The sequence below is a fragment of the Burkholderia sp. 572 genome (genome assembly GCF_040545135.1).
GTDB lineage: Bacteria > Pseudomonadota > Gammaproteobacteria > Burkholderiales > Burkholderiaceae > Burkholderia > Burkholderia cepacia.
Window position 1 is genome coordinate 1 of the sequence record NZ_JBEPLH010000019.1, and the last position, 54,583, is coordinate 54,583.

Annotated in this window: 58 protein-coding genes and 5 pseudogenes; 46 read left to right on the forward strand and 17 right to left on the reverse strand. The window is 65.2% G+C overall.

The window, feature by feature from the left end; genetic code table 11:
- Positions 1-169: 169 nt before the first annotated feature.
- The 16 genes and pseudogenes from ABIC51_RS29735 (at position 170) to ABIC51_RS40915 (ending at position 9,098) form a co-directional block, all read left to right on the forward strand.
- The gene (locus ABIC51_RS29735) at positions 170-1,609 is read left to right on the forward strand and encodes an RHS repeat-associated core domain-containing protein (RefSeq protein ID WP_354006736.1); all 1,440 of its coding nucleotides are present in this window, start codon (positions 170-172) and stop codon (positions 1,607-1,609) included.
- Complete coding sequence (locus tag ABIC51_RS29740) at positions 1,609-1,944, forward strand: hypothetical protein (protein ID WP_175862172.1); 336 nt, start codon at positions 1,609-1,611, stop codon at positions 1,942-1,944. Before ABIC51_RS29735 ends, ABIC51_RS29740 begins: the two co-directional genes overlap by 1 nt.
- 38 nt (positions 1,945-1,982) lie before the next feature.
- Positions 1,983-2,114 (forward strand): annotated as a pseudogene (locus ABIC51_RS29745) (RHS repeat-associated core domain-containing protein); the annotation flags it as partial.
- 159 nt (positions 2,115-2,273) lie between these two features.
- Positions 2,274-2,495 (forward strand): hypothetical protein, encoded by a 222-nt coding sequence (locus ABIC51_RS40890; RefSeq protein WP_226129049.1) that lies wholly within the window; start codon positions 2,274-2,276, stop codon positions 2,493-2,495.
- Between the two features lie 28 nt (positions 2,496-2,523).
- Positions 2,524-2,922 (forward strand): SMI1/KNR4 family protein, encoded by a 399-nt coding sequence (locus ABIC51_RS29755; protein WP_175862174.1) that lies wholly within the window; start codon positions 2,524-2,526, stop codon positions 2,920-2,922.
- A gap of 97 nt (positions 2,923-3,019) precedes the next feature.
- A pseudogene (locus tag ABIC51_RS40895) lies at positions 3,020-3,212 on the forward strand (RHS repeat-associated core domain-containing protein); the annotation flags it as partial.
- A 375-nt stretch (positions 3,213-3,587) separates the two neighbouring features.
- Entirely contained in the window at positions 3,588-4,001 is a 414-nt protein-coding gene (locus ABIC51_RS29765; RefSeq protein WP_354006737.1) for a hypothetical protein, read from the forward strand.
- A gap of 304 nt (positions 4,002-4,305) precedes the next feature.
- Entirely contained in the window at positions 4,306-4,566 is a 261-nt protein-coding gene (locus ABIC51_RS29770; RefSeq protein WP_175862176.1) for a PAAR domain-containing protein, read from the forward strand.
- 502 nt (positions 4,567-5,068) lie between these two features.
- Positions 5,069-6,028: an RHS repeat-associated core domain-containing protein gene (locus ABIC51_RS29780; protein WP_226129047.1), complete on the forward strand. Its 960-nt coding sequence runs from the start codon at positions 5,069-5,071 to the stop codon at positions 6,026-6,028.
- A 2-nt stretch (positions 6,029-6,030) separates the two neighbouring features.
- Complete coding sequence (locus tag ABIC51_RS29785) at positions 6,031-6,495, forward strand: hypothetical protein (RefSeq protein ID WP_124536521.1); 465 nt, start codon at positions 6,031-6,033, stop codon at positions 6,493-6,495.
- Between the two features lie 360 nt (positions 6,496-6,855).
- Positions 6,856-6,987: pseudogene (locus ABIC51_RS40900) on the forward strand (RHS repeat-associated core domain-containing protein); the annotation flags it as partial.
- Positions 6,988-7,375: 388 nt separating this feature from the next.
- Complete coding sequence (locus tag ABIC51_RS29795; RefSeq protein ID WP_124536523.1) at positions 7,376-7,681, forward strand: hypothetical protein; 306 nt, start codon at positions 7,376-7,378, stop codon at positions 7,679-7,681.
- 316 nt (positions 7,682-7,997) lie between these two features.
- On the forward strand, positions 7,998-8,354 hold the full coding sequence (locus ABIC51_RS40905; protein ID WP_175862254.1) for an RHS repeat-associated core domain-containing protein: 357 nt from the start codon (positions 7,998-8,000) through the stop codon (positions 8,352-8,354).
- Positions 8,294-8,584: pseudogene (locus ABIC51_RS40910) on the forward strand (hypothetical protein); the annotation flags it as partial. The gene ABIC51_RS40905 and the pseudogene ABIC51_RS40910, both read left to right, overlap by 61 nt.
- A gap of 56 nt (positions 8,585-8,640) precedes the next feature.
- Positions 8,641-8,892, forward strand: coding sequence for a hypothetical protein (locus ABIC51_RS29805; protein ID WP_146255109.1), 252 nt, complete (start codon positions 8,641-8,643; stop codon positions 8,890-8,892).
- Positions 8,893-8,987: 95 nt separating this feature from the next.
- The gene (locus ABIC51_RS40915; protein ID WP_464154155.1) at positions 8,988-9,098 is read left to right on the forward strand and encodes a PAAR domain-containing protein; all 111 of its coding nucleotides are present in this window, start codon (positions 8,988-8,990) and stop codon (positions 9,096-9,098) included.
- Between the two features lie 80 nt (positions 9,099-9,178).
- Here ABIC51_RS40915 and moaD read toward each other — a convergent pair whose 3' ends face one another.
- From moaD to fdhD, 5 genes are all read right to left on the reverse strand, one after another.
- Positions 9,179-9,436 (reverse strand): molybdopterin converting factor subunit 1, encoded by a 258-nt coding sequence (gene moaD, locus ABIC51_RS29810; protein WP_027792466.1) that lies wholly within the window; start codon positions 9,434-9,436, stop codon positions 9,179-9,181.
- Positions 9,437-9,488: 52 nt separating this feature from the next.
- On the reverse strand, positions 9,489-10,061 hold the full coding sequence (locus ABIC51_RS29815; RefSeq protein WP_021157914.1) for a molybdenum cofactor biosynthesis protein MoaE: 573 nt from the start codon (positions 10,059-10,061) through the stop codon (positions 9,489-9,491).
- Positions 10,062-10,107: 46 nt separating this feature from the next.
- Positions 10,108-11,232 (reverse strand): GTP 3',8-cyclase MoaA, encoded by a 1,125-nt coding sequence (gene moaA / locus ABIC51_RS29820; protein ID WP_226129072.1) that lies wholly within the window; start codon positions 11,230-11,232, stop codon positions 10,108-10,110.
- A 199-nt stretch (positions 11,233-11,431) separates the two neighbouring features.
- Positions 11,432-12,646 carry a molybdopterin molybdotransferase MoeA gene (locus ABIC51_RS29825; protein ID WP_226129045.1) on the reverse strand — a complete coding sequence of 405 codons (1,215 nt, stop codon included), beginning with the start codon at positions 12,644-12,646 and terminating at the stop codon, positions 11,432-11,434.
- Complete coding sequence (gene fdhD / locus ABIC51_RS29830) at positions 12,646-13,515, reverse strand: formate dehydrogenase accessory sulfurtransferase FdhD (RefSeq protein ID WP_146255107.1); 870 nt, start codon at positions 13,513-13,515, stop codon at positions 12,646-12,648. The genes ABIC51_RS29825 and fdhD overlap by 1 nt, the downstream gene beginning before the upstream one ends.
- 425 nt (positions 13,516-13,940) lie before the next feature.
- Between fdhD and ABIC51_RS29835 the strand changes: the two genes are divergently transcribed.
- From ABIC51_RS29835 to ABIC51_RS29855, 5 genes are all read left to right on the forward strand, one after another.
- Entirely contained in the window at positions 13,941-15,341 is a 1,401-nt protein-coding gene (locus ABIC51_RS29835; protein ID WP_027792471.1) for a cytochrome ubiquinol oxidase subunit I, read from the forward strand.
- Between the two features lie 3 nt (positions 15,342-15,344).
- Positions 15,345-16,352, forward strand: a complete 1,008-nt coding sequence (cydB, locus tag ABIC51_RS29840) for a cytochrome d ubiquinol oxidase subunit II (RefSeq protein WP_136470612.1) — start codon at positions 15,345-15,347, stop codon at positions 16,350-16,352.
- Between the two features lie 163 nt (positions 16,353-16,515).
- Positions 16,516-17,436: a bestrophin family protein gene (locus tag ABIC51_RS29845; protein WP_136470613.1), complete on the forward strand. Its 921-nt coding sequence runs from the start codon at positions 16,516-16,518 to the stop codon at positions 17,434-17,436.
- 71 nt (positions 17,437-17,507) lie between these two features.
- A complete protein-coding gene (locus ABIC51_RS29850; RefSeq protein WP_226230672.1) occupies positions 17,508-18,101 on the forward strand; it encodes an SMI1/KNR4 family protein in 594 nt (197 codons plus the stop codon).
- A gap of 35 nt (positions 18,102-18,136) precedes the next feature.
- A complete protein-coding gene (locus tag ABIC51_RS29855) occupies positions 18,137-18,523 on the forward strand; it encodes a VOC family protein (RefSeq protein WP_226191030.1) in 387 nt (128 codons plus the stop codon).
- A gap of 22 nt (positions 18,524-18,545) precedes the next feature.
- On the opposite strand, the gene ABIC51_RS29860 is transcribed toward ABIC51_RS29855, so the two are convergent.
- Positions 18,546-18,992: a hypothetical protein gene (locus tag ABIC51_RS29860; RefSeq protein WP_354006738.1), complete on the reverse strand. Its 447-nt coding sequence runs from the start codon at positions 18,990-18,992 to the stop codon at positions 18,546-18,548.
- Between the two features lie 377 nt (positions 18,993-19,369).
- Here ABIC51_RS29860 and ABIC51_RS29865 point away from each other — a divergent pair, with 377 nt between their 5' ends.
- Positions 19,370-19,780, forward strand: coding sequence for a VOC family protein (locus tag ABIC51_RS29865; protein WP_021157925.1), 411 nt, complete (start codon positions 19,370-19,372; stop codon positions 19,778-19,780).
- A 120-nt stretch (positions 19,781-19,900) separates the two neighbouring features.
- Here the strand turns inward: ABIC51_RS29865 and trpS are convergent, their stop codons facing one another.
- Positions 19,901-20,914: a tryptophan--tRNA ligase gene (trpS, locus tag ABIC51_RS29870; RefSeq protein ID WP_354006739.1), complete on the reverse strand. Its 1,014-nt coding sequence runs from the start codon at positions 20,912-20,914 to the stop codon at positions 19,901-19,903.
- A gap of 209 nt (positions 20,915-21,123) precedes the next feature.
- A complete protein-coding gene (locus tag ABIC51_RS29875; protein WP_021157927.1) occupies positions 21,124-21,279 on the reverse strand; it encodes a hypothetical protein in 156 nt (51 codons plus the stop codon).
- A gap of 929 nt (positions 21,280-22,208) precedes the next feature.
- On the opposite strand from ABIC51_RS29875, the gene ABIC51_RS29880 reads away from it, so the two are divergent.
- The 7 genes from ABIC51_RS29880 (at position 22,209) to ABIC51_RS29910 (ending at position 27,687) form a co-directional block, all read left to right on the forward strand.
- The gene (locus ABIC51_RS29880; RefSeq protein ID WP_027792477.1) at positions 22,209-23,837 is read left to right on the forward strand and encodes a tyrosinase family protein; all 1,629 of its coding nucleotides are present in this window, start codon (positions 22,209-22,211) and stop codon (positions 23,835-23,837) included.
- A gap of 87 nt (positions 23,838-23,924) precedes the next feature.
- Positions 23,925-24,356 (forward strand): hypothetical protein, encoded by a 432-nt coding sequence (locus ABIC51_RS29885; RefSeq protein WP_027792478.1) that lies wholly within the window; start codon positions 23,925-23,927, stop codon positions 24,354-24,356.
- A 6-nt stretch (positions 24,357-24,362) separates the two neighbouring features.
- On the forward strand, positions 24,363-25,127 hold the full coding sequence (locus ABIC51_RS29890; protein ID WP_354006740.1) for a hypothetical protein: 765 nt from the start codon (positions 24,363-24,365) through the stop codon (positions 25,125-25,127).
- Between the two features lie 385 nt (positions 25,128-25,512).
- On the forward strand, positions 25,513-26,160 hold the full coding sequence (locus ABIC51_RS29895) for a hypothetical protein (protein ID WP_354006741.1): 648 nt from the start codon (positions 25,513-25,515) through the stop codon (positions 26,158-26,160).
- A 109-nt stretch (positions 26,161-26,269) separates the two neighbouring features.
- Positions 26,270-26,602: a RebB family R body protein gene (locus ABIC51_RS29900; RefSeq protein WP_021157934.1), complete on the forward strand. Its 333-nt coding sequence runs from the start codon at positions 26,270-26,272 to the stop codon at positions 26,600-26,602.
- A 190-nt stretch (positions 26,603-26,792) separates the two neighbouring features.
- Complete coding sequence (locus tag ABIC51_RS29905) at positions 26,793-27,167, forward strand: RebB family R body protein (protein WP_034196216.1); 375 nt, start codon at positions 26,793-26,795, stop codon at positions 27,165-27,167.
- Between the two features lie 196 nt (positions 27,168-27,363).
- On the forward strand, positions 27,364-27,687 hold the full coding sequence (locus tag ABIC51_RS29910) for a RebB family R body protein (RefSeq protein WP_027792482.1): 324 nt from the start codon (positions 27,364-27,366) through the stop codon (positions 27,685-27,687).
- A gap of 76 nt (positions 27,688-27,763) precedes the next feature.
- Here the strand turns inward: ABIC51_RS29910 and ABIC51_RS29915 are convergent, their stop codons facing one another.
- Positions 27,764-28,633 (reverse strand): Crp/Fnr family transcriptional regulator, encoded by an 870-nt coding sequence (locus tag ABIC51_RS29915; RefSeq protein WP_354006742.1) that lies wholly within the window; start codon positions 28,631-28,633, stop codon positions 27,764-27,766.
- 210 nt (positions 28,634-28,843) lie between these two features.
- Here ABIC51_RS29915 and ABIC51_RS29920 point away from each other — a divergent pair, with 210 nt between their 5' ends.
- The 8 genes from ABIC51_RS29920 to argE all read left to right on the forward strand — a co-directional run bounded on the left by ABIC51_RS29920 (position 28,844) and on the right by argE (position 34,990).
- Entirely contained in the window at positions 28,844-29,401 is a 558-nt protein-coding gene (locus ABIC51_RS29920) for an RNA polymerase sigma factor (protein ID WP_027792484.1), read from the forward strand.
- Positions 29,402-29,506: 105 nt separating this feature from the next.
- A complete protein-coding gene (locus ABIC51_RS29925) occupies positions 29,507-29,800 on the forward strand; it encodes a RebB family R body protein (protein ID WP_059695824.1) in 294 nt (97 codons plus the stop codon).
- 23 nt (positions 29,801-29,823) lie between these two features.
- Entirely contained in the window at positions 29,824-30,453 is a 630-nt protein-coding gene (locus ABIC51_RS29930; RefSeq protein WP_175854697.1) for a hypothetical protein, read from the forward strand.
- Positions 30,454-30,610: 157 nt separating this feature from the next.
- Complete coding sequence (locus ABIC51_RS29935; protein ID WP_124546998.1) at positions 30,611-31,057, forward strand: hypothetical protein; 447 nt, start codon at positions 30,611-30,613, stop codon at positions 31,055-31,057.
- Positions 31,058-31,284: 227 nt separating this feature from the next.
- Positions 31,285-32,625 (forward strand): flavin-containing monooxygenase, encoded by a 1,341-nt coding sequence (locus ABIC51_RS29940; protein ID WP_060172001.1) that lies wholly within the window; start codon positions 31,285-31,287, stop codon positions 32,623-32,625.
- Between the two features lie 85 nt (positions 32,626-32,710).
- Positions 32,711-33,160, forward strand: a complete 450-nt coding sequence (locus ABIC51_RS29945; protein WP_027792489.1) for a RidA family protein — start codon at positions 32,711-32,713, stop codon at positions 33,158-33,160.
- Positions 33,157-33,834, forward strand: a complete 678-nt coding sequence (locus ABIC51_RS29950) for a DUF1028 domain-containing protein (RefSeq protein WP_027792490.1) — start codon at positions 33,157-33,159, stop codon at positions 33,832-33,834. Before ABIC51_RS29945 ends, ABIC51_RS29950 begins: the two co-directional genes overlap by 4 nt.
- On the forward strand, positions 33,827-34,990 hold the full coding sequence (gene argE, locus ABIC51_RS29955; protein ID WP_354006743.1) for an acetylornithine deacetylase: 1,164 nt from the start codon (positions 33,827-33,829) through the stop codon (positions 34,988-34,990). Before ABIC51_RS29950 ends, argE begins: the two co-directional genes overlap by 8 nt.
- 58 nt (positions 34,991-35,048) lie before the next feature.
- Here argE and ABIC51_RS29960 read toward each other — a convergent pair whose 3' ends face one another.
- Complete coding sequence (locus tag ABIC51_RS29960; RefSeq protein ID WP_042973786.1) at positions 35,049-35,972, reverse strand: LysR substrate-binding domain-containing protein; 924 nt, start codon at positions 35,970-35,972, stop codon at positions 35,049-35,051.
- 403 nt (positions 35,973-36,375) lie between these two features.
- Here ABIC51_RS29960 and ABIC51_RS29965 point away from each other — a divergent pair.
- A pseudogene (locus tag ABIC51_RS29965) lies at positions 36,376-37,796 on the forward strand (purine-cytosine permease family protein).
- 137 nt (positions 37,797-37,933) lie between these two features.
- Here the strand turns inward: ABIC51_RS29965 and ABIC51_RS29970 are convergent.
- From ABIC51_RS29970 to ABIC51_RS29985, 4 genes are all read right to left on the reverse strand, one after another.
- Positions 37,934-40,213 carry an FdhF/YdeP family oxidoreductase gene (locus tag ABIC51_RS29970; protein ID WP_136470621.1) on the reverse strand — a complete coding sequence of 760 codons (2,280 nt, stop codon included), beginning with the start codon at positions 40,211-40,213 and terminating at the stop codon, positions 37,934-37,936.
- 124 nt (positions 40,214-40,337) lie between these two features.
- Entirely contained in the window at positions 40,338-43,166 is a 2,829-nt protein-coding gene (locus tag ABIC51_RS29975) for an ATP-dependent Clp protease ATP-binding subunit (RefSeq protein ID WP_226230677.1), read from the reverse strand.
- A gap of 628 nt (positions 43,167-43,794) precedes the next feature.
- On the reverse strand, positions 43,795-44,064 hold the full coding sequence (locus ABIC51_RS29980) for a hypothetical protein (RefSeq protein WP_027792496.1): 270 nt from the start codon (positions 44,062-44,064) through the stop codon (positions 43,795-43,797).
- Between the two features lie 102 nt (positions 44,065-44,166).
- Entirely contained in the window at positions 44,167-44,982 is an 816-nt protein-coding gene (locus tag ABIC51_RS29985; RefSeq protein WP_146254346.1) for a family 1 encapsulin nanocompartment shell protein, read from the reverse strand.
- Between the two features lie 439 nt (positions 44,983-45,421).
- On the opposite strand from ABIC51_RS29985, the gene ABIC51_RS29990 reads away from it, so the two are divergent.
- Positions 45,422-45,811, forward strand: a complete 390-nt coding sequence (locus ABIC51_RS29990) for a GIY-YIG nuclease family protein (RefSeq protein WP_354006744.1) — start codon at positions 45,422-45,424, stop codon at positions 45,809-45,811.
- Between the two features lie 176 nt (positions 45,812-45,987).
- Here ABIC51_RS29990 and ABIC51_RS29995 read toward each other — a convergent pair whose 3' ends face one another.
- Positions 45,988-47,049 (reverse strand): Dyp-type peroxidase, encoded by a 1,062-nt coding sequence (locus ABIC51_RS29995; RefSeq protein WP_175862189.1) that lies wholly within the window; start codon positions 47,047-47,049, stop codon positions 45,988-45,990.
- 368 nt (positions 47,050-47,417) lie between these two features.
- Between ABIC51_RS29995 and ABIC51_RS30000 the strand changes: the two genes are divergently transcribed.
- From ABIC51_RS30000 to ABIC51_RS30020, 5 genes are all read left to right on the forward strand, one after another.
- Entirely contained in the window at positions 47,418-47,819 is a 402-nt protein-coding gene (locus ABIC51_RS30000) for a helix-turn-helix domain-containing protein (RefSeq protein WP_226129025.1), read from the forward strand.
- Positions 47,816-48,265 (forward strand): phosphate-starvation-inducible protein PsiE, encoded by a 450-nt coding sequence (locus ABIC51_RS30005; RefSeq protein ID WP_059682421.1) that lies wholly within the window; start codon positions 47,816-47,818, stop codon positions 48,263-48,265. The genes ABIC51_RS30000 and ABIC51_RS30005 overlap by 4 nt, the downstream gene beginning before the upstream one ends.
- 94 nt (positions 48,266-48,359) lie before the next feature.
- A complete protein-coding gene (locus ABIC51_RS30010) occupies positions 48,360-48,815 on the forward strand; it encodes a DUF1269 domain-containing protein (protein ID WP_027792499.1) in 456 nt (151 codons plus the stop codon).
- 34 nt (positions 48,816-48,849) lie between these two features.
- Positions 48,850-49,104 (forward strand): hypothetical protein, encoded by a 255-nt coding sequence (locus ABIC51_RS30015; protein ID WP_124673895.1) that lies wholly within the window; start codon positions 48,850-48,852, stop codon positions 49,102-49,104.
- 381 nt (positions 49,105-49,485) lie between these two features.
- Positions 49,486-50,910, forward strand: a complete 1,425-nt coding sequence (locus ABIC51_RS30020) for an aminotransferase-like domain-containing protein (protein WP_134319364.1) — start codon at positions 49,486-49,488, stop codon at positions 50,908-50,910.
- A 34-nt stretch (positions 50,911-50,944) separates the two neighbouring features.
- Here the strand turns inward: ABIC51_RS30020 and ABIC51_RS30025 are convergent, their stop codons facing one another.
- Complete coding sequence (locus ABIC51_RS30025; protein ID WP_354006745.1) at positions 50,945-52,105, reverse strand: NAD-dependent formate dehydrogenase; 1,161 nt, start codon at positions 52,103-52,105, stop codon at positions 50,945-50,947.
- Positions 52,106-52,341: 236 nt separating this feature from the next.
- Between ABIC51_RS30025 and ABIC51_RS30030 the strand changes: the two genes are divergently transcribed.
- Positions 52,342-53,874: an FAD-dependent oxidoreductase gene (locus ABIC51_RS30030; protein ID WP_226129023.1), complete on the forward strand. Its 1,533-nt coding sequence runs from the start codon at positions 52,342-52,344 to the stop codon at positions 53,872-53,874.
- Between the two features lie 37 nt (positions 53,875-53,911).
- Positions 53,912-54,289 (forward strand): DUF5594 family protein, encoded by a 378-nt coding sequence (locus tag ABIC51_RS30035; protein ID WP_226129021.1) that lies wholly within the window; start codon positions 53,912-53,914, stop codon positions 54,287-54,289.
- 49 nt (positions 54,290-54,338) lie between these two features.
- On the opposite strand, the gene ABIC51_RS30040 is transcribed toward ABIC51_RS30035, so the two are convergent.
- A complete protein-coding gene (locus ABIC51_RS30040) occupies positions 54,339-54,557 on the reverse strand; it encodes a DUF6566 family protein (RefSeq protein WP_226129019.1) in 219 nt (72 codons plus the stop codon).
- Between the last annotated feature and the right edge of the window lie 26 nt (positions 54,558-54,583).

The window sequence follows — 54,583 nt, forward strand, 5'->3', positions numbered from 1 at the left end:
GGTTCAATCGTCATTTCTTCCTTGCGTTTGCGTGGCATAAAGTGGCTCCTTGGTCGCCAGTTTATGCCTCACACACAAAAGATCGGATAGGCTCCTGTTACCTCGCCATGAGCTTCGACATCTGCGAGCGTTTGACGAGACTGTCCATCAAGACGATCAGCGCCTGCTGGTGCGCCACTACCGCTACGACGCCAGCGGCCAGCTCACCGACATCAACGACACGCGGCGCGGCCAACTGGCCTACCGCTATGACCCGGTGGGCCGGCTGCTGGAGGCACAGAGCCGCCTCGGCCATGAAACCTTCGCGTTCGACCCGGCCAGCAACCTGATCGACCCAGCCGAGCAGCGCGAAGCCGAGCGCCAGCGCATGCCGCGCATCAAGTCGCTGGACAACCTGGTCAAGCAGTACGCCGGCACCCACTACCAGTACGACGCGCGGGGCAACCAGACAAAACGCTGGAAGAACGGACAGGAAAGCCGTTTCACCTGGGACCTGTTCGACCGGCTCACGCACTACGAAGACGAGCGCCTGCAGGCGGACTACAGCTACGACGCCCTCGGCCGGCGCCTGACGAAGCACAGCAAGGCCTACTACGAGGAGCGAAGGGAAGCCGGCCCGCACTGGAATCGCGCCGAGCGGGTGAAGCGCAACCGCGAGTTGCAATGCGGCTTCACGTTGTATGGCTGGGACGGCGACACGCTCGCGTGGGAAAGCAAGATCGCCGACGAGGATGGCTTCGGTGCGCGCACCACGCACTACGTGTACGAGCCGGGCAGTTTCGTGCCGGTGGCGCAGGCGGTGCGCGACGACGCCATCGAACTGCTCGACCAGCCCGAGTACGGCGACTACTACCGGCAGGACGAAGACCCGCTGTGGGGCCCTCCGCCGCCCGCGCCGCCGATCAACAGCCTGGCTTGGTACCAGTGCGATCACCTTGGCACGCCGCAGGAACTGACGGACGAGCATAGCGAGATTGCTTGGGCAGCAGAGTATCGTGCGTGGGGTGTCGCGCAGGAGGCGATTCGCAAGGCCTCTGATGGGCACGTGGAAGTGCGCAATCCAATCCGGTTCCAGGGGCAGTACCATGACCATGAATCGGCGCTGCACTACAACCGGTATCGGTACTACGATCCGGAGGTGGGGCGGTTTGTTGGCAAGGACCCGATTGGGTATGCAGGCGGTATCAATGTTTATCAATACGCACCCAATCCAACGGGGTGGGTTGATCCGCTTGGGTTATCCGGTTTTGAACCTAAGGTTCTAACTAGCGGAACTGTCTTTAGAAATGCATCGGGGACCCCCGATAGCTTGACTCCGCGCTTAGGAAAAGACACGACCCGAATCGATGGGAAAGAGCCGGGCTTGTCGGCAGCCACTTCGGAAGCGGGATTGGACAGCGGGAAATATGTTGAGCTGGACGTCGGCAAGCTTTGTTCGTGCGGGCTTCAAGCGACACATGATAAGCCGAATGGTCACGTGACCATTCGACCGATAAACGATCCGACCGATTCCAAGTTAACAGACTGGGCGAAGTCCAGAGGAGGCGGCTCGACGCACTCTCTGACACAAGGTATATTGGGAGCAGTTACTGGTCGGGGGAAAAAGTGATGGCGACCGATATCCAATCCTATTTGTCAGAATATGTAGCAAGGGTAAAATGTGTCATTGAAAAGAAGGTTAATATTGAGTCATCTAATTCAGGATTTTACCGAAACTCTCTCGGCGGTACGGCATACGTAAGCTTCTACCCAAAGGAGATCGATCTAACACTTGATCTGACAGGTGTGGGTGATAAATACAGGGTAACTGCCGATCTGACGGATCAAGAGGGAAAAGTGATTTCTGGAGATATCTTTAAATTCGATGGGGATCCAGAGTATTTGTGCATGGCGCTTGACGCGTTCTTCCCTGATTTGGTTAAGTTGGTTTCGGATTGTCTTTAAATGAATGAGATGGCCGCGTCAGCGGCCCCTCGTTCGTCTACAGCCGGCATCGGTACTATGATCCAGGCACGGGGAGATTCATCAGCAAGGACCCGATCGGGCTGCAAGGTGGCTTGAACGCGTATCAATACGCACCCAATCCGATAGGCTGGATTGACCCGCTTGGTTTGGTATGCCGGCGGCCAGGTGGCTATCGTGTGAATGATGCAGATCAACACGGCAACCTTATAGTCCCCAAAGCGAATCGGGCACCGGGTAACACAAATACGGTTGCCGACGGGTTTGTGCAGTCGCATCATCCAATTCAGCAGGAATGGGCAAAGTAGCAGGTGTTCCCTAACGGGACCTATAGTTCGGGAACTGCACCGGCGGTTTTGCTGCCGAGCACTTCGGGCTTCGTCCACGCTCAAATTTCTGGCATGCAGCGGGCATTCCGAAATCAAAACGGCTTCAATACGGATGTGCAGACAGAGTTTAATGAGGCCGCCCGACAGATGAGGGCAGCAGGTGTTCCAGAAAGTGTTGTAAGGCGAGCGATGCGACAAAATTAAAAATATTTCGACTGTTTGGGAGCTTTCAATGCTAAATAGAGCGTATCTTAGTCAACACTTCGAACTGAGAATTCCAGCGACCTCTAGCCAGATTAATGTTGCAGAGGCGAAGGTCGGGCTGTCTTTTTCTAAGGAATACGTTGATTTTCTGCAAATCACCAATGGACTAAGTTCGATGGGCTGTTTGGCTTTGCATGAAATAGAAATTTTGCCTGAGAGAAATATAGAATATGAAGTCCCAAGGTACCTTCCGGGATGCTTCATGATTGGGGATGATAGCGGTGGACAAGCAATTTTGATTAATTCTAGTGGAAAGGTATTTGAGGTGGGAATGGGGATAACGAACCCGAAATTTCTGGAGAGATCGGCTGATTCACTGACAGATCTGTTGGTGAATCTCAAGGGCTTGACGCTTGGGGAGAGGTGAGATCTACGTTGCCCCTCGGAATCGTTGGCCAGCTAAGGAAACACGGATTAATAGGTGATCGCACAAGGTGATGAGCAACGTGGTACGCCGGGAAGGGATTAGCAATCCGCTGCGCTTTGCGGGGCAATACTTCGACGCTGAAGCGGGCTGCACTGTAACCGACAAGGTACAACGGTCCGAGTAACGGACGGTTTATCTGCAAGGACCCGATCGGTCTAGCTGGTGGCATCAACGTCTTCCAGTACGCTGTAAGCCCGGTGCAGTGGATTGATCCTTTAGGACTGAGCGGCACACTTGCAGGCAGGCTCGCGGACAAGGCGCAAAGGTTGCCGGCGTCACAGCGGCCAAACACGGTCGCAGTGATTGTTTCCAAAGACGGGCGTATTGTAGTTGGGCGCAATCAAGGGGGCGTCACTAACGCCGAGGTTCAGGGTGCGTTAAAGGATATTCCATCGAATGAATTTGATACTCAATGCGCTGAAGTGAACGCGATATCCCGGGCTAGGAATAAAGGTATTGATTTAACTTGGCAACGATCTCTGTTGCTAATGTTCGTGGGAGAAGTAGTACAAGTGGAGTTCATGGGGTAGACAAGACCCTGTGTTCTGTGTGCAATCCTTTACTTAGAAAATTCGATATGAATCTAGTTCAGCGGTGTGGTCATCATGAATAGGGGTGAGCTTCTTTTAAAATTAGCCGGCTTCTCTTCAGAAGGTAAGCAGCTTTATGCGTCTTCCTGCCTTCGATGTTACTGTGAGTTAACGAGGATTTCGCATCCGGCCATAAGTGAACTATTGGATCATCTTGATTCGATAGCCTCCGCGAAAAGTTTGGTGGAGTGGGATGCAAAAGGAGCATTGCTTGATCTAAATGGGAGGGGAGATCCAATTCCGGCGAGTCTCAGGTCTATGATGTCCGGCGATGATTTGAATGAGTTTGAAAATTTGGTTGATAGTGTGGTGGAGGTTGGGATTGTCGATCTTTATGGGGAAAAGACGAACTTGCCATTGAAATTTTTAGATAAAGCAATGCTTGTGTTGGAGAGGAGGGGTTTTCCTCTGCCGGAGTTGAACGGATAGTGACCTCTGCGTCAAGCAACGCGCGTTGGCAGGAGATACGTATCGCAAAATCGGGCAGTGTGCAATGCCGCTCGGCGGTCATCGTTGATACAGGTATGGTTCTGCGGCACGCACTACTAGTGCGAAATGTCTAGGAATGTCGGAGTGTCTTGCTCTGCACGGATCAAGAGTGCGTCGGTCGACAAGCCATACCGCTACAACGAGGAGTGTGAACTGCATCGGTGCGGGAGATTGACGTCAGCAGAGAGCGCGGTGAGTTGATGCCGTGCTGGCGACGCACGGCCAAATCAAAATGGGAGTTGATATGCAAGACATCGTCCGCGAAGGCGACATGACAGACCATGGCGGCGTGGTCACGCAAGGCTTCGACAACACCGATCTCAACGGCCGGAAGATCGCCGGCCTGGGGCATCTGGTGAGCTGCCCGAAGTGCAAGGGCGTTTTCCCCATCGCCGAGGGCAGCTCCAACTTCGACATTGGCGGTGTGCCGGTGGCGCTGCACAACATGAAGACGGCCTGCGGCGCCAGCCTGATCGCCAGCGGCTCGCAGGGCAGCGTGGGTTGATTTTGTATTTCGTATTTCTGATCGCTCTTTAACAACCGACCGACTTTGATGGTGCGCCACTAGGCGTTATCAGTACGAGGAAGCCACTGGCCCATTGGCGCTCGAGAAGCTCAAGTCCGTGGGGCCAGCCCCGCAGACCGCCAACTTATGCGCTACGTGGACTGCTCGGCCAAGGCCAGCCAATGGGCCTACGACGAGCGCGGCCAGCTCGTGCAGTTCACCGACGCGGCGGGCAACGTCACCCGCTATCGCTACGACGCGGGCCAGCTCGCCGCCATTCGCCACGCCGACAACAGCGAGGAACACTTAGACAAAACGCTGGAAGAACGGACAGGAAAGCCGTTTCACCTGGGACCTGTTCGACCGGCTCACGCACTACGAAGACGAGCGCCTGCAGGCGGACTACAGCTACGACGCCCTCGGCCGGCGCCTGACGAAGCACAGCAAGGCCTACTACGAGGAGCGAAGGGAAGCCGGCCCGCACTGGAATCGCGCCGAGCGGGTGAAGCGCAACCGCGAGTTGCAATGCGGCTTCACGTTGTATGGCTGGGACGGCGACACGCTCGCGTGGGAAAGCAAGATCGCCGACGAGGATGGCTTTGGCGCGCGCACCACGCGAGCCGGGCAGCTTTGTGCCGGTGGCACAGGCGGTGCGGCAGGATGCCATCGAACTGCTCGACCAGCCGAATACGGCGACTACTACCGGCAGGACGAAGACCCGCTGTGGGGCCCTCCACCGCCTGCGCCGCCGATCGACGGTCTGGCGTGGTATCAATGCGATCACCTTGGCACGCCGCAGGAACTGACGGACGAGCAGAGTGAAATTGCGTGGGCCGCCGAGTACCGTGCTTGGGGTGTCGCGCAGGAGGTGATTCGGAAAGCGTCGGGCAAGGCTTCCGTCGCCAACCCCATCCGCTTCCAGGGGCAGTACCATGATCACGAAACGGGGCTGCACTACAACCGGTATCGGTACTATGATCCGCAATCAGGACGCTTCGTGTCGAAGGACCCGATCGGTTTGGCGGGAGGGTTGAACGCGTTCCAGTACGCGCCGAATCCGGCCGGGTGGATTGATCCGCTGAGCTTGGCTAAGACAACATGCGACTTATATGCATTTGGTAATGCCAGTGGTCCGCGCGAACCTAGAATCCAGGGCGTTAACACCAAACCGGGACAAAATGCAGACTTGATTGCCGACGCAGCTGGAATGGTGGGGCCGACTACTGAAGGAGGAGCGTCGACATTTGGTGATGTCAATAAGGCACCTATCAGTGGCACCTATCACAAGCTTCCAGCTGGATCGGAACTCCCAGACGGGATAGAGGTCGTTGCGGATGGCAAGGACGTTGGCGGGTCGCATGCCGCAACTCATCATACAGTTTGTCCGTCTAAGCGAATGTCGGGACAGACATTTGTCGAGAAATTCAAAAATCTGCCTTGGATTAAGGCTGGGAAGAAGTAACCATGAAAGATAAAGAAAATGGCTCGTGGAAAGATCTTAAAGAGGCTTTTCGGATCTACGTGAAATTGAGAGATGGGTTTGTAAAAAAACCATCCGCTGTTTCTTTTGTTCAGAGAGCCTTTTCCGTGCCTGAGGAAAGGGCTATGGCTATCGATTTGGTGTTGAGCTATCCTGAGTCCGAGAGGGTCGTTTTTTTTAGACAGTTGATCTCAATGTCAAGCTATGTAAATGGTTTCACGGAAGAGTGCAGAAATTTGATATTGGAGTTGCCGCGTGATTGGGTGATGAAAAATATCGAGGCAGAAGTTGATGGGGTGCTGGTTAATGGGGGTTATGAAGAGTATCGATGTTTGCTAGAGTTGTGTTGTGAGCTGGATAGAGGGTTGATGATTAAATTTGCGAAACGTGCTCTGGATAGTTCTGACGAAGACATCAAGGATGCGGGTGCAGATTTTCTGTCCCGCTAATCTGACCGAGGTCGAGCAGTTCAGATGGGCAGCGATATCGCTTCAATGCGGCGTGACAACTGTCGCGCATCGAGAATAGCCGTGCGGGCGGAATCTACTTTCCGGTCGAGTGGCTGATCGAGGCCGAGATCCGTGCCGGGAAATGAGGCAATGAGTGCCAGTTCACGCGAACCGACGGCGATACGGCTATGACGTGCTACCCGATCTACTCTATCCAACTGTGGTGTGATGTCGATATGCCTTGCTACACAAGGCTCAACGACATGTCATTTACCGCACGATACCACTATGACGATGAATGCGACGTGCATCGCTGCGGGAGATTGCGAAAGCTGAAAGGTCGGTCGTAGCGGCAAGTAGACGGGGCTGCACTATAACCGGCATCGGTATTACGATCCGGCATCGGGGCGTTTCGTGTCGAAGGACCCGATCGGGCTCGCAGGCGGGATCAACGTCTTCCAGTACGCACCGAACCCTATAACTTGGGTCGATCGTTAGGGTTGACGGGCAAGCCTCTGCCTGGGCCCACGAAGATCAATCGGATTGGCGGTAACTCGATCGATAACCTCCGTCTCAAAGAACCAGAAAGGAAGCTCAATCCTCCTGGAATCTCTGTCCTGCACGGCTGTTGTCCCTGCGTTGCAGCTCAACAGATGAGGAATGCCTTTCCGAAGGCCACGGGCTTGCTGACGGCAACTGAAACTGTCGCATCAGGTACGGCAGATGCCGTCCGAGGGGCGGGGTTCGATGTTATTGAGGATCCGACTAATAAGTTTCCAAATCACGCTCGAATCATTCATCCTAGTGGTGCCGACGGCTTCAGCAATGAAAATCTCGAGCGATTGTCCGAAGCGCTTGGGAAAACCACGGAGTGCCCACGATGATGAAGTTCCATTTAAACGATTGCAGTGGAAATTTTGCAGGAGAGGTCACGGTGACTTATTCAGAGGGGGGGCTCATGATCGGCAACTTTACCCCTGGCGAGAATTTTCGCTCGTATGAACAACTCTTCGTGAAATTTGAGCAAGCCGCAAACAATCAACTTTTTGTAGAGATAGACAGGCTAGAGCGCGAAATCACTGAACTTGGCTTTTATTTGGTTGGCCCACTTCCGAACGAGGGTCGACTTGAAATTGAAGACTTACAGATCATGGGAAGCGATGTGAGTTTTCGAGTGAGGTGTTAAGCGCCAAGGGTCGTAGTTGCACCCCTTGGTGTTGTCGGGGTTGGCATGAATCTGGCGTGATGGTGATCTGGCGAGAGACGTTATTGAAGGAGAGGTAGACATGGTCGCCGGGATTGAAGTCGAAGAGTTCGATGTGTGTACGACCTACTACCTGATCTGCTCTGGTCAACCGTCGTGCAACGTCGAGATTCATTATTGCACAAGGCTCAACGACATGTCATTTACCGCGCGATACCACTACGACGATGAATGTGACGCGCATCGCTGCAGGAGATCGAAAAGCTGAAAGGTCGGCCGTAGCGGCAAGTAGACGGGGCTGCACCATAACCGGTATCGGTACTACGACCCGGAGGTGGGGTGGTTTGTTAGCAAGGACCCGATTGGGCTTCGTGGTGGGCTAAACAATTATTCGTTAGCTCCCAACTCCATTCATTGGGTAGATCCATTGGGACTGCGCTGCAAAAAGGGACGCTTCGCCACTTCCGATGGCGCCGCGAAAGCAGTCTTGACTAGAGCCAATCCGAAGTCGATTCGAGACAATCTAGAGTATGGCGGTCTTATCTATAAGATGCCTGGTGGCGGGTATGACTTCACCAAAGCGTTAGAGGGAGTGACCAAGGTGTCAACCCATGGGACGCCAAAGGTTCTGTACCGAAATGCGGCAAAGTCGTAGGGGACTATCATACTCACGGAGACTATTCGATGGCGGATCCAAATGGGAAGGCGATTCGGACTAGTGATCCGCATAGGGATGACTTCAATAGCGATAATTTCTCGGGACCGGACTGCAGTGGAATTCGCCACGATTCCATGGGGCGACCAGAATATAAAGGTTACCTCGGGACACCGAGCGGCGTGTTCAAAGTTTTTGATCAGTCAACCGGAACCACGGGGAATCTATGAGGAATTTATGTACGGCACTATTGCTTATTATATCTTCAATGGATTGTGGGGATAATATGAGCTCGGATATTGAAATTGGAGTTACTGCGGCATCGGCCATATCAACGGCACTTCAGGACGCAAAAGGGAAGATCAAAGTTGAGGATTACAAGATCATCCTCTCTGAGAGAGAGGATGGATTTTATGTCTCCTTTGTGGCGATAGATACCCCTGTTGGGCAACGGGGAGCTCCACCCGGGAAGCCGGGCATTAACTATATTCTGGATAAGCAGGGAGCGAAGATTCTCTGTGAGTATAGGACAAGATAAAGCGAAGAACGGGGGGAGGTTTACTTCCGCATGGAGTGCGGCAAGTCGATGCCGTGTTGGATGGCCAAGCACGGCCAAATCAAATGGGAGTTGATATGCAAGACATCGTCCGCGAAGGCGACACGACAGACCACGGCGGCGTGGTCATGCAAGGCTTCGACAACACCGATCTCAACGGCCGGAAGATCGCCGGCCTGGGGCACTGACCTGCCGGGGGCCGCTCAGGCAAGCAGCCGACACGCGCCGGCCCGTATCCGGCCCCGGAGAGATTCCGCCCATCGCGACGTCACCCGCCCGTCACCGGCGGGAAAAACGCGACCTCGCTGTCCTCCCGCACGACGAATTCACCCGTCACCATCTCGAGGTTGACGGCCGCGCGCACGGGCCGGTCCATCCGCAGCGCGTCCGCGCTGCGTGCGTCGCGCGCGGCCAGCGTGCTGCGCAGCGCGTCGACGGTGAGTTCGCGTGCGTCGACCTCGACGGTTTCCTCGTCGCGCTCGAGTTGTTCGCGAACGCTTGCAAAGTATTTGATCGTCAGTTTCATTGCGATGTCTTGAATGGAGTCGGCGGAATCGAAAAGCGCGCGGCGGACCGGCTCAGCCCCAGCGCCGCATCGCCTGGTCGTCGTGCGCCTTCGCCTCGACCCAGCCGGATTCGCCGTCGTGCCGGATCTCCTTCTTCCAGAACGGCGCGTGGGTCTTCAGGAAGTCCATCAGGAATTCGCACGCATCGAACGCACACGCGCGATGCGCGGCGGCCACCACGACCAGCACGACGGCCTGGCCGAGCGGGATACGCCCGACGCGATGCACGATCTTCACCGCTTCGAGCTGCCAGCGCGCGCTGGCTTCCTCGACGATGCTCCACAGGGCCTGCTCGGTCATCGTCGGGTAGTGCTCGACCTCGAGCGCGACGACATCGTCGACATCACCTTCGTTACGCACGACGCCGAGAAAATTCACGACCGCGCCGACATTCGGATTGCGAACGATCGGCGCGAGCTCCGCGCCTGCGTCGATCGGCGCGTACTGCACGCGCACTTCGAAGCCGGCGGTGATCGCGGGCGGCGGTTCGTGGTGCGGGTCGGCCGCATCGACGGGAGGCGGGTGGCCGCCGGCACGCAACGGATCGTCCGGCAGCCCGGCAGGGGATTCGGTGAAGGTCGTCATGACTGGTTCTCCATTTGGCGGCGCGTGCGGTGTCGCGCGGCGGCGCTCAGCCGCCGACGAGCGACATGCGCACGGTCGGATAGGTCTTGCCCGGCACGCGGGCCGGCCGAACGGCCCGGCGCTCGGAATAGCGGTCGTCGCGGTGCGTCCAGCGATCGCGCACGGCGGCGGCGAGGTCGGCGCTCGACGCTGCTTCGTCGAGCCACGGCCGCAGGTCGGTGCCTTGCGTCGCGAACAGGCACGTATAGAGTGTGCCGTCGGCCGACACGCGGGCGCGCGAACAGGTGCCGCAGAACGGATGCGACACGCTCGCGATGAAACCGACCTCGCCTGCACCGTCGATGTGCGCGCAACGGATCGCGGTCGCATCGTGCGCCGGTTCGCCGACGAGCACGAGCGGATAGTGCGCATCGATCAGCGCGCGCATCTGCGCGGCCGGCACGACCTTGTCGCCCGACCAGAAGCTTGCGCCGCCGACATCCATGTATTCGATGAAACGCACGGCCACGCCCGTATGCCGGAAGTGCCGCACGAGCGGCAGGATCTGGTCGTCGTTCACCCCGCGCTCGATTACCGCATTGACCTTGACCGGCGCGAGCCCGGCCGCCTGCGCGGCCTCGATGCCGGCCAGCACGCGCGACACGGGCACGTCGGCGTCGCTCATCCGGCGGAACATCGCGTCGTCGAGCGCATCGAGGCTGACGGTCACGCGCGACAGGCCCGCGTCGCGCAGCGAACGCGCCTTCGCGGCCAGCAGCGAGCCGTTGGTCGTCAGCGCGATTTCGACGGGCTTGCCGTCGACAGTCGTCAGCGCGGCGAGGCGTTCGATCAGTGCTTCGAGGTTGCGGCGCAGCAGCGGCTCGCCGCCCGTGATGCGGATCTTTTCGACGCCGAGCGACGTGAACGCGCGGGCGATCTTTTCCAGTTGCGCGAACGACAGCCGTTCGGACGACGGCATGAACGCATAGTCGGCGCCGAAGCTTTCGCGCGGCATGCAGTAGCCGCAGCGGAAATTGCACTGGTCGATGACGGACAGGCGCAGGTCGCGCAGCGGGCGGCCGAGCGTGTCGGTCGGGCGGGGGAAGGCGCCGGGCGATGCGCCGCCGGAAGCTGCGGCGGCGGCCGGCGCGGCGGAAACGATGGCATTCACGATCGGTTCGTCGGCCTGCATGAAGTAAGCGAAGGGGCGGCGCCGGTCGGCCGTGCGCATGCCGAAATGGCGGCGCACGGCGCGCGACGAGCCTCCTCGTGAGGATAGTCCGCCGGGTTTTTCCGGCAGGGACACAATCGCGCCCGAATTGCAGGAATACAGTTCGCGGTGCGGGACGCGCGGCGCATGCGCGGCAGCGGGCGCGTGTCGGGCGTCGCGCTCATGCGAGCCACGGCGCGAATTCGTAATACGGTACCGCGTCGCCGTTCGCGATGCGTCGCCCGGCCGGCAGCCGGGCCAGCCCGCTCGCCTGCACGAGCGACTGCAGCGTGCCGGCGCCTTGCTGGCGCAGCGTATCGAGGACGGGCATGCCGTCGAGGCCGACCGTGCAGTGCACGCGCACGAAGCGCTCGCGCTGCGCGTCCGGTTCGAAGTCGCCGTCGATCGGCAGCGACGGCACGATCGGCAGGCGTGCGGCGCGCCCCTGCAGGCGGCGGATCAGCGGCGCGACGAACAGCGCGAACGCGGTCATCGCCGCGCCGGGGTTGCCGGGCAGCAGCACCACCGGCCGCGTGTCGAGCCGCGCGAGTGCAACCGGCTTGCCCGGCTTCATGCGCACGCCGGCGACGATGAACGATGCGCCGAGCGCGTCCAGCGTGGGGCGCAGCAGATCCTTGTCGCCGACCGACGCGCCGCCGACGCAGATCACCAGGTCGCAGCCCGCGTGCAGATCGCGCAGCGCGCGATCGACGGCGGGCGCGGTGTCGGCGGCATGCAGGCTCATCGCGACCTCGGCGCCGGTGCCCGAGACCAGCGCGCCGAGCATCGGCGCATTGCTGTTGTAAATCTGTTGCGGCGCACGCGGCTGGCCGCACGCGACGAGTTCGTCGCCGGTCGTCAGGACGCCGACGCGCAGCGCCGGACGCACGTCGATACGCGCGAACCCTTGCGCGGCGGCCACGCCGACATGCATCGCGCCCATGCGCACGCCAGCCGGCACGAGCAGGTCGCCGGCGCGCACTTCCTCGCCCCGGCGGCGGATGTGCGAGCCGCTGCGCTGCGGCGCGTCGAACGCAACCCGGCCGTCCTGCTCGTGCGCATGCTCCTGCATCACGACGGTGTCCGCGCCGGGCGGAATCAGGCTGCCGGTGAAGAGGCGCGCGGCCGTGCGCGGGGCCAGCGGCGCCGGCATGTCGCCCGCATAACAGCGCTGCGAGACGTGCAGCGGCTCACCGAGTGCGAGATCCACGTGACGCACGGCGTAGCCGTCCATCGCACTCTGGTCGGCCGGCGGCTGGTCGAGCACGGCGGTGAGCGGCGCGGCCAGCACGTGGCCTGCCGCTTCGGCGACCGGGACGGACAGGGTGGCCCCGAGCGGCGCGAACGCGCTCGCGAAATGCTGCTGAGCGGTATCGAAATCGGTCAGTGGTTTCATCAGGAGAAGTCCGGGTGTGCTTGCGCAAGCGCCGGTTGGTCGGGGTGAACGGCGTCGGGCGACACGTACTCGACGAAGCCGTCGTTGCGGCAGAAGCCGAGCAGCCGCACGCCGGCTTCGCGGGCGACGTCGATCGCGAGCGACGTCGGCGCCGAGATCGTCGCGATCATCGGGATGCCGACCCGCGCGGCCTTGCGCACCAGTTCGTAGCTCGCGCGGCTCGACAGGAACACGAAGCCGTCGTGCAGGTCGGCGCGGCGCCGGGCGAGCCGGCCGATCAGCTTGTCGAGCGCGTTGTGGCGGCCGACGTCCTCGAACACGTCGAGCACGGCGCCGTCCCGGTCGCACCAGGCGGCCGCGTGGATGCCGCCGGTCTCGCGCATCAGCGTCTGATGGTCCGGCAGCGTGCGCGCGGCGCGTGCGATCGCGTCGGCGCCGATGCCGGCGGCCGCGCCGGCGGCGGCGATGCGCGGCGGGTGCAGGTCGAGCTGCGCGATGCTTTCGATCCCGCAGACACCGCAGCCGGTGCGGCCGGCCAGCGCGCGTCGGTGCGCCTTCAGCGCCATGAACGCCTGCTGCGACACGGTCAGGCGCACTTCGGCGCTGTCGGGCCGGCATTCGCTCTCGATGTCGAACACGTCCGACGCACGCTCGACGATGCCTTCGCTGAGCACGAAGCCGAGGCCGAACGCGTCGAGCTCGATCGGGGTCGCCATCATGACCGTGTGTGCAATACCGTTGACCACGAGTGCAACCGGCGTTTCGTCGACGACGCGGTCGACGGTGTCGCGCACTTCGCCGGCACGGTGACGTGTCACATGACACGCGGTGCTGCCGGTCGGCTCGTCGCGGCGGATGCAGGACTCCATGCGGTTTCTCCAGGCGGATCGGCCGGCGGGCCGGCCGGGTCGGGCGCGTACGCCGGACCAGGGGAATCGGGGCTGCCGGGCGGGCGCGGCCGAGGGGCGCGCCGTGGCCGTGGGCAGGCATTGCATCGGATGTTAACGGGGATGAACAGTGCGCCCGATGTACAGCGCTGCAGTGCGGAAAGCAGTACAGCTGATCGTCCCGCCGGCGCGAAATGTGTTTTCCGTACACACATCTTCGGCAACGGAAGCAGCACAGTTTCAGCGCACGTTCGAACGATTGCGAGTATCGTTGCAAACGCGATATCGTCATTCACGCTTCGATGCCATGCGAGTGACCGTTTTGTATTCGCATGTGTCGTCGGCAAGCCGTCGCGCGATTTCCTGCTTCGGGCGGACATCCTCACAAACACGAGCAAATTACGGTCATGGAAATCTTCGATGCGTTCCATCTCGCACGATTGCAATTCGCATTCACGGTGTCGTTCCACATCGTGTTTCCCGCGATCAGCATCGGTATGGCGAGCTTCCTGGCGGTGCTGGAATGGCGCTATCTCGTCACCGGCGACGCCGCCTATAAATCCATGTTCCAGTTCTGGTCGAAGATCTTCGCGATCGGCTTCGGGATGGGCGTGGTCTCCGGCGTCGTGATGGCGTACGAATTCGGCACGAACTGGGCCGGCTTCTCGCGCGTCGCGGGCAACATCACGGGCCCGCTGCTCACCTATGAAGTGCTGACGGCGTTCTTCCTCGAAGCCGGCTTCCTCGGCGTGATGCTGTTCGGCTGGCAGCGCGTGAGCCCGCGCGCCCACTTCTTCGCGACGCTGATGGTCGCGGTCGGCACGCTGATCTCGACATTCTGGATCCTCGCGTCGAACAGCTTCATGCAGACGCCGCAGGGCTACAAGATCGAGAACGGCCTCGTCGTGCCGGTCGACTGGTTCAAGATCGTGTTCAACCCGTCGTTCCCGTACCGTCTCGTGCACATGACGATCGCGGCGTTCATCGTCGCGGGCTTCATCGTCGCCGCGTGCGGCGCGTGGCACCTGCTGAAGGGGCGCCGCGACGAGCCGGTGAAGCGCAGCTTCTCGATGGCGCTGTGGATGCTGCTGGTGCTCGCGCCGATCCAGATCGTCGTCGGCGACGCGCACGGGCTGAACACGCGCGAATACCAGCCGGCGAAGATCGCGGCGATCGAAGGGCTGTGGGAAACCGAGAAGGGCGGCACGGCGCTGAACCTCGTCGGGCTGCCCGACATGCAGGCCGAAACCACGCGCTATGCGATCCAGGTGCCGCACCTCGGCAGCCTGATCCTCACGCACAGCTGGGACGGCGAGATTCGCGGGCTGAAGGAATTCCCGCCGCAGGACCGCCCGTACTCGCCGATCATCTTCTGGACGTTCCGGATCATGGCCGGCCTCGGGATGCTGATGCTGCTCACCGCGCTGCTCGGGCTGCTGCTGAGAAAGGGCGGGCGCCTCTATGAAACGCGCTGGTTCCAGTGGTTCGTGGTCTGCATGGGGCCTTCCGGCATCGTCGCGCTGCTGGCCGGCTGGATCACGACCGAGGTCGGGCGGCAGCCGTGGACCGTGTACGGCGTGCTGCGCACCGTCGATTCCGTCGCGCCGCTCAGCGCGCAGCAGGTCGGCGTGTCACTGCTGATCTTCGTGGTCGTGTATTTCCTGGTGTTCGGAACGGGTGTCTACTACATGCTGAAACTGATGAAGCGCGGGCCGGCTGCCCAGGCCGGGTATATCGAGCTGCACCGGCATCCGGGGCTGCGCAAGAGCGCGCTGTCCACGCCGCTGAACGTGACCGAAGCGGAGTAAGCCATGCAAATCGATCTTCCTGTCGTGTGGGCCGCGATCATCGGCCTCGGTGTATTCATCTACGTGATGCTGGACGGCTTCGATCTCGGCATCGGCCTGCTGTTCCCGTTCTTCGATGCGAAGGCCGAGCGCCAGGTGATGCTCGACACCGTCGCGCCGGTGTGGGACGGCAACGAGACGTTCCTGGTGCTCGGCGGCGCGGGGCTCTACGGCGCATTCCCGGTCGTCTATTCGACGCTGCTGCCCGCGAACTACCTGCCGCTGGTGCTGATGCTGGTCGGGCTGATCTTTCGCGGCGCGGCGTTCGAGCTGCGCGCGAAGGCCACCCGCACGCAACACATGTGGGATCTCGCGTTCATCGGCGGCTCCGCGCTCGCGGCGTTCTGCCAGGGGATCGTGCTCGGTTCGCTGCTGCAGGGGATCAAGATCGTGAACAACCAGTTCGCGGGCGGGCCGTTCGACTGGCTGTCGCCGTTCAGCCTGATGTGCGGGATCGGCGTGCTCGTCACGTATGCGACGCTCGGCTGCGGCTGGCTGATCCTGAAGGTCGACGGCGAGCTGCAGCGCAAGATGCGGCTCCTGATGAAGCCGCTCGCGGGTGTGCTGCTCGCCGTGATGGGCGTGGTCAGCCTGTGGACCGTGATCGGGCTGCCGGCCGTCGCGCACCGCTGGTTCGGCAGCGGCAACCTCGGCTGGTTCCTGCCGGTGCCGATCCTCGTCATCGCGTGCGTGTGGGGCATCTTCCACTCGGTGAAGCGCGCGCACGAGGCGACGCCGTTCCTGCTGACGCTCGCGCTCGTGTTCCTCGGCTACACGGGGCTCGTGATCAGCATCTGGCCGAACATCGTGCCGCCGTCGCTGTCGATCTGGGATGCATCGTCGAGCCATTCGAGCCAGAAGTTCGCGCTGATCGGCACCGTGATCGTGCTGCCGATCATCCTCGTGTACAACGCGATGCAGTACCGCGTGTTCCGCGGCAAGGTGCGCGAGGGCGACGTCGGTTATCACTGAGCGCCGCATGATGTGACGGGCGCGGCGCGCGCGGGCGTATCATCTCGCGCAGCATGGCGCCCGGCCCGGCACCCACCCGACAGCGGCCCGCCACGCGCGGGCCGCTGCGCATCGGGCGCCGGCGTGCCGTATCGCGTATTTCCCTGGCAGTCGAGAAAACACCATGATCGTCCGACCACGACAAAACTGGCTCAGGATGCTGTTCGTCTGGAACGGCTCCGTGCTGCAATCGATCATTCCGCAGCTCGTGTTCATGGCGATCGTCAGCACGCTGGCGGTCTTCACGAACGGGCGCATCTTCGGCGAGAAGATTCCCCTCAATACCGCGCCGTTCACGCTGTTCGGGCTGGCGCTCGCGATCTTCCTCGCGTTTCGCAACAACGCGAGCTTCGAGCGGTTCAAGGAGGCGCGGCATCTGTGGGGCAACCTGCTGATCGCGGCGCGCGCGCTGACGTCGCAACTGAATCGCTACCTGCCCGACAGCGTCGACGACGCCGAGCGCAACCGGCTCGCCGACCTGCTGATCGCGTTCACCTATGCGCTGAAGCATCAGCTTCGCCATACCGATCCGACGCAGGACCTGCAGCGGATCCTCGGCGCGGAGCGCACCGCCGCGCTCGCGGGCAAGTGTTTCAAGCCCGTGGCGATCCTCGACGAGCTGCGCGGCAGCATCGTCCACGCGCTGGGCCGCGCGCCCGGCAGCGACGCGACCTGCTGGATGTTCGAGGCGCAACTCGACGAGCTCGGCAAATCGGTCGGCGGTTGCGAGCGCATCTTGTCCACGCCGATCCCGTTCTCGTACAGCGTGCTGCTGCATCGCACCGTGTATGCGTATTGCGTGCTGCTGCCGTTCGGTCTCGTCGATTCGACGGAGTTCTTCACGCCGCTGATCTGCGTGTTCATCGCGTACACGCTGATCGCACTCGAGGCGATCGCGAACGAGGTGGCCGAGCCGTTCGGCCTCGCGCCGAACGCGCTGGCGCTCGATGCGATGGCGCGCACGATCGAACGGTCGGTGCTCGAACTGGGCGATCGCCCGCTGCCGGAGGAATTCGTGCCGGCGTCGACGTACCAGATCACGTAGGCAGGTGCGCGGAAGGGGCGGGTCGCGTCGGGCGCTAGAATGGCGCTGGCCTGTTCTTCGGATCTGACGCGATGACCCTCGTCGACACCTATCTCGCCGGCCTGCGTGCCGTGCTGCCCGACACCGACAACGCGGCGCTCGCCGCCGCCACGGGCGCGACGCCCGCGCAGCTCGACGCGCTGCGTGCCGCGTATCCGCAGTGCCCGGCCAGCCTGCTCGAACTGCTCGGCACGCTCGACGGCACCTACTGGCGCGACTACGGCGGCACGACGGTCAACGTGCTGGTGCTGGGCTCCGACGTCTACGAATACCCGTATTACCTGCTGTCGGCCGCGCAGATGCTCGAGGAAGGGGCGAAGTATCGCGACAGCATCGCCGAGATCTACGGCGACGACGCGAACGACGACGGCGAACTCGTCGATCCACGCATCGACATCGCGCTGCCGATGAGCCGGCGGCTGTGCTTCTCGCATTGCATGAACAACGGCGGCACGTCGCAACTCTACATCGACTTCGAGCCGGCGGCGGGCGGCAAGGTCGGGCAGGTCGTGCGCTTCCTGCACGATCCCGACAGCTATGCGGTGATCGCCGACGACTTCGACGGTTACCTGCGCCAGCTGATCGACGGCGGTTATGCGTTTGTCATCGATTTCGATGAAGAATAGCAGCGGCGACGGCTGCTATGTCAGGAGAGGTTGAAATGCGGATCTACGTGACGAGTATTTTTGTCGACGACCAGGACAAGGCGTTGACGTTCTATACCGACAAGCTCGGTTTCAGGCTGAAGAACAACGTGCCCGTGGGCGGGTACCGCTGGCTGACCGTGGTGTCGAAGGACCAGCCGGACGGCACCGAGCTGCTGCTCGAGCCGAGCAACCATCGCGCGGTCGGGCCTTACAAGCAGGCGCTGTACGAGGACGGCATTCCGGCGGCATCGTTCCAGGTCGACGATCTCGATGCGGAATTCGCGCGGCTCAGGGATCTCGACGTCCGCTTCACGCTGGAGCCGATGGACGCGGGGCCTGTGCGCGTCGCGATCGTCGACGATACCTGCGGGAACCTGATTCAACTGATGCAGATGAAGTGACGCCGCGCCTCTCGAGGTTGATCTACACGACGTTGTCCAGTGCTTTGACCTCTGCGATTCGTGGCTCGGTGATCCAGAGCGCATCGATCATCTGAAACGCCAACGGGGCCAGCGGCGTACCGATGACCTGCTCCCGGGCAAGCGCGAATTCAAACAAGCCGGAATTATCGACACCCCGTTCCGCGGCGTTCACGATGGAGACAGGACCGCCTCCCTCGCGCGGAATATAGATCAATGAAACCAGAACGCGGTCGGCAGGCCCGGCACTTTCCCCCCAGTCGCCCAACACGAGGTCAATGATCGGCGGATGGTCCGGCCTTCCGGTTGCCCATTGGACGAAGTAGACGCCAACAACTGAATCGCCTTGGTGCAGTTCGCCCGTGATTCTCCTCGTCTCGCTACCACAACACGCACAATTGAAAGTGGATGCTTCCCCCGGGTACGCGTGTATCGATTCGTCGGCCGACATTGGGCGGAGTCCCCAAAGTAGTTGCAGGTTGAAGGCGGCGGTTCCTGCGGGAATCCGTGCGGATCGGGTTTCCAGGACCAGGCTCCCGGACAGGAGAGCAGCCGAAATGAAGCCTATCAAGAAACCGGGCCGCCGACCTCGAAGTGCTCCACGCATGTAGTCGGAAGAACGTCGTCCGTGGATCGCATGCGAAACGATAGCGGGTTGCGCGGGCGCGGCATCGGCGGAGTGGACCAAGGGACGGCCCGCTACCGCCATGAACGACATCGCGTGTGACAGTGTCGGGTGTGCAGGTATTGCCCACGAGCGGCAGCGTGGCTTCGGCGCGAATTGTCGCGCTCATGTAGACTCGTGTGCCCTTCAACGGAGTAGATGCTATGCAACTGCTTGATCATGTGTCAATCAGCGTGCCGGATATCGAACTGGCGCGCCCGTTCTACGATGCCATCATGGCCGCGCTGGGCGCGGCCCGGGTCTATGACCGGGGCACCGCACTCGGCTACGGCGAACGCTGCAATGCGAACGACACCGCATCGACCTTTCTCGCGATCTACCTGGATCCCGCCGAAATCGGCGTGAGCAAGCGGCACTGGTGCTTCAAGGCCGCGAGCCGCGCGCAGGTGGATGCGTTTTTCGAGGCCGGCCTCGCGACGGGCGGGCAGTCCGACGGTGAGCCCGGCTTGCGGCCGCATTATCACGGCGACTACTACGGGGCGTTTCTCGTCGACCCGGCCGGCAACCGGGTCGAGGCGGTGTGCCACGCGTCCGTGCCGGCGCACGCATCGTGACGAGAGGCGGTTGCAGCGACGCACGCACGCGCGCCTGATGCGGTGATCGCCGCGCGCCGGCCCGATACTGTCCGGCGCGCGGCGCGCGGCGCGCGTTTACGCACGCGCGGCCTGCGCCGCTCAATCGAAGTAGTTCAACCCCATCGCCCCCTTCACCTCCGCGAGCGTCGCGCCGGCCACGTCCCGCGCGTGCATCGTGCCGCGCTTCAGGATCGCCATCACCTCGGCCTTGTCGGCCTCGAATTCGCGGCGGCGCGCGCGGATCGGCTCGATCAGCGCCTGCAGCCGCTCGTTCAGCACGCGCTTGACGACGCTGTCGCCGAGCCCGCCGCGACGGTAGTGCGCCTTCAACTTGTCGACCTTCTGCACGTCAGGCTCGAACGCATCGAGGAACGTGAACACGACATTGCCCTCGACCTGGCCGGGATCGCTCACGCGCAGGTGGTTCGGGTCCGTGTACATGTCCTTCACGGCCTGCGTGATCTCGTCCGGCGTCGAGCCGAGCGTGATCGCGTTGCCGAGCGACTTGCTCATCTTCGCCTTGCCGTCGATCCCCGGCAGCCGCGTGACCGCCGACAGCACAGCCTCGCATTCGACCAGCACGGGCCGGTCGACCGTCGCGTTGAAGCGGCGCACGAGTTCGTTGGTCTGCTCGATCATCGGCAGCTGGTCGTCGCCGACCGGCACGTGCGTCGCCTTGAACGCGGTGATGTCGGCCGCCTGGCTCACCGGGTAGGTCAGGAAGCCGGCCGGGATGTCGCGCTCGAAACCGCGCAGGCGGATCTCTTCCTTGATGGTCGGGTTGCGTTCGAGGCGCGCGACCGTGACGAGGTTGAGCAGGTATTGCGACAGCTCGGCGAGCTCGGGCACCTGCGACTGCACGACGATCGTCGAGATTGCCGGATCGATGCCGACGGCGAGATAGTCGAGCGCGACTTCGATCACGTTCTCGGTGACGCGCTGGCGGCGGCCCATGTTGTCGGTCAGCGCCTGCGTGTCGGCGAGCAGCAGGAACTGCTTCGCTTCGTGCTGCATCTGCACGCGCGCGCGCAGCGAGCCGATGTAGTGGCCGAGGTGCAGCGGGCCGGTCGTGCGGTCGCCGGTGAGGATGGTCGGTCGGGTCGGGTGGGTCATGTTGGTCGTTGCTCCGGGTTATCGAAGCCGCCAGCCATGTCGTCTGCGCAGAAACGCAAATGCCGCCATGGCTGGCGGCATCACGTTTGGGACATGCAAAAGGAAACGGGCCGCCTGGGTCAGGCGCGCCACCAGCAATGCACGTTCGGCGAGGCGGGTTGGGTTTCCATTGCGCGAGTATAGCGTAGAGCGGGGACGGACGTGCCGCGTCAGCGGATGACGGACTCCATCGCAAGGTAGGCGGTTTCGGCCGACGGCCACAGCAGGTACAGCAGGCCGGCCATCAGCAACAGCGCGCCGGCGCGTACCAGCGGCGTACGGTCTTTCTCGCGCGGGAGGCGGGTGGGCGGCTTCGAGTTCTTCATGCTTGCTGGCGCGCGAGGCGCCACTCCAACGGTTGCTGCAACGGGTCGGGTGAGGCGACGCCGGGGTGTTGCGGGGTTCGACGGGGGCTGGGGTGCGGCCGGGCACCGTGTCGCCCGGGCGGGACGGCGGGGTTGGCCGCTGGCGGGCATAAAAAGGGACGGTTGAACACCCTTTGGCGGCCATCCATGCCGAGGCGACCGGCATCCTACCAGTTCGGCGGCGCGGACACAGTCAAGAATTGTCGGGGACAGGACCGCAGGGGGCGCGTCGAATGGCCGTGACGCTACCGGCTCGGGATAGCGTCGTCCAGATGCCGCGATGCAACCTTGCCCGTTCTCCACGAGCTTTCAGCCGCATACGCGGCAACTGACAACCGTAAGGTTTCTTTCAGTCGATTGCATTCGTCAACACCGTCGCGCTCCCGTGATTATCCCGAGCCTGTTTTTTACTCTCGCGTCGTAAATGGGTGTGATTATTTAAGAAAATTAAACGGGCCAATCATCATTTTCGCCTTCGAATTTTTTTGAGATTCAAGGTCGCCTTGACCTTGCTAAAACCAATTCCATCTGCTTTATTTACTCATACCAAATCAGGATAAAACGCTATCGGGGTATCACAGTCACTTTGTCAGGTATTGGTGCCTGACGAAGTGGCATCGACTCACCACGGCATCCCTACGATCTGAAGGCGCAGCCCCTTCCCAGCGGGCGTGCTACGCCTGTTGCGCGTGTCCGCGCCCATGGAGGCGATCAGGTGGCCACGCGGGCCCGCCCATGGCCCGCCGATTAATGCTTTCAAAATGCCACGCGATATTTGAATAAAACGAATTCGATTGAGCGCGAGTTTAAATGTTTTATTAACTACCTGCTTACGTTCAAAACCTGGCGGCCAAGCCCTAATGCTACCCACGAAGGAGGCTGGATATATCATGAATAACGCATCTGGAGTCAGAGTTCGTCCGTCGATCGAATCGTTGCAAGTCGAATATCTGAAAGGCAACAAAAAGCCGCTGGAAGACCTGATGCGCGCGTGGAAAGGCATCAAGGCATTGCCGCCCGACGATCCGAACTCGTTCTTCATGATCGGCGGCTTCCACGGCGAGCCGTTCCGCGGCGCCGGCTGGGGCTCGGCGTCTTACTGGGGCGGCTATTGCAACCACGGAAACGTGCTGTTCCCCACCTGGCACCGTGCGTACCTGCTGCGGCTGGAACAGGCGCTGCAGAGCATCCCCGGTTGCGAGCAGGTGATGCTGCCGTTCTGGGACGAAACCAGCGAAGAGTCGCTGACGAAAGGCATCCCGTGGGCACTGACCGACCCGGATTTCGAGCTCGACGGCGAAAAGATTCCGAATCCGCTGGCCTCCTTCACGTTCAACCGGGCGATCACCGACAACATCAACGGCGACGATCCGAACTACAGCAAGCCGCTGCCTTACGTCACGGTTCGCTATCCGTTGTCGGGGCTCGTGGGTACCGACAAGGACCGGGCCGCGACCGAGAAGCACAACGCCAAGTTCAAGGATGCCAAGGAGAACGTGGTATTGCTGAACCGGAACATCGTGGACTGGCTCACGTCCTACATCGTCGTGAAGGGCAAGGTGGTGCCGACCAACGTGAAGCGCAAGTTCGAGCAGTGCCTGGACGCGCCGAACTACACGGTGTTTTCCAACACGACGTCCGCGGCCCAGTGGAACGAGAATCTGCCGGAAGGCGCGATTCCCGTCGTCCCGCTCGAGTCGCCGCACAACAAGATTCACCTGGCGGTCGGCGGGTTCGACGTGCCGCACGGCCCGAACAAGGGTGACCTCTCGCCGATTCCGGGCGCCAACGGCGACATGGGCGAAAACGACACGGCGGGCCTCGACCCGATCTTCTATTTCCATCACTGCTTCATCGATCGCGTGTTCTGGCTGTGGCAGAAGCGGCATGGCTTCACGCAGCATCTCGACGTCATCGCCGAGTATCCGGGCACCAACTCGGTCGACGCGCAGGGGCCGACGCCGGGCACGGTGCCCAACTCGTGGCTCACGCTCTCGTCGCCGCTCGATCCGTTCAAGAAGAGCGAGAACGGCAAGGAGCGCGCCTATACGTCGCTCGACTGCATCAACATCGAGGAGCAGCTCGGCTACACGTACGGCCCCGGCTCGCTGGAAGACCTGCCGAAGCTCTCGCTGGCGGCGACGACCGTGCCGGCCGGCAACAGCAGCAAGGTCGTGCGCGTGTCCGGGCTGAATCGCGCGCCGATCGCGGGGTCGTTCCTGGTCTCCGCGTACGTCAACGTGGACGGCGAGCGGCACCTGCTCGGCACGGAGGCCGTGCTGAGCCGCTGGAGCGTGCAGTACTGCGCGAACTGCCAGACGCACCTCGAAGTGAAGGCGTTCTTTCCGCTGGACCAGTTCTCGGTGAGTGCGGTGGAGGGGGCCCAGTACGACGTCGAGATCCATACGCGCGAAGGCGTACGCCTGCAGACACAACCGGCTTCGCCGCCCGTTTCGCAAGCCGTCGCCGGTGCGGCTCCGCAGGCCGCGCCGAAACTGTTCCGGCTCGAGGTCCGGTAACGACGGCGCGTGACGAACCGGCGCCATCGCGTGGCGCCGGTTCACTTCGGTATTTCGACGACATGGACATGAAGGGGAGGCGCGCGCATGAGCTACACACCCGAAACCGGCAGCCTGGTGGGCCAGTGGACCTATCGCAGTTTCCTGAACGATCCCGACCCGGCCACCGCATTCAACGACCTGGAATTCGGCCTCGGCACGATCGAGATCGCGCAGGCACCGGCGGGCATCTTCAAGGGGCGCATTTTCGGCCCGGGATGGGAGCTGCAGCTCAACGGCTGGATCAGCTACGGGAATCCCGGCACCGTCCGCTTCCAGGGGCGCGGCGTGGTCAGCGGCGAGGAGTGGGTCTACGACTATGTCGGGTACGTGAGCGCGCCCTGGCCCAACGGCATCAACCAGCGTCCGGCGCTGACCGGTTCGATCGTCCGGACGGTTCCGCATGCGAGCGGCAACGGCGGCGTCGCGCCGGCCGGGGTGGTGTGCTCGTGGTACGCGGTCATGCGAGATCCCGCCTGAACGGCCATGACTGCCCGGAGTGTTCCGCCGGCCGACCCGGCCGGGCGTCCGGCGACGGTGACGGGCGCGATCCGCGCGTGCGTGGCGGCCGGGGCTGCGCGAACGGCCATGCTCCCGATGCCCGAACGCGTGCGCGGCGCGCTGGCGTTCGCGATCCTCGGCTACCTGGCGTGCGACCTGCCGACGCGGCTGCATGGTGCCCCTTCCAGCTGGATATGGAACGGCATCGGTGCGCTTGCCTGCGGCGTGGCGGGGTACGCGACGAGAGGCGGATCGCCGGGCAGGTGCGCGCGCCGGTCGATGCGCTGGTGCATGGCCGCCATCTGCGCGGGATTGACGCTCGATGCGATGCGGGCGCCCCTCGAGGCCATTCTCGACATCTGCGGCGGCACGCTCGATACCGGTGCCATGTGGAACATGCTCGTGCTCCATCTCCAGTGGTTCCCGATGTCGATGCTGGCCATGCTGGCGCTGTTGATTCGGCGCGAGGCCGACCGCAAGGACGGGCATCGACGCGGCCCGGTACGCGTGCTGGTCCGGGCGCCGGTGCGGGTCGCGCTCGAATTCGCGGGGATGTTGCTCGTCATGGCGCTCGGCATGACCGCGATCAGGGCAATGGCGTTCAGCGTGGGGCTGCGCTGGGATACGAGCGGCGTGGCCTTTGCGATGCTCGTCAGCATGCTGGCGTTCTACGCCCTGAGCGATCGAGCCGCCCTCGCAGAGGAATCGTTGAAAGGCCGCTTGCGAAACAAGAACGGCCAGATTACTTAGGATCGCAAAAACAGGTTGGAGATCGAATTCGGCGGAACATGATCGCGGCGTAGGTCGATTTCAATAAAAGAGACCACGCACCGGGCAGCGGGCGAACGGGGCGCAACGGTATCGGCCGGCATGCGCGGCGGCACTGCTTGCCTGCGCATGGCCCGCCGGCGTAGGCGCGACGCACGGCGACAACCAATTTCACAGACCCGTCGCACGGTTCGTCCCTGCAGCGGTCCTGCCGAAATTTCCGGCGGGGCTGCCGCCTGTCCATTTCCCGGAGAACACCATGCGATATCCATTGCAGTACGCCGACGTCGGCGCCCCTGCGCCGCGCCCATCCGTACCCGAACCGCACGCACCGGCGCCGCGGGCCGACCTCGAGGAGGTGTGAGCCATGAGCGACGACGCACTCGACCCGTTGCTGCGGCAGTTCGCGGAGAAGCGATTGGGACGGCCCCTCGAGCCGGCTGAAGAACGGGCGCTGCTCGAGCGGCTGCCGGGTCGTCACGCGGCCGCGCCGGCCCCGGCGGCCGGCGCGGCCACGCAGGCGAGCGCCGCGCCCCCGCCATTGCCGCGCTTGAAAACCCGGCAGGAGGCGCGCGAGCAGGTCAAGCATTTCCTGCAGCTCAACCAGCAGAAGGCGTACGAGAAGATGCGCGGCATCCTGCAGACGATCGACGCGCAGAACGAGACGACCCTCGGCATGCTGGCGTCGGAACAGCAGAAAGTGTCCGGCGTACTCGACGCGCACGAGCCGCCGGACGACGCACCGGCATCCGGCGCGGCCGACATCCAGGACAGCACCCGCGAGGCGCTGGCGGTGATCGGCGAGCAGCTGACCGGCCTCATCCGGCAGGAAATCGACGCCTGCTTCCGGCACTACGTCGATTCGCTTGCCGAACGGCTCGTCGTGCGGCTCGACGCGATCGACGAGCGGCTGCAACGCATCGGCGCCCGTCCGGCTGACCTGCACGAACCGGCCGCTGCCGCCACCGCCGCCGCTTCTGTTCACGATACCCCCGGGCCAGCGTCCATGGAGTAGCACACCGGGCATGCGGTCGAAGTCGAGCGGCTGAAGTCCGGCGGCTGGACGCGAGACCGGCCGGCCCCCGATGTGCGACCTCTCAACTACGTGAATCAAGGAGCAAAAAATGGGTGATACGTGTCAGGTGTGCCAGGTCAATCCCGCGATTACCGATGCCGTCACGCAGGTCAACGTCAAGGTGGTCGCCGAGGCGCCGGCGATGGCGATGGGCTCGCTGTACCAGGCCCAGAGCCATTCGCTCAGCATCCTGTTCGAGAACGCGGTGCAGCAGCAGTCGCAGGCCGCGATCCAGTCGCAGACGTCGACGAACGTGGGGACGATGCAGCTCTACACGATCGGGCCGGAAAGCGCGGGGGCGGCCGCCACGGAAATCGGCGCGAACGGGATCATTTCCATTCTGGCCGACGTGATCGCGATCGGGAAGGCGATGCGCCCGTAACGCGCGGTCGCCACGCCGCGGTCGAGCGGCGGCGCAAGCGGCTCGGGCCGCCGATACCGCCGCCGCACCGCCGAACCGCAGCACGTCCGCCGGCGCCTGAACAGCGGTGCCGCGCGGTGTTCCGGAGCAAACGACAGGACGGGTAGAGCCGATTCGATGCGGCGCCCGTTCGCAAACCAGGAGAAATTCGATGGCAAATGATACAAGCGCCCCGACGGATTCGAAGGATCCGAAAGACCCCTGCAACTGCAAGACGTGCGCGGTCAATGCCGCGATCACCGACGCCGTCACGCAGACCAACGTCAAGGTGGTGGGTGAAGCGCCGGCGATGGCAACGGGCTCGCTGTACCAGGCCCAGAGCCATTCGCTCAGCGTGCTGTTCGAGAACGCCGTGCAGCAGCAGTCGCAGGCCGCGGTACAGCTGCCGACCTCGACGAACGTGGGCACGATGCAGCTCTACACGCTCGGGCCGGCGAGCGCCGGCGCCGCCGCGACGGAAATCGGCTCGAACGGCGTGCTGTCCGTGCTGGCCGATGTGCTCGCGCTCGGCAAGGCGCTGGCCTGACGCGTAACCCGGCGTCGACGCCGGGCGGCGGCCCTGATCTTCGCGGCCGCCGCCCGGCGCCTGTCGTCATCCCGGCGCTCGCGACGGCGAGCGCTCTCGCGCACCGATGCTATCGATCGGCGCACGCCGCCGACCGACCCATTCATGCGTTCGCCGTGACTGCATCGCAGCGGGCGGGCAAACCAGGAGCAACGACATGCCGGAACAGGTTTCCGCCGCGGTGACCGATGCGGTCACGCAAGCCAACGTCAAGGTGGTGGGCGAAGCGCCCGCCGTGGCCTTGGGCACGCTCATGCAGTCCAACAGCCATGCGTCCGCGATCCTGCTTCACAACGCGGTGCAGATGCAGGCGAACCAGGCGATGTCCAACCTCGCCGCCACGACCGTCGGCGTCATGCAGCTCTACGCCGGCTCGCCGGTGGCGGTGGCCGCCGCGGCGCGCTCCGCGAACGACAACTTTGCGTCGCAACTGACCGCCGTCGCGCAGTTGATGAACGCCATCGGCCACTGGCGCGGCTGATCTTCACCGCGCGCCGCGCAACCCGGCGCGCGCGACTTCCTGCCGCCGCGGCGTCGCGGCGCATGCGCCCGGCGCGTCAATTGGCGTTGACGATGGTCCGCAGCTGCTCCGGTTTTTCGATCGTCACGCCGTGCGCGTGAAGCCGGATCAGGCCGTCGCGCTGCATCTTCCGCAGGCTGCTGTTCAGTCGCGGCCGGCTGACGTTGAGCATCGCGGCGAGGATGCTCTGGCTCTCCGGCAGCCTCACCTCGAGATCGTTCCCTTGCATGCGGTTCAGCAGATGGCGCGCGAGCCTGGCTTCGAGCCGGTACAGGCACGTCGATTCGACGAAGTCGCTCAGCTGGTGCACGTGCCGGCACAGCTGCTCGTGGATGCGCTCCATGAAATCCGCGTTGGCCAGCAGCGGCGCGAAATACTGGCGATGCAGCAGCGACACGCGGCAGTCGGGGCTCAACTGCGCGGTGAAGCTGCGCCGGTGGGCGCGAACCAGCGTGTTTTCGCCGATGAGTTCGCCCGGCAACGAGTGGCCGAGAATGAGTTCGCGTCCGCCGGGTTCGTGCAGCGTCTTGTACACGCGGCCGCAGTGCACGAAGGCGACGAAATCGCCCGGATCGCCCTTGAAGAACAACAGGCGATTGCCGTGTTCAGGCCAGGGCGCGAGATGCCGCTCGATGTGAGCGAGCAGGCTTTCCGGAAGATCGGCGAGTATCGGGATATTGCACAGCGTTCGACCGTTGACGAGGGCAGGCATGTTTTCCGTGCAAGGTTGTTTGACGATGCGGCCACCTAGCGAAAAACGCTGCCTTTGGCATTGCGTGAAAAATGAATGATGAAAATAACCAGATAATGGGAAAGCGATCCCGATACGGTTTTGCTTCGGCGCCAGGGACCTTTGGTCGACCGACATCGACAGCAGCGTGCCGGCGTAATCACGTCGCGGCGGCAATCGCCATTTTTCATCGAAATGCCATTGGTTACGCTCGGCGGCGCGCCCGAAACGACGGATGAGGATATGCCGGTGAATTAAAGTTTCCGTTCACAATAATCAAGAAAATTTACACGAAGCGATTATCTTTAAAACGGTGTTACGCGGGTAACAGCGCCATTCCCGGCGTCGAATCGATTCTGTGTTTTCCATAAAAAAGGAAGGCACGGGATGACAACCTCGAACCAGCACGCTGTTTCGACGCCTGAGTCGCCGGCGCAGCAGCTCGATCACACGTGGCGGGAAATGCAGGGGAAATTGCGGCGCCGCGCGCGCCTGTTGTGCAAGGGCGATATCCACCGTGCCGACGAACTGCTCTCCGATACCGCGCTCAAGGTCCACATCTACCTGCAACGTTCGCCCGAGCGCGTCCGGAACCTGGCCGGCTTTCTCTTTCTGGCGCTGAACCACGCGTTCCTCGACGGCGCGCGCCGCCGTGTGCGCGAAAGCGGCATGCTCGAGTTCGACCCGGGCTGGGACGACGATCACACCGTCGAGCTGGCCGGCCACGCGCCGTCGGTGGAGCAGCAGCTGCTGCTCCGGCAACAGCTGCTGCGTCTCGAGCAGGTGCTGTCCACGCTCTCCTCGCAGCAGCAGATGCTGTTCACGCTGAAGTTCGAGGAGGACCGGCCCTATCTGCACATCGCGGCGACGCTCGGGATCAACGAGCCGCTGGCCAGGAAGCGTGTCGAGCTGCTGCGCAGGAAATTGCGCGAGGAACTCGCGTGAGCGCGTTCACGAACGCGGGCATGCAGCGTTCCTAACGGCATGCGCGGCGTCGATGGCCCGCCGTTCCTTCAATCGCATGCCGGAGCCGAGATCCGAGGAGGCCTCGTGGCAGACAAAGTCAATGAGCAGGTTACCGACGCGCTGACGCAGACTAATGTCAACGTCGTCGCGGGATCCCCGGCCCAGGCGCTGGGCATGCTTTACCAGATGTTCAGCCAGGCCGTCGGCATCTCGGCGCAGAACATGACGCAGCAGCAGGCGGCGCTGAACCAGATTTCGAACGCCGTCGTGTCGAAGGCGGTGGCCATGATCCTGTCCGTCGAGGCGTCGCCGAAGCCGCCAGCGGGCGGCGCGGCGCAAGCGCCGGCGGCCGGGCCGCAGACGGGTTCCACGCATTAGTCGACTCTCGGGATACCTGAACCATGAACATGAAAGGCCTTTGGGGCGGGCGCGGCGACGGTGCGCCGCAGGCGCCGCACGATGGCGCGCCCGCGGCAGCAGGCGCAACGACGCCGGCCGACGCAACGATACCCGCCGATGTCGCGCCGCCCGTCGCGGCGCCGAAAGCCGGCGCGCGCGCATGGCCGGTCAACCGGCTGCGCAGGCTCACCGATGCGCTGAAGGCGCCGAACCAGGTCGCCGATCCGGCCGGGGGCGGCGGTTCGGCGCTGCAGACCGTGCAGGCGATCAACGCGGAGGCGGCGTCCTACGCGACGACGCAGATCGCCGTCGGCCCGAACATGATGATCACGCAGGCGGGCGGGATGGTCGCGCAGGCGGCGGCCAACTACTTCGAGGCGTCGACGTCGCTGGCGATCGCGGGCAAGAGCGTGCTGATGAAGGACCTGGCGCAGAAGACCATCGACGAGAACGTGCGCGGGATGGCGATGGATGCGGTGGGCCTGCTGTTGACGGACCTGTTCGTCGCGACGGCGGCGGTCGTCGCGGGTGCCGCGGAGGCGATCGAAGGCGAGGCCGCGAGCGTCGCGCTCGACAAGATCGACGAGAGCCTGCAGCGGTATCAGGCGCTGCTGGACAAGAAGGGTGCGTAGCGCGCGACCGCGCGCGGCGACCAGGAATCAATCGACACGACCCGCCGGGCCGTCAGGCCCGACGCGGGATGTGAGCGGCGGGAACGACGCGTGTCCGCTTTCCCGGACACGCGTCGTTCCCGCCACCGGCAGTCCCATCGAGTCAAGTGAGGAACCCATGCCCTACGACATTCAGAACGTACAAGGTCCCGCGCCGCTGGCGGTTGGCGAGCGCATCTGGGGAGATGCGTCGGAAATCGATTTCGGCGCGATGACGAGCTGCATCGCGCTCGTCGAGCAGACGCCGGGCCAGCCGGCGTCGGTGCGCGCGATCCATCTGTCGATCGTCAGCGACGACGGTACGAAGGTGTACGACCCGTCGGCGAACGTGGCCGGGCAGGTCGAGACGATCATGCAGCAGAGCGGCGACCTGCGTACCTGCCTCGGGCGCATCGATCTCTGGCAGGCCAGCCAGTCGCAACAACTGCGGGATTTCTTCGCCGCGCTGATGCTGAGCCTCGACATGCAGAACTGGGTGCAGCTGCCGGACGGCAACCTGCGGGTGCGGATCAACGGCGGCGTGATCCAGTATCGGCAGGGCGCCGGCCCATGGACGAACGCGTAGCCGGCGCGACCGGTTGAAGCCGGCGCCCGCCGTCCGGGCGGGCGCCGGTGCAACACGGGCGCGTCGTCCCGTGCCGCTCGCCGCCCGCGCGCCCCCCAGCTTTTTGCTCATCAACACCAACAAAAATCATCATTTCGCCGCAAGCGGCGTGTCAGCAGAATGTCTCCATTCCAGCTCGAGCGACAGCACGCGCGTCGCGCCGAGCCGCACTTCAGAAGGAGACAGCCGTGGCAGTCGAAACAACCTCAATCGATACGCTCGTCGTCGGCGCCGGTCAGGCCGGCGTGGCCATGAGCGAGCACCTGGGCAAGCTGGGCGTGCCGCATCTCGTGCTGGAGCGCAGCCGCATCGCCGAACGCTGGCGCACCGGGCGCTGGGATTCGCTGGTCGCCAACGGCCCCGCGTGGCACGACCGCTTCCCGGGGCTCGAATTCGACGGCCTCGACCCCGACGCGTTCGCGTCGAAAGACCAGGTCGCGGACTACTTCGAAGCCTATGCGCGCAAGTTCGACGCGCCGATCCGCACCGGCGTCGAGGTGAAGCGGGTCGTGCGCAATACGGGCAAGCCGGGCTTCGTCGTCGAGACGTCCGACGGCACGATCGAGGCGAACCGCGTGGTCGTCGCGACGGGGCCGTTCCAGCGCCCGGTGATTCCGCCGATCGCGCCGGACGACGCGCGCCTCGTGCAGCTCCATTCCGCCGACTACCGCAACCCGGGCCAGCTCCCGGACGGCGCGGTGCTGGTGGTCGGCGCGGGTTCGTCGGGTGTGCAGATCGCCGACGAGCTGCAGCGCGCGGGCCGCCGGGTCTACCTGTCGGTCGGCCCGCACGACCGCCCGCCGCGCGCGTATCGCGGCCGCGACTTCTGCTGGTGGCTCGGCGTGCTCGGCGAATGGGACAAGGAAGTCGCGACGCCCGGCCGCGAACACGTGACGATCGCGGTGAGCGGCGCGCGCGGCGGCCATACGGTCGATTTCCGCAAGCTCGCGAACCAGGGCGTGACGCTCGTCGGGCTGACGAAGTCGTTCAGCGGCGGCGTGGCGACGTTCGAGCGCGACCTCGCGATCAACCTCGCGCGCGGCGACGAGAACTACCTGTCGCTGCTCGACGCGGCCGACGCTTATGCGGCCCGCAACGGCCTCGACCTGCCGGCCGAACCCGACGCCCGTCACATTCTGCCGAACCCGGACTGCGTCGCGCACCCGATCCTCGCGCTCGACCTCGCTGGCGCGGGCGTCACGTCGATCGTCTGGGCGACGGGATATGCGGTCGACTACGGCTGGCTGAAGGTCGATGCGTTCGACGCGAACGGCAAGCCGCGGCACCAGCGCGGCGTGTCGAAGGAGCCGGGCATCTATTTCCTCGGGCTGCCGTGGCTGTCGCGGCGCGGCTCCAGCTTCATCTGGGGCGTGTGGCACGACGCGCGGCACATCGCCGATCACATCGCGACGCAGCGCACCTACCTCGAATACCACGACGCATCGCAGCGCCGCTCGGCATCGCGCCCGGAGCCGGGCGGCGCCGCGTCGCACGCCGACGCGCAGCCGCTCGCCGACGCGGTCAACTGACCGACCCCATGCCGCCCGCCTGCCGCACCGCGATCGTGTTCGCGCCCGGTGCGGCGGCGTGCCCCCTGACGACTGAAGGATTTCGATGAGCCAACCGACCCATACCCGTATCCGCATGTTCAACACGAAGGATACCTACCCGAACCAGACGCTCGACAACGACCTGTGCCAGGCCGTGCGGGCCGGCAACACCGTCTACGTGCGCGGCCAGGTCGGCACCGACTTCGACGGCAACCTGGTCGGCCTCGGCGACCCGCGCGCGCAGGCCGAGCAGGCGATGAAGAACGTCAGGCAGCTGCTGGAGGAAGCCGGCAGCGACCTCACGCACATCGTGAAGACGACGACCTACCTGATCGACCCGCGTTATCGCGAGCCGGTGTACCAGGAAGTCGGCAAGTGGCTGAAGGGCGTGTATCCGATCTCGACGGGGCTCGTCGTGTCCGCGCTCGGCCAGCCGCAGTGGCTGATGGAAATCGACGTGATCGCCGTGATTCCGGACAACTGGCAGCCGAACGGCGCCCGGGAGGCGACATGACTTTCTCCATCGTCGGGCGCTGCCCGGAGACGGGCCAGCTCGGCATCGCGATCAGCTCGTCGAGCATCGCGGTGGGCGCGCGCTGCCCGTGGGTGCGCGCGGGCGTCGGCGCCGTCGCGACGCAGAACATCACGCTGCCGGCGCTCGGCCCGCAGATCCTCGACCTGATCGAGCACGAACAGCTCGCGCCCGCCGCGGCGCTCGACCGCGCGCTCAGCGCGAACGGCTGGAGCCAGTACCGGCAGGTCACGGTGATCGACGGGCAGGGGCAGACCGCATGCTTCACCGGCAAGGAAGCGCTCGGCACGCATCACGCGGTGCGCGGCGAACAGTGCGTGGCGGCCGGCAACCTGCTGGCTTCGCCGGACGTGATCGACGCGATGGCGCGCGCCTTCGAGCAGGCGCCCGGCCTGCTCGCCGATCGCCTGCTCGCCGCGATGCACGCGGCGATCGCGGCCGGCGGCGAGGCGGGGCCGGTGCACTCGGCCGCGCTGAAGGTGGCCGGCGACGTGACCTGGCCGATCGTCGACCTGCGCGTCGACTGGGCCGATGCCGATCCGGTCGGGCAGCTCGATGCGCTGTGGCGGGCGTATCGGCCGCAGATGCAGGACTACCAGACGCGCGCGCTGAACCCGACCGCCGCGCCGAGCTACGGAGTGCCGGGCGATGAATGACACGTCGAGCCGCGCGTTGCTCGAGCGGCTGATCGGTTTCGCGACGGTCAGCCGCGATTCGAATCTCGAGATGATCGGTTTCATCCGCGACTATCTCGCGGGCTTCGGCGTCGAGAGCGAACTGTTCTACAACGCGGAACGGACGAAGGCGAGCCTGTACGCGACGATCGGGCCGCGCGATCGCGGCGGCATCGCGCTGTCGGGCCATACCGACGTGGTGCCGGTCGACGGGCAGGCGTGGACGGTCGAGCCGTTCCGGCTGACCGAGCGCGACGGCCGCCTGTACGGGCGCGGCACGGCCGACATGAAGGGCTTCATCGCGTCGGCGCTCGCGGCCGTGCCGGCGTTCGTCGCACGGCCGCTGCGCGTGCCCGTGCATCTCGCGTTCTCGTACGACGAGGAAGTCGGCTGCCTCGGCGTGCGGCCGATGCTCGACGCACTGGCCGCGCGTGCGCACCGGCCGCGCCTGTGCCTGATCGGCGAGCCGACCGAACTGAAGCCGGTGCTCGGCCACAAGGGCAAGCTCGCGATGCGCTGCCACGTGAAGGGGGCCGCGTGCCATTCGGCGTACGCGCCGTCGGGCGTCAACGCGATCGACTATGCGGCGAAGCTGATCGGCCGGCTCGGCGAGATCGGCGCGGCGCTCGCGCGGCCCGAACGGCACGACGGCCGCTTCGATCCGCCGTTCTCGACCGTGCAGACGGGGCTGATCAAGGGCGGCCGCGCGCTGAACATCGTGCCGGCCGAATGCGAGTTCGACTTCGAGGTGCGTGCGCTGCCGGATTTCGATGCGCACGACGTGCCGCGGAAGCTGCAGGACTATGCGGAATCCGAACTGTTGCCGGGAATGCGTGCGGTGCAGCCCGACACCGACATTCGATTGCAGCCGCTGGGCGCGTATCCGGGGCTGGCCACGGCGCCGGACAGCGAGGCCGCGCGCCTGCTCGCGATGCTGAGCGGTTCCGATGCGTTCGGCACGGTCGCATTCGGCACCGAGGGCGGGCTGTTCGGGCAGGCCGGGATTCCGGCAGTCGTATGCGGGCCCGGCAGCATGGACCAGGGGCACAAGCCCGACGAGTTCGTCACGCTAGACCAGCTGCATGGATGCGACGCGATGCTGCGTCGGCTGGCTGCGTATCTGTCGTCGGCCGCCTGAAACCGTCACTGCAAACACGCACGCACCGCCTCGCGCGGTGCGTGCGTGTTTGCGCGTCTTATCTCGCCGTTTCCGCGACGATCTGCGCGAGCCGCTCGCGGCAGAAGTCGACGAACGACTGCGCCTGCTTCGTGAGCTGGCCGCGCTTCAACCGCGCGCTCACGAGCCCCGACGGGCTCACCGTTTCGCTGAGGCCGATCGTCACGACCCGCTGGCCGTCGTACGTGTATTCGGAATGCGGGCGCGTGACGAGCAGCGAAAAGCCGAACCCCTGGCCGACCATCCCGCGCACCATCTCGATCGACGGCGACCCGAACACGATGTTCGGCGTCAGCCCGAGTTCGTGAAAGAGGCTGACGAAATAGGTGCGGCTCGGCTGCACGTCGAGCAGGATCATCGGCTCGACGCAGAGGTCTCGCAACGATACGTGCGTCTGGCCCGCGAACCGGTGGTTCTCCGGCAGCAGCACGTACGGCTGCTGCGGCGGCATCAGCGGTTCGGTCTCGATCGTGCCGTCGAGATCGTGGTCGTACATGAGCGCGAGATCGAACGTGCCGGACGTCAGGCCCTGCACGAGTTCCTGCTGGTCGCCGTCGCGCAGCCGGATGTTCACGCCCGGGTAGCGCTCGCGAAAGCCCGCGATCAGTTGCGGCAGATAGAGCGGCGCGACCGTCTCGAAGCAGCCGATGTCGATCTGCCCGGTGATCACGTCGTTGTCGGCGAGCGCGTTCTGTTCGAATTCGTGCGCGATGCGCAGCAGCTCCTGCGCTTTCCGGTAGAAGCGCGTGCCGCCCGGCGTCAGCGACACGCCCTGCGCATGATGGCGGATGAACAGCTTCACGCCGAAGCTTTCTTCCAGCCCCTTGATCGCGCTGGAGATCGACGGCTGCGCGATGAAGAGCTGGCGCGAAGCCTCGGCCACGCTGCCGGATTCCACCGTCGTCACGAAATATTTCAGTTGCCGCAAAGTGTAGTGAGCCACATGCACCTCTGATGCACGGCCCCGGCGTGCCGCCGCGGGCGCAATCTGTCCATGGTTGTGCGTAGCACCTTACCTGAAAGGCCCAGGCGCCGGAATTTCCGCTGCAGAGCTTTTTCGTATGTCCCGGAAATATTTTTAGTATTTTCCGGGCGCGATGCCCGTGGCGCACCATCGTCTCCAACCTGGATCGCGAAGATCACCACGATCACGAAGCGGCCGCGCACGCGCCGGCGGGGCATGTCATCCGTCCCCGCGAGCGGTTCGTTCGCTGCGTTCGACTCCGCCGTGCGTGCATGCGGTGCGTCGTCGTTCGCGTATCCGGACCCGATTGCAGGCGCGCACCCCGACGCGCGCCGGCTGATACGGCACGCGCGCATCGCCGCGCAGGACAGGAGACTTCACCATGACGAACGCGGAACGCAATGCGTCCCCGATGATAGAGAAGCACACGATCGGCTACGTGCCGCCCGCCGAGCGCCACGGCAAGGTGCGCGACCTGTTCACGCTCTGGTTCGGCGGCAACATCGCGCCGCTGCCGATCGTGACCGGCGCGCTCGGCGTGCAGATGTTCCACCTGAACCTGCTATGGGGCATCGTCGCGATCGTCGTCGGCCAGGCGGTGGGTGGCGTGCTGATGGCGCTGCATTCGGCGCAGGGGCCGCAGATGGGCATCCCGCAGATGATCCAGAGCCGCGCGCAGTTCGGCTCGTGGGGCGCGTTGCTCGTCACCGTGATCGCGGCCGTGATGTACGTCGGTTTCTTCGCGTCGAACATCGTGCTCGCCGGCAAGTCGGTGCACGGCATCGCGGCGTCGGTGCCGGTGCCCGTCGGCATCGTGATCGGCGCGGTGGGTTCGGGGCTGATCGGGATCGTCGGATACCGGTTCATCCACATCCTGAACCGGATCGGCACGTGGGTGCTCGGCATCGGCATCGTCGTCGGCTTCTGGATGATCCTCTCGCACGTGACGACCGACGATTTCCTGACGCGCGGCGGCTTCGACTTCGCGGGCTGGCTCGCGACGGTGTCGCTGTCGGCGTTGTGGCAGATCGCGTTCGCGCCGTACGTGTCGGACTATTCGCGCTATCTGCCGGAAAACGTCGGCGTGGCGTCGACGTTCTGGGCGACCTACCTCGGCTGCACGATCGGCTCGACGCTCGCGTTCATCTTCGGCGCGGTCGCGGTGCTCGCGGTGCCGGCCGGCGCGGACACGATGGATGCGGTCAAGCAGGCGACCGGCCCGCTCGGCCGCTGATGCTCGTGCTGTTCCTGCTGAGCGTGATCAGCCACAACGCGCTGAACCTGTACGGCGCGGTGCTCGCGGTCATCACGTCGGTGCAGACGTTCGCGTACCGGTGGATTCCGACCGCGAAGGCGCGTGCGGTGGTGTCGGTCGTGATCTTCGTCGCGTGCTGCTACGCGGCGATCGGCGCGTCGACGAACTTCGTCGGCAACCTCGTCGATCTCGTGCTCGCGCTGCTCGTCGTGCTGGTGCCGTGGACCGCGATCAACCTGATCGACTTCTACGTGATCCACAAGGGCAAGTACGACATCCAGTCGATCTTCATGGCCGACGGCGGGATCTACGGCCGCTTCAACCCGCAGGCGCTGCTCGCGTATGCGATCGGCATCCTCGTGCAGATCCCGTTCATGAACACGCCGATGTATGCGGGCCCGATTCCCGCGCATCTCGGTGGCGCGGACCTGTCGTGGCTCGTGGGGCTCGCGCTGACGTCGCCGCTGTACTACTGGCTCGCGACGCGCGACAGCGCGTATCGACGCCGGCAGACGGGCGCGACGATGCCGCCGACGGCGGTGCGGTAAGCCGGGCGTCGTTCGGCGCGATGAAACGAAACGGCCGCCGCATCGGTTGCGATGCGGCGGCCGGGAAAGGCGGGCGCGGGGCGGCAGGCGGGTTCAGGCGCGCGGCGTGCCGCGACGCGAACCCGCCTGCCCGCGGATCAGACCACCGCCGAGCGCACGACGTGCACCGGCACTGACTTGTACGACGGCGTGCCGCTTTCCTTGTCGATGTAGTCGAGCGGCACGAGCACGTTCGCTTCCGGGTAGTACGCGCCGACCGAGCCCGGCGCGATGTCGTACTCGATCGCGGTGATCTTCTCGAGACGCAGCGTGCGGCCCGATGCGGTGATCGTCTCGATGTCGACCAGGTCGCCGTGTTCGAGCCCGTACTTCGCGAGGTCGGCCGGGTTCATGAACAGCACGTCGCGACGCCCGAACACGCCGCGATAACGATCGTCGAGTCCGTAGATCGTCGTGTTGTACTGGTCGTGGCTGCGCAGCGTGATGAGCCGCAGCACCTGCTCGCCGCCGAGCACGTCGGCATCCTCCTTCACGCCCTTGTAGACCGAGAACATCGCCTTGCCGGTCGGCGTCGGCCACACGCGCTCGGTGGGCGGCAGCGGCAGCCGGAAGCCGCCCGGCGTGCGGATGCGCTCGTTGAACGCCTCGAAGCCGTCCACCGTGCGGTCGATCAGGTCGCGGATGCGGTCGTAGTCGGCGATCAGGTCGAGCCATGCGACCTTGCTGTTCGGCAGCGTCGCATGCGCGATCCCCGCGACGATCGCGGGCTCCGAGCGCAGCTGGTCGGACGCCGGCTTGAGCTTGCCGGCCGACGCGTGGACCATCGACATCGAATCCTCGACGGTGATCGACTGGCGGCCGGTGGCCTGCATGTCGAGTTCGGTGCGGCCGAGCACCGGCAGGATGAAGGTTTCCTTCGCGACCAGCAGGTGCGAGCGGTTCAGCTTCGTGCCGAGATGCACGCTCAGGTCGAGCTTCGCCATCGCCGGGAACGACTGTTCCGGATCGGGCAGCGCGACCGCGAAGTTGCCGCCGAGGCACAGCAGCGCCTTCGCGGTGCCGTCGATCATGGCCTGCATCGCCTGCACCGCGTCGTGCCCGTGATGCGCGGGCGGCGTGAAGCCGCACACGTCCTCGATCTTCTTCAGGAACTCCGCCGACGGCTTCTCGGTGATGCCGACCGTGCGGTTGCCCTGCACGTTCGAATGGCCGCGCAGCGGGCACACGCCGGCGCCGGGCTTGCCGATGTTGCCGCGCATCAGCAGCAGGTCGGCGATCAGGCGCACGGTTGCGGTGCCCTTGTTGTGCTGCGTGACGCCCATCCCGTACGTGACGATCGTCGCGTTCGACTTCGCGTACGCGATCGCGACCTGTTCGAGCTGCGCCTGGCTGAGGCCGCTCGCGCGTTCGATGTCGTCCCACGACGTGGCTTCGAGGTCGGCCGAGAACGCGTCGAAGCCGTTGGTGTGCTGCGCGATGAAATCGCGGTCGAGCACGTTGCCTTGCTCGGCTTCGAGCTTCAGCAGCGCCTTCATGATGCCCTTCAGCGCGGCCGCGTCGCCGCCCGCGTCGACCTGGTAGTACGTCGACGCGATCCGCGTCGAGCCGAACGACGCCATCTCGATCATGTCCTGCGGGTCCGCGAAGCGTTCGAGCGCGCGCTCGCGCAGCGGGTTGAACACGATGATCGGCACGTTGCGCCGCGAGCACTCGTGCAGCGTGCCCATCATCCGCGGGTGGTTCGTGCCGGGGTTGTGGCCGATCGAGATGATCAGCTCGCAGTGGTCGAAATCCTCCAGCGACACGGTGCCCTTGCCGATGCCGATCGACTGCGGCAGGCCGACGCTGGTCGGCTCGTGGCACATGTTCGAGCAGTCGGGGAAGTTGTTGGTGCCGAGCTCGCGCGCGAACAGCTGGTACAGGTACGCGGCTTCGTTCGATGCGCGGCCCGACGTGTAGAACTCGACCTGCTCCGGCGGCAGCGCGCGCAGCACTTCGCCGATGCGGGCGAACGCATCGTCCCACGCGATCTCGCGGAACGTGTCGGTCGCGCGATCGTAGACGAGCGGATGCGTGAGCCGGCCCATGTTCTCCAGTTCGTAGTCCGACATGCGCAGCAGCGACGACACGGTGTTCGCCGCGAAGAACTCGGGCGTCACGCGCTTGGTCGTCGCTTCCCACGTGACGGCCTTCGCGCCGTTCTCGCAGAACTGGAACGTCGACTTGTGTTCCTTGTCGGGCCACGCACAGCCGGGGCAGTCGAAGCCGTCGGGCTGGTTGGTCCGCATCAGCACGATCGGCGCCTCGATGGTCTCCATCTGGGTGCGCACCGCGTCGGCTGTCGCGCGAAGCGCGCCCCAACCGCCGGCGGGCCCGTCGTACTTCCTGATGCCTGGCACTTCGCGTCGATTTGTCATGGTGAATCTCCAATAGCCGGGCCCGGTGCGGGTGGCTCGGTTGCGCCGTGTCGCGGCGTGGGGCGGCTCCGTCCGGCGGACGGAGCCGGTCATGCGTGCCCCGGGTTGCAGGGCATGCGTTGTTTTAGTGTGCGTCCTTCTTCGCGCCGGACGACTTCTTGCCGGGCTTCGCCGCGGGCGGCGGGGCGTCGGCGGGCGTGTCGTCCGGTTTCGCGTCTGCTGCCGCCTTGGCGGCCCGGCCGTTGGGCTTGGCCTTGCCGTCGGCGTCCTTCGCTTCCTTCGCTTCAGGCGCGGCGAGCTTGTTGAACTTCACTTCGTCGCTGTCCTTGTCGTAGTCGACCTCGCACTTGTCGCCCGACTTCAGCCGGTCGGCGAGGATCTCCTTGGCGAGCCGCGTCTCGATGGTCTGGCGGATCTGGCGCTTCAGTTCGCGCGCGCCGAACTCCGGCTGGTAGCCGGCTTCCGTCAGGTGCTCGACGAGCGAATCGCCCATCACGAGCGTGATGTCCTGCGCGGCGGCCGTGCGGATCACGCGGTCGAGCTGGATCTGCACGATCGAGCGGATGTTCTCCTTCGACAGCGCGTGGAAGACGATCACCTCGTCGATGCGGTTCAGGAACTCGGGGCGGAAATGGCCCTTCAGCACCTGCATCAGTTCCTCGCGGACCGCCTTGTCGGTCTTGCGCGCGGCTTCCGGCTGCGTGAGGTTGTCCATGATGATCGCCGCGCCGAGGTTGCTCGTCGCGATGATGATCGTGTTGCTGAAGTCGACCACGCGGCCCTTGCCGTCGGTCAGGCGGCCGTCGTCGAACACCTGCAGCAGCACGTTGTACACATCCGGGTGCGCCTTCTCGATCTCGTCGAGCAGGATCACGCTGTACGGGCGGCGCCGCACGCGCTCGGTGAGCTGGCCGCCTTCGTCGTAGCCGACGTAGCCGGGCGGCGCGCCGATCAGCCGCGCGACCGCGTGCCGCTCCATGTACTCGGACATGTCGATGCGGATGATCGCCTGCTCGTCGCCGAACACGGTCTCGGCGAGCGCCTTCGCGAGCTCGGTCTTGCCGACGCCCGTCGGCCCGAGGAACAGGAACGTCGCGATCGGCCGGTGCGTCTGGCCGAGCCCCGCGCGCGACAGCCGCACGGCATCGCTGACGGCCACCACCGCGTCGCTCTGGCCGACCACGCGCTCGCGCAGCTGCTCTTCCATCTTCAGCAGCTTCTGGCGTTCTTCCTGCGTGAGTTCGGACACGGGGATGCCGGTCAGGCGCGACACGACCTCGGCCACGGATTCGACCGTCACCTCGAGCGTCTCGGAGCCCGTCTTGCGCTGCCACGCCTCCATCTTCTCGTCGACGGCCTTCTGCTTCGCGTTGATCTGCTCCTCGAACTGCTTCGCTTCGTCGAAGCGCTTGCGCGAGGTCGCGTAATCCTGCTCGCGCTTCAGTTGCGCGATCTGCGCTTCGCCTTCCTGAATGTCGACCGGGCGCGACGTCGCGCCGATCCGCACGCGTGCGGCGGCCTGGTCGATCAGGTCGATCGCCTTGTCGGGGAGGAAGCGCGACGTGATGTAGCGGTCGGCGAATTCCGCGGCCGCGACGAACGCATCGTCGGCGAACGTCACCTGGTGATGCGCCTCGAGGCTGTCGCGCAGCCCGCGCAGGATCACGATCGTCTGCTCGACGCTCGGCTCCGGCACGAACACCGGCTGGAAGCGTCGCTCGAGCGCGGCGTCCTTCTCGATGTACTTCTGGTATTCGTTGAGCGTCGTCGCGCCGATCAGGCTCAGCTCGCCGCGCGCGAGCGCGGGCTTCAGCACGTTCGCGATGTCGAGGCCGCCTTCGCCGCCGCCCTGGCCCGCGCCGACGATCGTATGCAGCTCGTCGATGAACAGGATCAGTTCGTCCTGCTTCGCCGTGACTTCGTCGATCAGCTGCTTCGCGCGCTCCTCGAACTCGCCGCGATACTTGGCGCCTGCCACCATCGAGTTGATGTTGACTTCGACGAGCCGCTTGTCGCGCAGCACCTCGGGCACGTCGCCGTTGACGATCCGCTGCGCGAGCCCTTCGACGATCGCCGTCTTGCCGACACCCGGCTCGCCGATCAGCACCGGGTTGTTCTTCTTGCGGCGCGCGAGCACCTCGATCGTGCTCTCGATTTCCTGCGCGCGGCCGAGCACCGGGTCGAGCTTGCCCTGGCGCGCGATCGCGGTGAGGTCGCGGCCGAACTTGTCGAGGTTCGGCGTGCCGGTCGGCGCATCGACGCGGCCGTCCTCGGCACCCTTGCCGACCACCTTCACGACTTTCTGGCGCAACGCCTCGGGCGTCACGCCGTATTTCTTCAGCAGCGTGCCGGCGACGCTGTCCGGCACCGACGCGAGCCCGATCAGCAGGTGCTCGGGGCCGATGTACGAATGGCCGAGATCGCGCGACGCCTGGAACGCGTACTGCACGGCCTTCTTCACGCGCGGCGAGATCGACAGCTTGTCGAGCGGCGCATCGGGGTCGGCCGTGCCGGTGTGCGCGTGCTCGTCGATGTACGACCGGATGTCCTGCGGCGACAGCTTCAGTTCCTTCAGCAGCGCGGCGCACACGTCGGTGTCCGCGAGCGCGTAAAGCAGGTGTTCGGAATCGAGTTCGCTGCGGCGCAGCTCGTGCGCCTTCTCGGCCGCGCGCTGCAGCAGTTCCAGCGTCTGCTCGCTGAACGCGTCGGTCGGGTCGACCGATTCGCGCGGGACTTCGGCGGCGAGCGGCGATTCGTCACCGAGCCCGCCGAACAGCGACGACGAGCCGCCCCCGCCCAGCAGCGAATCGAACGGGTTCAGCATGCTTTGATGCCGCATCAGCTGACGGAAGTGGTAGTCGCAGATCGAGATGGTCTTGCGCTCGCCGTCCTGCATCACGGTTGCGCGCGCGACGGCCGGCCGGGCGTGGCAGATATCGCAAAGTGCGGGCATGGTGGTCTGGCTCCTGTCGGTGAAAGTGGGTCGAAGGGTGAAGTCCCGATGCGGTGCGGCGCTTGCGCGGCCCGACCGCGAACGCACGACATGAAGCAGGGCGGCACGGCGGCGCGCGGGCCGTGCCCGGGCTGTCGCGCAGTGCGCGCCGGCGTCGTGCGCGGTCGCGGTCAGGACGGCAGGCGTGCGTGCCGGGAGGAGCCCACGGCATCGCTTCGACTGCGTTCAAAATAGCGAATCGGCGGAGGCCATCCAAGACACAGTTCCGCGCCGGCCCGGCTGCGAATTGCACCCTCGGATGCGGGCGCGCACGGGCGAAGAGGAGCACAGACGGGCGGATGCACGGCGGCGCGGGCGTGCGCGGCACGCGTAACGCGCGGTGACCGGAAAGCGGAGCGGGCGCCACGCGAACGGGGGGCGGTGCGACATGGGCGCGCAGGGCGCCGGTGGCAGGTGGATGGAGGGCGCCGCGGGTGGTCGGGCGCGACGGAAGCGCCGCACGGGGGACGTGCGGCGAGCGGCCGGATGCAACCGTGCGCGCACCGCGGACGATGCGTGCGTGGCGGCCGAAGGAGCAGGCGGGTTGCACGGTCCGGACCGGACAGGGCGCAACCGCGGCGTGCCGCGGTCAGTCCGGGAGGGTCATCGCGAGCCGTTGCCGGGCGATCTGCTTCACGTCCGTTGACAGTGCCGCATCCGGCAGGCCATTGGCCCAGACGGAGAACGAATCCTCGATCAGGTTGCGCGTGTCGGGCGGCAACTCGGCCAGGACCAGCGACAGGACGGTGAACAGCACGGCGGTGTCGCCGGCCTGGCGGCTCGCGTTTGCGTCGACCGCCTTCTTCAACTGGTCGACCGACGCCTGCAGCGCCTGTAATGCTTCATTCGACTCGCTCATCACACACTCCATGCAAAGTGGGTTCGATCGGCGACGAACATGCGGCCGGCGGTGCGGCCGGCCGCGCGCGACGCCCGGCGGGCATCGCGCGGACAGCCGAGGTCAGGCCGTTGTGTTGCCCTGCGGTGCGACGGCCACCGATGCTTCGCTCGTCAGCATCAGGAACGTGAACGTTTCGCGCAGGTACAGGCGGACGACCTTGTCGGTATGGCTCGTGTAGCCGATCGATACGTCTTCCCCGAGATGCAGCTCGTAATCGCCGCCGCGCGTGGACAGCACGCAGCCGCCGCTGATCGCCGGCGCCCAGATGATCTCGCCGCTGACGATCCGTTTGATATGGCCGAGGACCGGATAACCCTGGTCGCGCGCCTCGCTGAGCGCCGTGTACGCATCCGAGCCGAGCACCACCGAATACGGGCCGTCGACGCCGGCCAGGCGGAGCGCCTCGAGCGCATCGCTGATCGCGTCGGGATACGCGCTGACGTCCGCCGGCAGCGTGAGCTTGCGGTTCGACGTGCCTTCGCGGATGCCGACGATGCCGGCGGCCCGGTAGCCGTCGAAGATCGCGTTGTCTTCGGCGAACGCGAGCCGCTGCGCGGCGTCCTTCGCCGGTTGCCAGTCGGCATCGCGCGCGCCGCGCTCGACGCTGTCGATCGCATCGCGGCTCAACTCGAACGGCACCGTCAGCTCGACGATCGTGCGGACTTCGCGCAGCCGCGCGTTCACGTGCTCGCGGGGCGCGTCGACGGCGACCAGGTGCCCGGTGCCGACGGCCGACAGCTCGGGGCCTTCGGGGCCGTCGACATCGACGACGCGGCGGCCGGCCACCGATCGTTTGAACGTGCGTGCCACTTCCTCCTCGATTTGTTCCCAGGCGGAAGACGAGATCGGGGCGAGTTCGCGGTGCAGGTTATTCATGGATTTGGATTGCCTCACGTCAGCGGAAACACTTGATGGCGGGCCGATCGGCTGACGGGCTGTGCGTGATGCCAGCCTGCCGATCGCGGACGAAAATGAATATTAGCAGGCTCGATCGACACCGCTGCAGCACAAATCGAAACGACACCGTGCGGTCGCGCAACTGTGATGCAATTCGTGTGGTGCGGGTGTGGGCGAACGCGGAATGCCGCGACTGGATTGCCGCGATACCCGGGGCGTGCCGGCGGCACCATCACCCGGGCCGCGTTCAACGCTGTGCGGAATCAATTCCGGTCGACGTCCTGTCGCGAGTCGTGCATTCTTACGAACATTCATCCAGCCGGGTTTCTGCCAGCAGGGGTTGGGCGGTCGTCGGAGCCGGGCCCGGATGAATCATAGACGCAGCCTATTGATGCTTCACAACAAGTGGAGGTCGTTCATGGCATTGCAACTCGTTTCGCCCGAAGACAAATACATGCTGAAGACGGGCGTCATCAATCACGAGGATGTCATCGGGCATTTGCGGCAGGTATTGAACGCGTTTGCCGCGAAGCCGGAGTACAGCAAGTTCTATATCGGCATCACCAGCGACCTGTACACCCGGCTGGCGAAACATCGCGCCACCAAGCCTGACTTCAAACTGATGGCCCCGATCTATCTCGAAGCGCACAACCTGGTCGGGAACGCGTTCGACCGTCTGGAGCGCAAGGCCATCGAGACGTTCCGTACCGGCATCACGCACCCTCAAACCGGCGAACGGCTGCTGGCATGCAGCAACGGCCCGGGCGGGGCGTTGCCGAAGAACTGGCTCTATATTCTGGTGGGTTGAGTCGCGTGGGCGGCGTGCCGGGAATGCAAGCCTGCGCGCGTCACTGCCCATAAGCGGTGGCGCGGTGGAGGGGGCTGTTGCGCAGCGCTGCACGCGCGCTCCGGCCGACTGAGCCGCGGCGGCTCCGGACCCGCCCGGCGCGCGGTCGCGCGCCGGACGGCCATCGGCACCCGGCGTTACGACGGGATGCCTTTCAGCGAGCCGATTTTCAGCGAACCGTCGCGATGCGGCGCGGACGGCGACGCTTCCGGCTGCGCGGCGGCGTCGGCCGGCGCCGCGCGATCGGCGAGCGCTTCGAGCAGGTCGGCGGACGGCACGAAGAACAGCGAGCCGGTGACCGCGCGGCTGTAGTCGAGCAGGCGGTCGTAGTTGCCGGGCGGCCGGCCGACGAACATGTTCTCGAGCATCTGCTCGATCGGCGCCGGCGAGCGCGCGTAGCCGATGAAATAGGTGCCGAATTCGCCCGCGCCCGGGCGCCCGAACGGCATGTTGTCGCGCAGGATCTTCACTTCCTGGCCGTTCTCGTCGAGCGTGGTCAGCGAGCTGTGCGAGCACGACGGCTTCACGTCCGGCGCGAGTTCGATATCCGACAATTTGGTGCGGCCGATGATGCGCTCCTGCGTCTCGACCGCGAGCGCGTTCCAGCCGGCCATGTCGTGCAGGTACTTCTGCACGATCACGTAGCTGCCGCCCGCGAATTCCGCGTCTTCGTCGCCGATCACCGTGAAGTCGACCGCCTCGCGGCCTTCCGGGTTCTCGGTGCCGTCGACGAAGCCGATCATCGCGCGCTGGTCGAAATTGCGGAAGCCGTGCACCTCGTCGACCACCGTGACGGCATCGCCGAGCGCGCCGAGCAGCTGCGTCGCGAGTTCGAAGCACAGGTCCATCGCTTCCGCGCGGATGTGCAGCAGGATGTCGCCCGGCGTCGCGACCGCGACGCGCTGCCCCGCGCCGAACTCGCGGAACGGATGCAGCGCGGCGGGGCGTGGGTCGCCGAACAGCGCGTCCCATGCGTCGGCGCCGAAGCCGCATACGCAGGTGAGGTTGCCGCCCGGCACGCGCTTGCCGACCGAGCGCACGAGCGCGGCGATGTCGCCGCACCATGAACGGATCGTGTCGGCGTGATCGGCGCCGGGATTGATCGTCGCCACGAGGAAGATCGCGCTGCGCGTGATCGGGCTGTGAACGGCCTGGGAGAGCGGGGGAGGTGTCTGCATCGTGGGCTGCCGGTCAGTCATGTCGGGACGGGCGGGCCGTGGCGCGCGAAGGCGAACGGTTGAACTGTGTCATGCGACTGTTCTCTTGGTGTCATGCGGATGAAGGACGTCGCGCGTGCCTCGCGCAACGGGCCGCGGCGGTGGCGGCCGGCCGCGCGGCGCGTGACCGGCCCGCACCGCGTAACGTCGTCGAGCAAGCAATCTAGCAGCTTCGGCGGGGCTTTGGAACCCGTATCGCCGAACTGTCATGCGAATGCGTCAAACGGGGCCGGTTTTCGGGCGGCGCGCGCGCAGCTGTACTCCTGGCGTGCGCGGCGCTGTGCTCTTGAGCGTGCGCGGCGCGTGCAGTAGATTAGGTTCCGCTGCGCCCGCCGACGAGGAGCGTCATCATGAACCTGCTGGAAGCGATGCGTGTGTATGTCGCGGTGGTCGAGCGTGGCGGCCTGTCCGGCGCGGCGTCCGAACTGCGGCTCGACGAGGCGCAGGTGAGCGAACGGATCGACTGCCTCGAACGGTATCTCGGCTGTCGCCTGCTGCTGTGCCGCGAGCACGACGACGTGGCCTGCTCCGATGCGGGCGTCGCGTTCCACGTGTGCTGCCGCCGGACGCTGTCCGCGGTCGAGCAGGCGATCGGCGCGGCCGGCCCGCACGCGCCGGCGGTGCCGGATGCGCCCGACGTGCCCGACGCGCCCGACGCGCCCGATAGCGGGGCCGTGCATGCTGCCGCGCGCGACGCGGCGTTCCCGCCACCCGGCGCCGTTCAAGTTTCCTCAACGCGACTGTCACCTTGAATACGACCACCGTTCCCAGCTCGCCGGCCGAGCGCATTCGCCGCCGCTTCGGCCATTTCCTTCACGCGGCCGAGCTGGCCGGGCTGATCGTGATCGGGCTCGCGACCGCGTTCGCGATGGCGCAGGAAGCGTGGAAGGTCGTGCTGGCGGGCGAAGTGTCGCTGACCGACCTGCTGCTGATGTTCCTCTACCTGGAAGTGCTCGCGATGGACGTGCGCTACCTGCGGCTCGGCCGGCTGCCCGTGCGGTTTCCGCTGTTCATTGCGATGACGTCGCTCGCGCGCGACCTGATCCTGCGCGGGGCGACCGACAGCCCCGAGCGGATGCTGATGACGACGTTCGGAATCGTGCTGCTCGCGGTGGGCGTGCTGATCCTGAGTTTCGGCCAGCATCGCTTTCCGGCGGACGTCGACGATGTCGAGGACGATGTGCATGCGCGCAGGTGAGGAGCGGGCGGCGTGCCGCATGCGGCGCGGCGGCTGTAACCGGCCAAAGCGGCCAAACTGATCAAACTGACCAACCAACCGAGCGAGGTATCGAATGACCAGGCAACTGATCGTCGCCGTGTTCGGCAGCGTCGACACGGCCCGTCGGGCCGCGAGCGATTTCGAGGCGCTGTCGGACAAGCATGAGGGATTCCACATCGAGAACGGCGTCGTCGTCGAGAAGGACGCCACCGGCAAGCTCGCGGTGCTCGATGCCGAATCGCGGCCGTTCAAGGGCGGCGTGATCGGCGCGATCGCAGGCGGGTTGCTCGGGCTGCTCGCCGGGCCGCTCGGCGTGGTCACCGGCATGGCGGCCGGCGCGGGGGCCGGCATTCTCGCGGAAGCGGCCGGCAACGCGCTGCTCGACGGCACGTTCGTCGAGACGATTGCGGCGCGGCTCGTGCCCGGCAGCGTCGCGGTCATCCTCGAAGCGAAGGAGGACACGCCGTTCTCGGTCGACAACGTCGTGACCGGATTCGGCGGCAAGGTGTTCCGCCAGACGCTCGATTGAGACGCTTCCTTTCGGCCTGCTTCAGGAGAACCGCATGCGCATAGATCAATCGTACCGGCGCTTCGACATCGCGGCGACGTTGACGCCGCTGCCCGGCAGCGGCAAGCGCGCGATCGCGACCGTCGACGTGACGACCGCCGATCCGGCCCGCGTCGCCGATCTCGGCACCGGGCAATTCCTGCAGATCCGCAAGTGGGTCGAGTCGAACGACGTCGCGTGGCTGACGGTGGTGTTCGACGAGTGCAAGGTCGCGATCGACCACTACGCGGACAACGTCGACGACGCTTGATCACACGCGAGGCCCGCGCATGACCGGGCTTCGCGTGATGGCCGCCCGCCGGCCGGCGGCAATACGCGAGCACGTGCTCCTGCATGGAGCCTGGTGAATGGCCCCGCGCCGGGCCGTGCCGTCGCGTTCGAATCTGTTCACCACGCCGGCCGGATTTGGCGTTTCCTCGCCAAACTGTCACTTACATTCGTCGAAATGACGCAGTAGGATGCCGAACCTTGTCTAGATGAGATTCGCGTTGCTATCCGCCTTCAATTTCGATAACGGACGAGGTTCGAACCGGGACCCCCGCGCCCGGGCACGGCTATCCGGCTTCGTGCACCGGCGCGGCCATGCCGCCCGTGCACCGCAGGCCGGTTCACCGCTGGCGGGGCGAGGCGGATGAAGCTCTACGAGAAATTTGCAAACGACGTAGAGAGACTCATCCGGCAAGGCGTATATCGACACGGCGATCGTGTGCCGTCGGTGCGGCAGGCGAGCCAGCAGCACCGGATCAGCATCACGACCGTGCTGCACGCGTATCTGCTGCTGGAAAGCCGCGGGCTGCTCGAAAGCCGCCCGCAGTCCGGCTATTTCGTGAACCTGCGGCGCGACGACGGCCATGCGCCGGTGCGCGAGCTGCGGCCGTCGAAGCCGATCGCGATCTCGTCGTCGGTCGACGTGAGCCGGCTCGTGCTGTCGACGCTGCGCTCGATCGGCACCGACGACGCAGTGCCGCTCGGCTCACCGTACCCGGACCCAAGCCTGTTTCCGTTCGAGAAGCTGAACCGCTATGCGTACGCGGCCGGCCGCGACAAGTCGCTGTGGGGCGTGACGGACGGATTGCCGCCCGGGCATCCGCGGCTGATCCGGCAGATTGCGCGGCGCTACCTGGAAAACGGGATGTCGGTGGACCCGAACGAGATCATCGTGACGGTGGGCGCGACGGAGGCGATCAACCTGTGCCTGCAGGCGGTGGCGAAACCGGGCGACACGATTGCGGTGGAATCGCCGACGTTCTACGCGATGCTGCACGCGATCGAGCGGATGGGGATGAAGGCGATCGAGGTGGCGACGCATCCGGAATACGGGATCGACATCGCCGCGCTGGCCGCGATCGCGAAGTCGCAGCCGATCGCCGCGTGCATGGTGATGCCGAACTTCCAGAACCCGCTCGGCTTCCAGATGCCCGACGAACGCAAGCGCGAACTGGTCGAGTTCGCCGCGAAAGCCGACCTGCCTGTCATCGAGAATGGCGTGTACAACGAACTGTACTTCGGCAACATGCATCCGAGCACGCTGAAGTCGTTCGACCGCCACGACATCGTGCTGCATTGCTCGTCGTTCTCGAAGAGCCTGACGGCGGCGTACCGGATCGGCTGGGCGCTGCCGGGCCGCTATCGCGAGCAGGTCGAGAAACTGAAGTTCCTGAACACGCTCGCGACGCCGTCGCTGCCGCAGCTCGCGATCGCGGAGTTTCTCGAACGCGACGGCTACGAGCATCACCTGCGGCGGATTCGCAAGGCGTATGCGCAGCAGGCGAACCTGATGCGCACGATGGTGTCGCGGTTCTTCCCGGAAGGCACACGCATTTCGAGCCCGGCGGGTGGTTACGTGCTGTGGGTCGAGTTGCCCGTGCAGGTCGACGCGATGCGGCTGTACCAGCTCGCGCTGGAACAGGGCATCACGATCGGGCCCGGCTACATGTTCTCGATCGCGGACAGCTACCGGAATTTCATCCGTCTCAACTACAGCAGCCCGTGGTCGCCGGAGATCGAGCAGGCGGTCGTGACCGTCGGCAAGCTCGCCGCCTACTGCGTCGACTGACCCTACCGCCGCGCGTCGGGCGCGGCGCGTGGCGTCACGTCAGCCGGTACGACTGCGCGCCCGTTCCCGCGAGCGTGCCGCCGTCGACGATCAGGTATTCGTTGCGGATCGGCTTGCCGTCGAACCAGCACTGCAGGATCTCCAGCGTGCCGGCCGCATAGCGTGCCTGCGCGGACAGCGACGTGCCGGAGATGTGCGGGGTCATCCCGTTGAACGGCATCGCGCGCCACGGGTGATCGGCCGGCGCCGGCTGGGGAAACCACACGTCGCCGCCGTAGCCCGCGAGATGCCCGGACGTGACCGCATTCACGACCGCGTCGCGGTCGACCAGCTTCGCGCGGGCGGTGTTGATCAGGTACGCGCCGCGCTTCATGCGCGCGATCATCGCCGCGTCGAACAGGTGCTCGGTCGACGGGTAAAGCGGGATCTGCAGGTTGACGATGTCGACGGCGCTCGCGAGCGACGCGGCATCGGCGTGATACGTGAGCGCGAGTTCCTGCTCGACCGACGCGTCGAGCCGGTGGCGCTGCGTGTAGTGCAGCTGCAGGCCGAACGGCTTCAGCCGCCGCAGCACGGCGAGCCCGATGCGCCCCGCGCCGACCGTGCCGAAATGCATGCCCTCGACGTCGTAGCTGCGCGACACGCAATCCGCGATGTTCCAGCCGCCTTGTTGCGCGATCACATGCGACGGCAGGTAGTTGCGCACCAGCGCGAGCGTCGTCATCACCACGTGCTCGGCCACGCTGATGCTGTTCGAGCCGGTGACTTCGGCGACGGTGACATGCGCGCGCGCGGCGGCGTCGAGATCGACGTGATCGGAGCCGATGCCAGCCGTCAGCGCGAGCTTCAGCTTCGGCGCGCGGGCAATCCGTTCGGCCGTCAGGTACGCGGGCCAGAACGGCTGCGAGATCACCACGTCTGCTTCCGGCAGCCGGCGCTCGAATTCCGAATCGGGGCCGTCCTTGTCGCTCGTGACGATCAGCGTGTGGCCGTGCGCCTCCAGATAGCCGCGCAACCCGAGCGCGCCGGACACCGAGCCGACGAGTTCGCCGGGCCGGAAGCCGGGCGGGCCGGCGGGCGTCGGCGCGGTTTGCCCGTCCGCGTAGTGCGTGATGACCGGAATCGCGTCGCGCACGTAGCGCGGCGGGTAGCCGTCGACCGGATCGGGGTAGAGCACGCACAGGACGGTGGCCATCGGGTAGCACTCCTGGTGAAGGGGGGAATGTGGCACGCGGATTGCGCAGGACGCGCGACGTGCCCTCGCAGGCAACGGGTGTGTTGCACCGCAACGTTGATGACGTTCTACGCCCGTCATGGCTCGCGTACAAGCTACAGTCGGTGTTTGCGTGCGCTGCGGAGGCGTCTGTACCTGTTCTTTTCAAATGGGATGTCGATAATGGGATCGTTACCTGACTTTCCGGGAGCCACGTCATGACTGGAAGCGACGCTTCGTCGTCACGCCCCGACCTCACGCAGGGCATCGCGCTCGACGATCTCGCCGACGGCGCGATGATCGAGGGCCATGTCGGCGATACCGCGGTGCTGCTCGTGCGCCGCGCCGACGAACTGTTTGCCGTGGGCGCGCAGTGCCCGCATTACGGCGCGCCATTGGCCGACGGCCTGCTGGAGGGCGACACGATCCACTGCCCATGGCATCACGCGGCGTTCTGCCTGCGCACGGGCGCGCTGCTGCGCGCACCGGCGCTCGACGGGCTCCCGTGCTGGCGCGTCGAACGCCGCGACGGCCGTGCCGTCGTGCTCGATGCGCGGCCGGCCGCCGCGCCTCCCGCGCTGAATGCGGCCGGGCTGCCTGCGTCGGTGGTGATCGTCGGCGGCGGCGCCGCTGCGATCGCGGCCGCCGTGACGCTGCGGCAGGCGGGTTATCCGCATCCCGTCACGATGCTCACCGCCGATGCCGATCCGCCGTACGACCGGCCGAACCTGTCGAAAGACTATCTCGCCGGCACGGCCGATGCCGACTGGCTGCCGCTGCGTGCGCCGTCGTTCTATACCGACCACCGGATCGACGTGCGGTGCGGCACGCGTGTCGCGCGGATCGACCCCGCGCGGCAGGCGGTCGAACTGGCCGACGGCAGCCGTGTCGGGTACGGCGCGCTGCTGCTGGCAACGGGCGCCGAGCCGAACCGGCTGAGCGTGCCGGGCGCGGATCTGCCGCACGTGTGCGTGCTGCGCTCGCGTGCCGATTGCGACGCGCTGATCGCCAAGCTGAAAACGGCCCGCCGCTGCGTGGTAGTCGGCGCGAGCTTCATCGGGCTCGAAGCGGCCGCCGCGTTGCGCACGCGCGGGCTCGACGTGCAGGTCGTCGCGCCCGATGCGCATCCGATGGCACGCGTGCTTGGCGAAGCGCTCGGCGACACGATCAAGGCCCTGCACGAATCGCACGGCGTCGTGTTCCATCTCGGCGCGACGCCGGCGCGGATCACGCCGGACAGCGTGACGCTGTCGACCGGCGACGTGCTGCCGGCCGACGTCGTGTTGGTCGGCATCGGCGTGCACCCGAACGTCGCGCTCGCGCAGGACGCGGGGCTGGCCGTCGAGCGCGGCGTGACGGTCGACCGCTTCCTTCAGACGAGTGTGCCCGGCATCTACGCGGCCGGCGACATCGCGCGCTGGCCCGATCCGCTGACGGGCGAGCGCATTCGCGTCGAGCACTGGGTCGTCGCCGAGCGGCAGGGCATCGTCGCGGCGCGCAACATGCTTGGCCATCAGCGCCCGTTCGACGCGGTGCCGTTCTTCTGGAGCCAGCATTACGACCTGACGATCAACTACGTCGGGCATGCGGAGCAATGGGATCGCGTCGAGATCGACGGCGACCTCGGCGCGCACGACTGCGCGATCGCGTACTGGCGCGGCGACACGCGGCTCGCGGTCGCGACGATCGGCCGCGATCTCGACAGCCTGAAGGCGGAAGCGGCATTCGAGCGGCAGATTGCAGCCGCATGACAGCCGCGTGACGACATGATTCGAACCCGGAGGCAAGATGAGTCCTGAAATCCGTGCACGTTTCGAAACCGAGTTTGCGCCGCGCATCGCGGCGCGCGTGCTCGGCCTGTATCAGCCTGGTGACGTGCGCGTGGAAGTCGTGCCGCACGACGGGCAGGGGAGCCCGACCTGTGTGGACGTGATCGGCCTCACGTCGACGGTCGGGCTGCCGAACCGGCTGAACGCGCGGCTCGCGTGGCGCGACGACGCGATCGATGCATTGCTGGCCGAGCCCGACCGCAGCCGCTTCGACCGCTATCTCGCGGCGCTGCCGGTCACGATCGAACGCTGGCAGATGGAATTGCCGGTCGACTTCAGCTCACGGACCCAGCACGACCGCGAAATCCTGATCGGCGATCTCGATTTCGATGCGTGAAACGCACGGCGCGATGCCCGCCGGCGACGCGGCGACGAACCGCGCGACGTTAGCGGTCGCGTGTCTTGACGATCACGCGGCCCTGGTCGATGCCGCCGCGCAGCGCTTCGTCGCACGTGAGCCATTCGGGCGTGACGAGTTCGGGCGCGGGCAGGTCGACCGGCGCGCCGTCGCGGAAGATCAGCACCTGCGCGACCCACGCGCCGTTCGCGTTGCGCGTCGCCTCGACGCGAATCTCGTGATCCATGAAGGTATCGGTGGCTTGCATCGGTCGGGGCCCTCCGTCGTGCGTGA

Bases quoted from the DNA above. Each gene is read 5' to 3' on its own strand.
- ABIC51_RS29910 (WP_027792482.1), top strand. From the start codon at position 27,364: ATGCCGGAACAGGTTTCCGCCGCGGTGACCGATGCGGTCACGCAAGCC.
- ABIC51_RS29935 (WP_124546998.1), top strand. From the start codon at position 30,611: ATGCCCTACGACATTCAGAACGTACAAGGTCCCGCGCCGCTGGCGGTT.
- ABIC51_RS29850 (WP_226230672.1), top strand. From the start codon at position 17,508: ATGACCCTCGTCGACACCTATCTCGCCGGCCTGCGTGCCGTGCTGCCC.
- ABIC51_RS29890 (WP_354006740.1), top strand. From the start codon at position 24,363: ATGACTGCCCGGAGTGTTCCGCCGGCCGACCCGGCCGGGCGTCCGGCG.
- ABIC51_RS30030 (WP_226129023.1), top strand. From the start codon at position 52,342: ATGACTGGAAGCGACGCTTCGTCGTCACGCCCCGACCTCACGCAGGGC.
- moaD (WP_027792466.1), bottom strand. From the start codon at position 9,436: ATGAAACTGACGATCAAATACTTTGCAAGCGTTCGCGAACAACTCGAG.
- trpS (WP_354006739.1), bottom strand. From the start codon at position 20,914: ATGACCCACCCGACCCGACCGACCATCCTCACCGGCGACCGCACGACC.
- ABIC51_RS30040 (WP_226129019.1), bottom strand. From the start codon at position 54,557: ATGCAAGCCACCGATACCTTCATGGATCACGAGATTCGCGTCGAGGCG.
- ABIC51_RS29755 (WP_175862174.1), top strand. From the start codon at position 2,524: ATGCTAAATAGAGCGTATCTTAGTCAACACTTCGAACTGAGAATTCCA.
- ABIC51_RS29880 (WP_027792477.1), top strand. From the start codon at position 22,209: ATGAATAACGCATCTGGAGTCAGAGTTCGTCCGTCGATCGAATCGTTG.
- ABIC51_RS29865 (WP_021157925.1), top strand. From the start codon at position 19,370: ATGCAACTGCTTGATCATGTGTCAATCAGCGTGCCGGATATCGAACTG.
- moaA (WP_226129072.1), bottom strand. From the start codon at position 11,232: ATGCAGGCCGACGAACCGATCGTGAATGCCATCGTTTCCGCCGCGCCG.
- ABIC51_RS30020 (WP_134319364.1), top strand. From the start codon at position 49,486: ATGAAGCTCTACGAGAAATTTGCAAACGACGTAGAGAGACTCATCCGG.
- ABIC51_RS29970 (WP_136470621.1), bottom strand. From the start codon at position 40,213: ATGACAAATCGACGCGAAGTGCCAGGCATCAGGAAGTACGACGGGCCC.
- fdhD (WP_146255107.1), bottom strand. From the start codon at position 13,515: ATGGAGTCCTGCATCCGCCGCGACGAGCCGACCGGCAGCACCGCGTGT.
- ABIC51_RS30000 (WP_226129025.1), top strand. From the start codon at position 47,418: ATGAACCTGCTGGAAGCGATGCGTGTGTATGTCGCGGTGGTCGAGCGT.
- ABIC51_RS29885 (WP_027792478.1), top strand. From the start codon at position 23,925: ATGAGCTACACACCCGAAACCGGCAGCCTGGTGGGCCAGTGGACCTAT.
- ABIC51_RS29805 (WP_146255109.1), top strand. From the start codon at position 8,641: ATGAGCTCGGATATTGAAATTGGAGTTACTGCGGCATCGGCCATATCA.
- ABIC51_RS29875 (WP_021157927.1), bottom strand. From the start codon at position 21,279: ATGAAGAACTCGAAGCCGCCCACCCGCCTCCCGCGCGAGAAAGACCGT.
- ABIC51_RS29975 (WP_226230677.1), bottom strand. From the start codon at position 43,166: ATGCCCGCACTTTGCGATATCTGCCACGCCCGGCCGGCCGTCGCGCGC.
- ABIC51_RS29920 (WP_027792484.1), top strand. From the start codon at position 28,844: ATGACAACCTCGAACCAGCACGCTGTTTCGACGCCTGAGTCGCCGGCG.
- ABIC51_RS30010 (WP_027792499.1), top strand. From the start codon at position 48,360: ATGACCAGGCAACTGATCGTCGCCGTGTTCGGCAGCGTCGACACGGCC.
- ABIC51_RS30035 (WP_226129021.1), top strand. From the start codon at position 53,912: ATGAGTCCTGAAATCCGTGCACGTTTCGAAACCGAGTTTGCGCCGCGC.
- ABIC51_RS29785 (WP_124536521.1), top strand. From the start codon at position 6,031: ATGAAAGATAAAGAAAATGGCTCGTGGAAAGATCTTAAAGAGGCTTTT.
- ABIC51_RS29900 (WP_021157934.1), top strand. From the start codon at position 26,270: ATGGGTGATACGTGTCAGGTGTGCCAGGTCAATCCCGCGATTACCGAT.
- ABIC51_RS29795 (WP_124536523.1), top strand. From the start codon at position 7,376: ATGATGAAGTTCCATTTAAACGATTGCAGTGGAAATTTTGCAGGAGAG.
- ABIC51_RS29740 (WP_175862172.1), top strand. From the start codon at position 1,609: ATGGCGACCGATATCCAATCCTATTTGTCAGAATATGTAGCAAGGGTA.
- ABIC51_RS40915 (WP_464154155.1), top strand. From the start codon at position 8,988: ATGCAAGACATCGTCCGCGAAGGCGACACGACAGACCACGGCGGCGTG.
- ABIC51_RS29770 (WP_175862176.1), top strand. From the start codon at position 4,306: ATGCAAGACATCGTCCGCGAAGGCGACATGACAGACCATGGCGGCGTG.
- ABIC51_RS29835 (WP_027792471.1), top strand. From the start codon at position 13,941: ATGGAAATCTTCGATGCGTTCCATCTCGCACGATTGCAATTCGCATTC.
- ABIC51_RS29995 (WP_175862189.1), bottom strand. From the start codon at position 47,049: ATGACTGACCGGCAGCCCACGATGCAGACACCTCCCCCGCTCTCCCAG.
- ABIC51_RS29855 (WP_226191030.1), top strand. From the start codon at position 18,137: ATGCGGATCTACGTGACGAGTATTTTTGTCGACGACCAGGACAAGGCG.
- cydB (WP_136470612.1), top strand. From the start codon at position 15,345: ATGCAAATCGATCTTCCTGTCGTGTGGGCCGCGATCATCGGCCTCGGT.
- ABIC51_RS29930 (WP_175854697.1), top strand. From the start codon at position 29,824: ATGAACATGAAAGGCCTTTGGGGCGGGCGCGGCGACGGTGCGCCGCAG.
- ABIC51_RS29985 (WP_146254346.1), bottom strand. From the start codon at position 44,982: ATGAATAACCTGCACCGCGAACTCGCCCCGATCTCGTCTTCCGCCTGG.
- ABIC51_RS29945 (WP_027792489.1), top strand. From the start codon at position 32,711: ATGAGCCAACCGACCCATACCCGTATCCGCATGTTCAACACGAAGGAT.
- ABIC51_RS30015 (WP_124673895.1), top strand. From the start codon at position 48,850: ATGCGCATAGATCAATCGTACCGGCGCTTCGACATCGCGGCGACGTTG.
- ABIC51_RS29825 (WP_226129045.1), bottom strand. From the start codon at position 12,646: ATGAAACCACTGACCGATTTCGATACCGCTCAGCAGCATTTCGCGAGC.
- ABIC51_RS29905 (WP_034196216.1), top strand. From the start codon at position 26,793: ATGGCAAATGATACAAGCGCCCCGACGGATTCGAAGGATCCGAAAGAC.
- ABIC51_RS29950 (WP_027792490.1), top strand. From the start codon at position 33,157: ATGACTTTCTCCATCGTCGGGCGCTGCCCGGAGACGGGCCAGCTCGGC.
- ABIC51_RS30025 (WP_354006745.1), bottom strand. From the start codon at position 52,105: ATGGCCACCGTCCTGTGCGTGCTCTACCCCGATCCGGTCGACGGCTAC.
- ABIC51_RS29980 (WP_027792496.1), bottom strand. From the start codon at position 44,064: ATGAGCGAGTCGAATGAAGCATTACAGGCGCTGCAGGCGTCGGTCGAC.
- ABIC51_RS29815 (WP_021157914.1), bottom strand. From the start codon at position 10,061: ATGACGACCTTCACCGAATCCCCTGCCGGGCTGCCGGACGATCCGTTG.
- ABIC51_RS29845 (WP_136470613.1), top strand. From the start codon at position 16,516: ATGATCGTCCGACCACGACAAAACTGGCTCAGGATGCTGTTCGTCTGG.
- argE (WP_354006743.1), top strand. From the start codon at position 33,827: ATGAATGACACGTCGAGCCGCGCGTTGCTCGAGCGGCTGATCGGTTTC.
- ABIC51_RS29860 (WP_354006738.1), bottom strand. From the start codon at position 18,992: ATGTCGGCCGACGAATCGATACACGCGTACCCGGGGGAAGCATCCACT.
- ABIC51_RS29765 (WP_354006737.1), top strand. From the start codon at position 3,588: ATGAATAGGGGTGAGCTTCTTTTAAAATTAGCCGGCTTCTCTTCAGAA.
- ABIC51_RS29895 (WP_354006741.1), top strand. From the start codon at position 25,513: ATGAGCGACGACGCACTCGACCCGTTGCTGCGGCAGTTCGCGGAGAAG.
- ABIC51_RS29990 (WP_354006744.1), top strand. From the start codon at position 45,422: ATGGCATTGCAACTCGTTTCGCCCGAAGACAAATACATGCTGAAGACG.